The organism is Mycobacterium sp. URHB0044 (assembly GCF_000620625.1).
Lineage (GTDB): Bacteria > Actinomycetota > Actinomycetes > Mycobacteriales > Mycobacteriaceae > Mycobacterium.
This window is the reverse complement of the sequence record NZ_JIAW01000011.1, coordinates 114543-171430: the sequence shown is the minus strand read 5'-3', so window position 1 is coordinate 171430 and position 56888 is coordinate 114543. Positions and strand designations below refer to the sequence as shown.

Genomic DNA, 56888 nt, shown 5'->3' with positions numbered 1-56888 from the left:
CCGTGCCGGTGGCCTTGGTCTCGCCGGAGAAGGCGGGACCGATCAGACCGATGGTGTACTGGTCGTCGACGATCTGCGGAGCGATGCCGGTGGCCTTCTGCGGATCGCCCTCCGTGTCGAACGGCTTCAGCTGCACCTGGCAGCCGGGGTTCGCGGCATTGTGCTTGTCGATGGCGAGCTGCACGCCGTTCTTGATGTTGATGCCGAGTGCGGCGTCGGGACCGTTGAGGGCACCGGCCATTGCGATCGACACCGGCGGGCACGTCGCCTTGCCGTCACCGGCGGGGTCGGCGGGTGCGGCGCCTTCGGCGGACTTCACCTCGCCGCCGTTCTCGTCGATTTGCACCTGCTCGACGATCTTCAAGTTGGCTTGCGACGTGTTGTCTTCTGGGGCGGACTGATTGCAGCCGGCAATGCCAAGCACAACCAAGCCCGCGCTACCGAGAGCAAATGCACTCCGTGCCACGCGACCTCGCACGTTCTACCTCCGAGTCAGAGTTGTCATCGGCATCGAGCGTTCAGCGCACGTCTGCCGTCCGCCGATGCTTCGGGTAGAACATAGCCAACGCGTGGCCGTAGTGCGTGATGTTGGCCAATGCAGCCTGCGTATCCGCTGTGTCGGCGCGTAAAACGGCGGGTCTCGAAACCAATTCGTTACGCGTTGCCCGGCACGTCCAATGTTTCCAACACGACTTCGGCCACGTGCTTCATGGTGGTTCGGCGATCCATTGCCGCACGCTGGATCCACTTGAACGCTTCGGGTTCGGTCATCCCCTGCTTCTGTTGGAGCAAACCCTTCGCGCGCTCAACCAACTTGCGGGTCTCGAGCCGATCCGTCAGCGTGGCGACTTCTCTTTCCAGCACGGTGATCTCGCTGAAACGGCTAACGGCCACCTCGATGGCGGGAATGAGGTCGGTGATCGAGAACGGCTTCACCAAATACGCCATCGCTCCGGCGTCCCTTGCCCGCTCGACGAGGTCGCGCTGCGAGAAGGCCGTGAGCACCACGATCGGGGCGATGCGCTTGCTGGCGATCTCGGAGGCCGCGTCGATGCCGTCACGACGGGGCATCTTCACGTCCATGATCACCAGATCGGGCTTGAGACGCTCCGCGAGCTCGACGGCCTCCTGGCCATCGCCAGCCTCCCCGACCACGTCGTAACCCTCCTCACGGAGCATTTCGGCGAGATCGAGGCGAATGAGTGCTTCATCCTCGGCGATGAGTACACGGCGCGCCTTGTCGGCGTCCCTCGTTGGCCCGGTCATGTGCACATTGTGGCGTGGCGAGCGCTGATCAGCGACCTCGGGGGCGTGACGAGCCCGACGAGCAATCATCTATGGTGGAAAACCGCACGAGCTGAGCCCTCGTATCCCAACTGGCAGAGGAAACGGATTCAAAACCCGTCCAGTGTGAGTTCGAATCTCACCGAGGGCACCAAGGCAGGCCAAAGGCCCTCAACGCGACGTTGAGGGCCTCTGGTCTGCAGGACGCAGGCGAAGTGACGCCTAGCTCGTTCCACCGTCGGCCGAAGCGCCTTCCGCTGCCGCGGTCGCGCCCGACGAGACGGACTCCGGATTGCCCTTCACCTCGGTGCCGGAGGCACCGCCGTGGGTGCCCTGCGTGTGCCGACCGGAGCCCCCCTCGCGGTCCCGGTCCTTGCTCGTGTTGGTCCCGCCATCCGTCGTTCCGGACTTGCCGGCATCGGCGCCCGGCTTCGTGTGCTCACCCGCCTTACCCGGCTCGGTGGACGACCCGGCGGAAGGCGTTGTGCCGCTTGGCGTTCCGGCCGGCTCGGTGCCGTTGGGCTTGGTGGTCACGGGCTCCGTCGTCTCCGGCTTCGTGGTCTCCGGCTTCGTGACGACCGGCTCCGTGGTCTCCGGCTTCGTGACGACCGGCTCCGTGACGGTCGGTTCCGTGACGACCGGCTTGGTGACGACCGGCTCCGTGGTCTCCGGCTTCGTGACGACGGGCTCGGTGACGGCCGGCTCGGCCTCCTCGGCAGTGGTCTCGTCCGTCGCGGTTTCCTCGGTTGCGGTCCCGTCCGTGGCCGCCTCCTCGGTCGCCTTGACCTCGGTCGCCTTGCCTTCGGTCGTGCCCTCGCCCTTGGTGGCCTTTGCCTCCTCGGTGTCCGTCGCCGTACCTTCCGGGTCGCCGCTCAGGCTCGACTCTTCAGTTGAATCGACCGACGCGATCTTGAGCGCCAAGGTCTGCGTCGTCTCAGCGACCGCGGCCGGACCGCCCAGTCCACCAAAGACGTTGGTGATGGCGGTGACGATCGTGTTCAAGAAGGCCTGCACCTGCGCAGCGAAGGCTTGCACCTGCGCAGCGATCGCCTGGAACAGCGCCGTAAGTGGATTCACGGGCGGGGTACCCGGGTCGCCCGGACCCGTGGGCACCTGCGGATGCGCCGCGATCCATGCCGCGAGCATGCCGGAGACGCTGTAGGTAACGCCCCCCACCGTGTACCACTTCTGGCCGCCACTGTCGGTCCACAGGCCCATTTGGGCACCGGGATCCGTGCTGCCCGCTTGGTCCTGGCCGGTGTAGATGAAGACCGGGCCGGCTTGCGAGTAGTTCTGCCAGGTGTCGAGGAGGTCCTTGATCCACTCGGCCTGTTGCTGATAGCTGGCGGCGTCGGTGCTGGCGACGCCGTATTCGCTGATCCAGATGCTCTTGGTGAGTCCGACCATGGCCTTGATCGCGTCGAGCTGCTCACGTGGCGTCAGCAGGTTGGGCTGACACGTCGGGCACGATCCGGAGAACGGAATGTCGTCGCTGTACGGATGGAACGACAGGGCGTCGAAGAATGGCCCGGCTCCCGCGTCGAGCATCCGCTGGACGAACGTGACGGGATCCATCGTGAACGGGCCGGTCTGGGTGGCACCCACCGCGCCGGCGACGACGTTGGCCGTCGGATCGGCCGCCTTGATCACCGGGTACACCGCGGCCAACAGCGCCGCGTAGGACTCGGGGTCGATGGGATTGGAGAACTGGACGTAGTTGGGCTCGTTCCAGATCTCGTAGGCCGAGACGATCGAGGCGAAGCTGGTATTCACACCGCCGACCGTCGTGGTGTGCGCCGTGAAGGCGCTCATGAACTCGGCGAACTTCGCGGGGTTGGGCGTCGACGACCCTGGCGGGAACGAGGGATTGCTGGGGTCCGTCGCCGCCCAGTTGGGCGTCGCGTTGACCTCGGCCATGACACCCATGTTGCGGGCCGCCGCGGCCGACATGAGTTGGTCCATGTACGTCCAGTTGTAAGTGTTGTCTGCCGGCTCGACGAGGCCCCACGGCACGAACACGCGGATGTTCTGCACCCCGATCGCCTGGAGGGCGTCCAGCTGCTCGTTGATCTCCGCTACCGAGGCGCCATAGAGAGGTGACTCGGCTACGCCGACGGTGTTCGGCGCAACGACGATCTCGGCGACGGGGGTGTACTCATATGAAGCGACACGGGGCGGTGAGATGAAGATTCCGCTTGCGTACGCGCTTGCCATCGCGGCTGGAATCGCCGCGATTATGGCGCGCGTCGCAATAGCGCGAAACAACGTGCCTCGGCACTTGTTCATGCGTTGACCCTCTTTCGTTCGTGACCGAAGTTTCGACATCGTCGTCAACTGGTCGCCCTAATTTACTCACTCGACAGCAAATATGTCCCGCTATCCATAACAAGCGCAAGTTAACTTTGCCCGTATAGCCGCAGCTCAACCTGGCACAGGCTGCAGTTTTCACCAAATCCAACCCGCATAGCAAATAAACCGGGGAATGGTATGAATTAGCATATAGGCGGCCTACCTAGTCCGTGGACCGCCCAAAAGTCCTGTTCGTGGCCTTTGTTGCGACACAAACGCATGGTGGCTGACGGCAACGACAATAGCGGCACCCCGTGCCACATTAGCTACAGCCAATAAAGACCAAGAGCATGGTCGGGGCGCCGATAGTACGGCAAACTAATATTGACTTTGGCGCCAATAACTTCAGCAAGCGCACGACACCCCGCGAGTTACTCTCTAGTAGTGGCGGTCATGGACGACAGCGCCCATGCGGGAGGCCTGAACCCGCCCCGCCGGCGTGGCGCGTGCGTGCCGAACGTCGCGCTCGAGATCAGGTGCACCGGCCGGACACAACACCGGGCGGAAAGCACCGCGCGGCACCAGCGGGTGCTCACCGTGACGACCCAAATCGCGGCCGCCGTCAGCGTGCTGTTCGGCGTCCAGCAGTTCCTCATCGCCCGCGATACGCAGTGGATCGGATACCTCAACCTGGTGAGTGCGGTCGTGTTCCTGCTCATCCCGCGGCTCTACCGGTTCGGCGACGTGGTGCCGCCGATCGTCTTCTTCGCCGTCGCATACACGTCGATCACGGTCTCCTCGGTCTACATCGGGAGCGGGATCGGCCTGCACTTCTACTTCGTCGTCGCGGCGGCCATCGTGGTGCTGGTTCTGGGGATCGAACGCATCGTGCTGGCTTCGGTCCTGGCTGCACTCGGCGCCGGGGCGGTCATCGCGCTCGAACTGCTCGTCCCGCACAACACCGGCAGTCAGCCAGACTGGGCGTTCACCACGGGTTTCATCGTCAACACGATCGCCGCATGGGTGTTGGTCGTGGCGACGGTCGGGTCCGCACTGCGCGAGATCGCAAGGGCCGAGCGCGCAATGGAGATCGAGTACCGACGTTCCGAGTCGCTGCTAGCCAACATCTTGCCTGCCTCGATAGCCGCACGTCTGAAGGATCCGGCCCACAACATCATCGCCGACAAGTACGACGACGCATCCATCCTGTTCGCGGACATCGCCGGCTACACCAAGCGCGCCAGCGACACGACGCCGACCGAGCTCGTCCGCTTCCTCGACGCCCTCTACACCGATTTGGACGCCCTCGTCGACCGCCACGGCCTCGAAAAGGTCAAGACGAGCGGCGATTCGTACATGGTCGTCAGTGGCGTACCCCTGGCACGGCCCGACCACCTCGAGGCGCTGGCGGGCCTTGCGCTGGACATGGCCGACGCCGTGGCCGACCTCAAGGATCCGCAGGGCCGCGCGGTGCCGCTACGAATCGGCCTCGCGGCGGGCCCTGTGGTCGCGGGCGTGGTCGGTGCCCGCAAGTTCTTCTACGACGTCTGGGGCGATGCGGTGAACGTGGCCTCCCGCATGGAGACCACGGACGTCGAAGGCCGGATTCAGGTGCCCGATGACGTCTATCGGCGCCTGCTGCGAGGCTTCAGCTTCGAGGAACGCGGCGAGATAGACGTCAAGGGAAAGGGCGTCATGCACACGTGGTACCTGACGGGCCGACGCGCCCTACCGGCTTAGACCTTGCGGTTCTCCGACTTGATCAGCCAGGCCAACTTCTCCAGGCCGTCGATGAGCTGATGCAGGATGTCGGCAGTGCTCGGGTCTTCGGCATCCACGTCATCGTGCACCGCACGCATCGTCTCGACCGCCGCGTACACGCGAGCGGTGATCAGGTCGACGGCCTCGGTGGTGCTGATTTCGTAGGCGGGGAACTGCGGCAGCGTCGTGGTCGCCGCCACGGTGTCCGACCGGCCGTCCGGGACCGCGTCCAGCGCCCGCAGGCGCTCCGCGATGGTGTCACTGCCCGTGCGGGCGAAGTCGACGAGTTCATCGAGCTGCAGATGCAGGTCGCGGAAGTTGGTGCCCACCACGTTCCAATGCGCCTGCTTGCCTTGCAGATGTAGCTCGATCAGGTCCGCCAATACGCGCTGCAGATTGCCCGCGAGCTCTGGCGAGGCCTGGAAAGTGGCGATCTCGGCGTCGTTTCGACGGTTCGCACTAGTCATCATGGACTCCCTTCGTTCACCACCTACAACAGCCAAATGACCGCGGCGCATTGCATTTCCGCCGGTGAGAGCCCTCACACCGGCGGGTCCTGCCGGTCCTGTTGGGCCGACTTACTCCTTGTCGAGACCGTGTTCGATGGCGTAGCGGGCCAGTTCGACCCGGTTGGCCACCTGCAGCTTCCGGAACGTCGCCTGCACGTGGTTCTCGACGGTGCGGTGACTCAACGACAACCGTTCCGCGATCTGCCTTGCGGTCAGTCCCTTCGCGACATGCCGCAGGACTTCGGTCTCGCGTTCGGTGAGGCTTGGCGTTGCCGACCCCGCGTCGGTACGTGCCATCCGCCGGTACTCCCCCAGCACCAGACCGGCGAGTCCGGGGGTGAAGACGGCACGGCCTTCGCCGGTGGCACGCACGGCGGCGGCCAACTCGGCCTTCGACGCGCTCTTGACCAGATAGCCGGTGGCGCCGGCCTTTACGGCCTCCAGCACGTCGTCGCGCTCATCGGACGCCGAGAGCACGAGGATCCTCGACGACGGAGACACCGCCAGTACCTCGGCCGTCGCGGTGGCACCCGTGCCGTCCGCCAAGCGCATGTCCATCACCACGACGTCGGGTTTCACGACCGCGGCGCGCCGTCGGGCGGACGCGACGCCGTCGGCCGTGGCAACCACGTCGAATCCGTCCTCGGCGAGGTCGCGGGCCACCGCGTCCCGCCAGATCGGATGGTCGTCGACCACCATCACCCGGTACTCGCGCTCAACGTCTGCCATCACGTCCGCCCGATCTGTTGACAGTGAGCTCCCATTCGGTGCCCGCGCCGGGCGCCGACGTCAGATGCGCGCTGCCGCCTAGCCAATTCATCCGGCCCACAATCGATTTCGCCACACCGACACGGCCCTCCGACACCGCCTGATCGAGGCGACCCACCTCGATACCCACTCCGTCGTCGCGGATGCTGACCACCACCGAGTCCCCGAGATCCTCGAGCAACACGAAGGCGTGCGCGTCGGCTCCAGCGTGCGCGATGACGTTGTCAAGGGCGTTGGCCACTGCGGCGTCCACCTCGGTCGCGACGGACGCGTCCAACGGCACGGGGGTGGCGGGCAGACTAACCGACACTCGATCACTGGCGCGGGCTCGGAGCAGGGCGGACAGGTCGGTGGTCGTCGTGGCGCTCCCCACCGGAGGATCCGTACTTCCCCGGCTGACCAGGCGCCGCAACGCCCGCTCCTGTTCGCCCGCCAGTTCGGCCAATTCCCCGGTGGCTCCGCCGATCTCACGGCCGCGCCGGGCGACGAGCGCAAGCACCTGGATGGCACCGTCGTGAACCTCGCGGAACAACCGTTCGCGTTCGCCGAGCGACGCGGCAAGTCGTGCCGCCTCCTGCAGTTCGGCGTGCGCACGCCGGGCAGTCTGCGCGGCCATTCCGACCGCAAGACCCACGGCGAGCTCGATGACGATCGTGGCGTTGCGGCTCACGTCGACGCTCACGTAGCCCTTCAACACCGCGCTCGCCGCCACCACCAAGAGGCCGGTGCCCATGCCTGCGATCGGCCCGAGCAGGATGGCGGCGGAGATCGTCGCGTTGGTGGCCCACAAGGTCGTCGGCCACGACTGGTTGTCAGCCACCCACTCGTCGGACGCCACCCACTCGGTCGACAGCACCAACGCCACGACGACCGCCACCTCCGCGATCACCCAGGCGAGTCGGCGGCCGTAACCCTGCAAGTAGGCCGCCGCGCACGCGACGCTCCAGCCGATCAGCACCGCGAAGAGCGCCCATCCGACCGCCGGCCGGTCCAGTTCGGCGTTGACCGCGATCTGGAAGCCGAGGGCGTAGATGCAACTCAGCAGACGGAAGACCTGCGCCGCCCGCCACAGTGGAGCGGCCGGGTCCGGTGCGCGTGCCGCCGGCATCACCGCTACATCACCTTGGACAGAAACGCCTTCGTACGTTCGTGCTTGGGGTTGCTCAATACCTCGCGTGGGTTGCCGCTCTCCATGATCACTCCCGCGTCCATGAACACGAGTTGGTCGGCGACCTCACGGGCGAAGCCCATTTCGTGGGTGACCACGACCATCGTCATGCCCTCGCTAGCGAGCTTCTTCATGACGCCGAGCACCTCGCCCACCAGTTCGGGGTCGAGGGCAGAAGTCGGTTCGTCGAACAGCATTAGTTTGGGGTCCATCGCCAGCGCCCGCGCGATGGCCACGCGCTGCTGCTGACCGCCGGATAGCTGGGCCGGGTAGGCGGTTGCCTTCTCGGCCAAACCGACCTGCTCGAGCAGATCCTTGCCGCGGGCAATCGCGGCAGCCTTCTTCATGCCCTTGACATGTATCGGTGCCTCGATGATGTTGTCCAGCGCGGTGCGGTGCGGAAAGAGATTGAAGTGCTGGAACACCATCCCGATGTCGCGGCGCTGTTTCGCGGCCTCACGGGGCGGCATTTCGTGCAGTTTGTCGCCGCGCTCGCGGTAGCCGATGAGGTCGCCGTCGACGTAGAGCCGACCGGCATTCACCTGTTCCAAGTGGTTGATGCAGCGCAGGAACGTCGACTTGCCCGAACCCGAGGGCCCGACGAGGACGAGCACCTGCCCCCTGCCGATCTCGAGCGTCACACCCTTGAGCACCTGGAGCGCGCCAAAGTTCTTGCAGACGCTCTCGGCCTTCACCATGGGCTGCGACGCGGCGTCGGATACGGCCGTCATAGGTGCGTCTCCCCCAACTGCGCCTTCGCCAGCGCCTCGAGTTGCTTGGTGGTCAGCTTGCGTGAGGCGCCGCGGGAGAAGTAGCGCTCCAGGTAGAACTGACCGACCATCAGCACGCTGGTGATCGCCAAATACCAGGTGGCGGCAACCATGAGCAACGGTATCGGCTGGAAGATCACCGACGAGATGTCACGTGTCTTGGTGTACAGCTCCAGTGTGAACGGCACGGCGGTGACCAGCGACGTGGTCTTCAGCATGCTGATGACCTCGTTGCCGGTCGGCGGAATGATCACGCGCATCGCCTGCGGAAGCACGGTGCGCCGCATGGTCATCGCCCACGACATGCCCAGTGCCGTCGATGCTTCCGACTGTCCCTCTGGCACCGAACTGATACCGGCGCGGATGATCTCGGCCATGTAGGCGGACTCGTTGAGGCCCAGACCGACGACCGCGAGCACGAAGGCGATGGACAGGCCCTGCAGGTTGAAGTGGAAGAACGTCGGCCCAAACGGTATGCCCAACTGGATGTTTCGATAGATCGTGGGGAACAGACCCCAGAACACCAGCTGCACGTAAACCGGTGTGCCGCGGAAGATCCACAGGTACACCCAGGCGACCGAGCGGAACACCGGGTTCGGCGAGAGCCGCATCACGGCAAGCATCACGCCGAGCGCGATGGCGAGAGCCATCGAATACACGGTGAGCTGCACGGTGACCCACGCAGCCGCTGACACCCGTTGGTCGAACAGGTACTTGCTGTACGTGGACCATCCGTACGCGTCGTTGGTCGCCGCGCCCCACAGGAACAGCAGCACCAGGACGACGATGACGATCGCCGCCACCCACCGCCACGGATGCCGCATGGGTACGGCATGAATGGTCGCAGGACTGGTGGGTGGCGACGACGCGTCAACGGTCACGGGCGGTCCTATCGTCTCTTGGCGCAGGCGCTCATCGTCAGCTGACTGCGCCGTTCACGACCGGCTTGTCGATCATGCCTTGTTCGACACCCCAGTTCGTCGCGATGGTCTTGTAGTCACCGGTTTCGATGAGGTGCTCCAAGGCCTTCTGCAGCGACTGCGCCAGCGGTGAGCCCTTCTTGACCGGCCAGCCGTAGGGAGCGGCGTCGGCGATCTCACCGGCGGGCTCCAGCTTGCCCTGGCTCTGCTTGATCGCGTACGCGGTCACCGGCGAGTCTGCCGACATGGCGTCGGCCTGACCGAGGACCACCGCATTGGTGGCGGCGTCCTGCCCGTCGAACTTGAGGATCTCGATGGGCGGCTTGCCGGCGTCGGTGCACGCCTTGCTCTTGGCGGGCAATTCGTCGACCTCTTCGGTCGTCGTGGCCTGCACGGCGACCTTCTTGCCGCAGGCGTTGTTGGGATCGACGGGCGTTCCTGGCCGCTGCGCCCACTGGATGCCCGCGGAGAAGTAGGTGACGAAGTCGACCGTCGCCTCGCGTTCCTTGGTATCGGTGAACGACGACATGCCCACGTTGTACGTACCGCCCTCGATGGACGGGATGATCTTGGCGAAATCCGATTCCCGGTACTCCGGGGTGAGACCCAGCGTGGAGGCGATGGCGTTCATCAGGTCGACGTCGAAGCCGACGATCTTGCCGCTGGGATCCTTGAATTCGTTGGGCGCGTAGGGAACGTTCACGCCGACGATCAACTTGCCGGAGGACTTGATGTCCTCGGGAACGGTGTTGGCGATCTCATCGACCTTGCCCGCGGCCGCGGCAGTGGTGCTCGTCGACGGGCCGGAACTGTCCGTATTGTTCGCGCATCCCGACACTGCCAGTGCGCCGGTCGCGGCAAAAACCGCAGCAATGCGCCACATCTTCCCACCTGACACGAGTTGCCTCATCTTTCTGCATCGGGTCGTCTGTCGCCGTCATCATCCGACGACGTCAACGACCGTGGACCCAGCACGCACTGCCGGTAACGGAACACTAGCCGGGTGTTGACGCCGCGGTAGGTGAAACTTAACGCCGGTCGTCGAACACCGCTGTCTGGACAATTGACGACGGTGCCGGAGAACGTCCACGCGCAGGGGAAACGCTGTGACAGAATCGCGCGCATGACAACTCCTGCTCCCCCGAGTCTGCTGCCACACCTGTGGAAGTCGGCTCTGATCTCCGGCGTGTTGGCCGTCGCGCTCGGCGCGGCAGTCGTGGCGTGGCCGCAGATCTCGATCACCGTCGCCGCGATCTTCTTCGGCGCCTACCTGCTGGTGACGGGTATCCAGCAGGTGGTCTTCGCGTTCAGCCTGCACGTGTCGGCGGGCGGACGGGTGCTGCTGTTCATCAGTGGCGCCGCGTCGTTGATCCTTGCCGTTCTCGCCTTCCGGCACCTCTACGACGCGGTGTTGTTGATGGCCATCTGGATCGCCGTCGGCTTCGTCTTCCGTGGCGTGGCGACAACGGTTTCCGCGATCAGCGACCCGACCCTGCCCGGCCGCTGGTGGAACGTCTTCGTCGGCATCATCAGCCTCATCGCCGGTGTCGTGGTCCTGGCGTCGCCGTTCGAGTCGCTGGCCACCCTCGCGCTGGTCGTCGGCATCTGGCTGATCGTCATCGGCGTCATGGAGGTCGTGACGGCGTTCGGCATCCGCAGCGCCACCAAGAAGGCGCAGCCCTTGCCGCCCAAGGTGGAGTCGCCCGCCGCCGCGGAGTGACGCCGTAAGACCCTTCCGGTCCAGGTCGAAAGACCCTAGTGACTGGGCGGCGCATCGCTACTACACTCTGTCGTAGAGATTACCGGCAGCCCTGGGAGACGGTGTACATGGACGCGCTCGACGTGTCACGCTGGCAGTTCGGCATCACCACCGTCTATCACTTCATCTTCGTCCCGCTGACCATCGGCCTGGCCCCCCTCATCGCCGTCATGCAGACGGTGTGGGTGGTCACCGACAATGCGGCGTGGTACCGGCTGACCCGGTTCTTCGGCAAGTTGTTCCTGATCAACTTCGCCCTCGGCGTCGCGACGGGCATCGTCCAGGAGTTCCAGTTCGGCATGAACTGGAGCGAGTACTCGCGATTCGTCGGCGACGTCTTCGGCGCCCCGCTCGCGATGGAGGGGCTGGTCGCCTTCTTCTTCGAGTCGACGTTCATCGGGCTCTGGATCTTTGGCTGGACCCGCCTGCCCCGCCTGGTGCACCTGGCGTGCATCTGGGTCGTCGCCGCCGCGGTGAACATGTCGGCGTTCTTCATCATCGCCGCGAACTCGTTCATGCAGCATCCCGTTGGGGCGCACTTCAACCCCGAGACCGGTCGCGCCGAACTGACCAGCATCGTGGCGTTGTTCACCAACAACACGGCCATTGCTGCCTTCTCGCACGCCGTGGCGGGGGCCTTCCTCACCGCGGGCACGTTCGTCGCAGGCGTATGCGCCTGGTGGCTGGTCAAGGGCCGCGCATCCGACGAGGCCCGCACGATGTACCGGCCCGCGACGATCCTGGGTTGCCTGGTCGCGCTGGCGGCGGCCGTTGGCCTGTTCTTCACCGGCGATTCCCAGGGCAAGCTGATGTTTCAGCAGCAGCCGATGAAGATGGCAAGCGCGGAATCGTTGTGCCACACCGAAACCGATCCGGACTTCTCCATCCTCACCGTCGGGACGCACAACAACTGCGACAGCGTCACCCACCTCATCGAGGTGCCCTACGTGCTGCCGTTCCTCGCCGAGGGAAAGTTCAGCGGCGTTCGCCTGGAGGGCGTGAAGGACCTTCAGGAGCAGTACCAAACCAAGTTCGGGCCCGGCGACTACCGTCCGAACCTGTTCGTCACCTACTGGTCCTTCCGGGCGATGATCGGATTGCTCGCCGTCCCAGTGCTGTTCGCGCTCGTCGCGCTGTGGCTCACTCGGCGCGGGCGCATCCCCGACCAACGCTGGTTCTCCTGGTTCGCCCTTCTCGTGCTGCCCACGCCGTTCCTCGCCAACAGCGCCGGATGGGTGTTCACCGAGATGGGCAGGCAACCGTGGGTGGTGGTGCCCAACCCGACCGGCGACCAGATGCTCCGACTGACCGTCGATCAAGGCGTGTCGGGACATTCGGCGCCCATGGTGTTGACGTCGCTCATTCTGTTCACGACGGTCTACGCGGGGCTGGCGGTGATCTGGTTCTGGCTGATCCGCCGTTACGTCGTCGAGGGGCCCCTGGAACACGACTCCGAGCCCGCGCCGCCGAAGCCACCGGGCGACGACGAGATCGCACCCCTTTCGTTCGCGTACTGAGGAGCAATCCGTGGCACTACAGGACTTCTGGTTCATCGCCTTGGCGGCACTCTTCGTGGGCTTCTTCGTGCTCGAGGGCTTCGACTTCGGCGTCGGCATGCTGATGAAACCCCTCGGTCGAGTGGCGATGGGCGACCGCGAGCAGCACGAGCGCGCGGTGCTCAACACGATCGGACCGGTGTGGGACGGCAACGAGGTGTGGTTGATCACCGCCGGCGGCGCGATGTTCGCGGCCTTCCCGGGGATGTACGCCACCGTCTTCTCGGGGCTCTATCTGCCGCTGCTGGTGATCCTGCTGTCGATGATCCTGCGCATCTGCGCCATCGAGTGGCGCGGCAAGATCGACGATCCACAGTGGCGCGGTTGGGCCGACCTCGGCATCGGGCTCGGCTCCTGGCTGCCCGCCGCCCTCTGGGGTGTCGCCTTCGCGGCTTTGGCGCGCGGCCTTCCGGTCGGCGCCGACAAACAGATCGACCTGACCGTCGCCGCCATCCTCAACCCCTACACACTGCTCGGCGGACTGGCGACCGCCGGCCTGTTCGCCTTCCACGGCGCGGTGTACATCCGGCTCAAGACCGAAGGGGCCGTTCGCGACGACGCGATTCGGTTCGCGACTCGACTCGCGCTGCCCGTGACCGTGGTGGTGGCCGGGTTCGGACTGTGGACTCAGCTGGCGCATGGCAAGAGCTGGACGTGGTTGATCCTGGGCATCGCGGTCGTCGCGCAACTGTCGGCCGTCATGTTGGTATGGAGCCGGGGCGGTGACGGCTGGACGTTCGTGGCGACGACGGTGGTCGTGGCCGCCGTCGTGACGCTGTTGTTCGCGGTGCTCTATCCCAACCTGGTGCCGTCGACGCTGAACCCCGACTGGAGCCTCACCGTGGCCAACGCGTCGTCGACGCCCTACACCCTGAAGATCATGAGCTGGGCCGCCGCGATCTTCGCTCCGCTCGTCATCGGCTATCAGTCGTGGACGTATTGGGTCTTCCGGCAACGCATCTCAGCGGCGCGGATTCCGGAGCCGATCGGTCTGTCGCGGCGCGTGACGTGAACCGCCTGCACGCCTCGGCTGCGATGCGGCGCCATCTGGCCGCGTCGGTGGGCTGCGGCGTCGTGATCGCCGCCAGCGCGATCGCCTCCGCCGTGCTGTTGGCGCACGTGATCGCGGGCATCATCACCGAACCCGGATCGCGCACGGTGTCGCACTGGTCGGGCCCGCTGTGGATCCTCTTGGCGCTGTGGATGCTTCGTGCAGTCGCGCAGTGGTTGCAGGCCCGGCTGAGCCAACGCGGCGCAACGGCGGTGATCGCCGAGGTCAACGAGCGGGTGCTGACGACCGTCGCGGGCCTGCCGCCGCGACTGCTGGCGGCCCACCGTGATCAAGCCGCTGTCCTGATCACCCGTGGTCTCGACGGACTGCGGCCCTACTTCACCCGCTATCTGCCCTCGGTGATCCTGGCCGGGGTCCTCACGCCTGCCGCACTGCTCGTGATCGCCTGCTACGACGTGCGTTCCGCGGTGATCGTGACGATCGCGCTGCCACTGGTGCCGGCCTTCATGGTGCTCATCGGCCTGGTCACCGCCGAACGGTCGGCAGCGTCGCTGGCCGCCATGACCACACTGCAGTCCCGGTTGCTCGATCTCATTGCAGGCATCCCGACGCTGCGCGCCCTCGGTAGAGCCGAAGGGCCCGCGCACCGGATCGCCGAACTCGCTGCGGCGCATCGCCGTTCCACGATGGCCACGCTTCGCATCACGTTCCTGTCGGCGCTGGTCCTCGAACTGCTCGCGACCCTCGGCGTCGCGCTCGTCGCCGTGAGCGTCGGACTCCGATTGGTGTTCGGCGAAGTGGCGCTGTCCACGGCACTGACGGCACTGCTCCTGGCCCCCGAGGTGTTCTGGCCGCTGCGCCGGATGGGGATGGAGTTCCACGCCGCGCAGGACGGGAAGACGGCCGCGGAGAAGGCATTCGGCCTGCTCGACGCCGTCTCCGTCCCGAACGCCGGAACACGGTCGATCGCTGCCGCGGGTGCGGCGATCCGTCTCGAGGACGTCACTGTCGTCGGCCGGGACGGCGCGGCGCCGCACCGACTGACGGCGGACGTCGACGCCGGCGCGGTGACGGTCCTGACTGGGCCGAACGGTGCGGGCAAGAGCACCGTGCTGCAAACGATCCTCGGGTTGACCCCGCCAACGTCGGGGCGGGTGCTGGTCGCCGGAGTGGACGTCACCGAGCTGGACCCAAACGAGTGGTGGACGCAGGTGGCGTGGCTGACCCAACGTCCGGCCCTCTTGCCCGGCACGCTGCGCGAGAACCTGGAACTCTTCGGACCCCTGAATGACCTCGAAGGGGCTTGCCGGACGGCGGGTTTCGACGAGGTGTTGGCCACCCTGCCCGACGGGTTGGACACCGTCATCGGCCGTGGCGGCGAAGGCCTTTCGCTCGGCCAGCGTCAGCGACTCGGCCTGGCCCGGGTCTTCGGCTCCGCGGCGCCCGTCCTGTTGCTCGACGAGCCGACGTCGCACCTCGACGCCGATCTGGAGGCTCGCGTGCTGCGTGCCGTCGCCGAACGGGCACGTGCCGGAGCGACCGTGGTGGTCGTCGGCCACCGCGAGCCGGTGACCGCCATCGCGGACCGCGTCGTGCACGTCGGGGGTGAGCTCCTCGTTGCGTGATCGAGAATCGTTCGTCGCCGCGCTCGGCCTGCTCCGGCCGCGCTGGTCCCGGCTGGCCCTCGCCGTCACGCTCGGAGTACTCGCCCTCGGCAGCGCACTGGCGCTCGCCGGGGTCTCGGCGTGGCTGATCACGCGGGCGTGGCAGATGCCGCCGGTGCTCGACCTGACCGTTGCGGTGGTGGCCGTTCGGGCACTGGGCATCTCGCGCGGCGTGCTCGGCTATTGCGAGCGGCTGGCGTCGCACGACACCGCACTGCGCGCCGCCGGGACCGCACGCGCCCAGCTGTACCGCAGGCTGGTCGACGCTCCGGCCGAGACGGCGATGCGCCTGCACAGTGGAGATCTGGTGGCCCGCGTCGGTTCGTCGGTCGACGAGCTCGCCGACGTACTCGTCCGCGCCGTTCTGCCGATCGCAGTCGCTGCGGTGCTGTCGCTCGTCTCCGTCGCGGTCATCGCGGTGATCTCACCCTCGGCCGCCGCCGTGCTCGCCATCTCCCTGGTATGTGCGGGCGTCGTCGCGCCATGGTTGGCCGCCCGCGCGGCGACCGCAACCGAAGACGCTGCCGTCGAGCATCATTCGCGTCGCGACGCCGCGGTGATGCTGGCGTTGGAGCATGCACCGGAGCTGCGGGTGGGCGGTCGTCTCGACGACGTGATCAGCGAATCCACCCGGCAACAGCACGTCTGGGGTGCGGCGGCCGACCGGGCTGCCGCACCCGCCGCGCTCGCCGCCGCGGTGCCGACCCTGGCGCTCGGTGCCAGCGCCCTCGGTGCGCTGCTGGTCGGAATCTCGTTGGCGCCGTTGGTCGCTCCGACCACGTTGGCCATCCTGTTGCTGCTGCCCCTGTCCGCGTTCGAGTCGACTGCGGCACTGCCCGCCGCGGCCACCCAACTGACCCGCGCCCGCATCGCCGTACGGCGTCTGGTGGCGCTCACCGAACCCGACCCGTCACGGCGCACCCGGCCGGCTCTCGCGGTACCGGACGTCCAGCCCGGCAACCGCCTCGCCGTCGTCGGCCCCAGCGGCTGCGGCAAGACCACGCTCCTGATGGCCATGGCCGCCAAAACCGGGACGGCGGGATTCTTCGCCGAGGACGCGCACCTGTTCGACACCACCGTCCGGGACAACCTGTTGGTCGCCCGCGGCGACGCACAAGACGCCGAACTGACCGCGGCACTGGCGCGCGTGGGACTGCAGGGGTGGTTGGAGGGACTGCCAGACGGGCTTTCCACGATTCTGACCGGCGGCGGCGCCGCGGTGTCGGCCGGGCAACGCCGTCGACTGCTGCTAGCGCGGGCCCTCATCTCGCCCTTCCCGATCGTGCTGCTCGACGAGCCGACCGAACACCTCGACGCCGCGGACGGCGGACGAATTCTCACCGAGTTGCTCACCTCGGAACTGCTGTTCCCGGCCGACCGTGCCGTCGTCGTGGCGACGCATCATCTGTCCGAGGACGTTTCGTGTCCCGTGCTGTCGATGGGTTCGGGCGGGTACCCTCGGCAGGCATGACCGGATATCCGGGCGGGTATCCCCCACCGCCGCACCAGCCGTACTACCCCGGCTATCAGCCGGTGCCGACCGGGCCGAAGAACGGGCTCGGGATCGGCGCACTCGTCGTCGCCCTCATCGGCCTGGTGTTCTGCTGGACGGTGGTCGGCGGCATCGTGCTCGGCGTGGTCGCGGTGATCCTCGGGATCGTCGGGCGCGGACGGGCGAAGCGCGGCGAGGCAACCAACGGAGGCGTTGCCATCGCGGGAACGCTGCTCGGCGTTCTCGCCGTCATCCTCGGAATCGTCTTCATCCCCATCTGGATCGGGGTCTTCTCCGAAGTCGGCGGTACCGACTACCTCGACTGCGTGAGCAGCGCGGGTTCGGACCCGAAAGCCGTTGAGGGGTGCGCCGACAAGCTTCGCGAACGCATGGAGAGTCAGTTCAGCGTCACCAGCACGCCGAGGCCCTAGCCGCTCAGGTGCCGACGGCGCGGCATGAACTCCAGTGACAGCAACACGATCAGCAACGGCAGCACCTGGGTCAGGGACAGCAGCACGTAGCGCCGATCACTCAAGGCGTGGAACTTGCGCAGGTACCGGTACAGCGACTCCAGCGCGATGAGTGCGTCACCGAGATGGATCACGGCGTAGAAGAAGCTCTGCATGCGACCGCGGTTGTGGTCGTCGAAGATCTCCGGGAACGCGGCGAATGCCAGCGAAACACGAACGGCGCCTTGCTGTTTGGCGGCGTTGATCATCTCGACCGTCAACCGCTCGTCGATGCCGTTGGGCGCGCCGCGGCGGCGCCACGGAACGTCAAGGGTGACCTCGGTGCCCCGCCCGGCGGTCGCGTAGCGGTGGAAGCCCTGCACGCGTCCGTGCTCGTCGCGGGCGACGATCAGCTGGATGCCCGGATAGCGGCCCTCGAGCGCACCGTCCAGGATCATCGAGAAGCCGCGCTCCGTGCGAGCCCCCTTGGGCGAGGCCATCAGCACCTCGGTCAACTCCGCGAGCAGGTCGTCGTCGACGTCCTGCTCGGCCACGATCTCGGTGGTCATCCCGGCATTCCTGGTGCGCTGCACCGCTTGACGCAGATTGCGGAACCGACGGCCGACCATGTCGAAACCGGTCACGTCGATCACCACGTCACGTCCGATCGGAACCGGCCGCAGCGACTGCCCGATCGCCGCGACGTCCGACCACAGATCCAACCGGCGCTGGCTGCAGCCGAGGACCACGATGCGCCAGCCCCAGGCATGACAGGTCGTGACGAAATCATGGACCAGTTCCGGGAACTGGGATTCGTCGCCGATGGGGTCGCCGCTCACCACCGCGTAGCCGAACCGGGTGCGGTAGGCGATCGCCGCGCCACCGTCCTGGCTGAAGTGATGGCACTTCAACGACTGCATGGCGAACGGCGCAACGGGGTCGCCGGTCGTCGCGTCGACCAAGGCCCAAACTTTGGTCAGGTCAGCGGGATTGGGCCTGGCGGCGGTGGGCCACATCAGCGCCACGCCCGCCGCGATCATGAACGCGTTGCCCAAAGCGTCGACGAACACCACCCGCGCCGCGAACCCGGCGATCAAGAACGCCATCGCCATCCATGCGTGCGCCGCCGTCACCGGTCTGCCGAGGAAGATGCCGCGCGCGATGAAGGCCACCGCGACGAAGATCGTCAACGCCCATCCGAGCCGGCTCGCGGTGTGCCAGTCGGCATGCCGGTTGGGGTCGCGGATCGACATCAGGATCAGCCAGCAGAACAGGCTGAGCACCGCGAGGGCGCTGATCCAGCGGGCGGCCGGTGAGTGCACATGGACCACGACCCGCTCCCGGGCCCGCAACCTCGGTGCGGTGTGCACGAAGGACTCGTTCACCGACTCAACGATACGCCGCTACGAGCCAGATCCAGGGAAGTGCTTGACGATTCCCTCCTGCACGACAGTGGCCAACACGCGCCCGGATTCGTCGAAGAAGTGTCCCGTCCCGAGGCCCCTCGATTCGGCCGCCACGGGCGACGACGTCGCGTACAGCACCCAGTCGTCGAAGTGGATGGTCCGGTGAAACCACACCGAGTGGTTCATCGTGACCGCGAAGATGCGGTCGAATCCCCACGACAGCCCGTGGGTGGTGATGATCGAGTCCAGCACCGTGGTGTCCGACGAGTACACCAGCGCCGCGGTGTGCAGCACCGGGTCGTCGGGCATTGGGCCGTCGGCCGTGAGCCACACCCGGTTGTGCTCGAGGCGCTCCCCCTTGTCGCGCATCACCCAGGCCGGGTCGTTGGTGTAGCGCCACTGGATTGGGCGCAGCGCGTCGACGAAGTGCGGCACCGTCTTCTCGTAGCCCACCAGCAGGTCGTCGATCGTCGGGAGATCGTGCGGAGCGGGAACACTCGGTGCGTCGACGTCGTGCTCGAGACCACGTCCACCCGACAGGTGGGACACCAACGCCGAGCCCAACAGCACGCCGTCCTGCACGACGTCGACGCGCCGGTTGGCGAAGCGGCGCTCGTCGCGCAGCCGCACGACGTGGAACTCCAGATCCTTCGCCGGATCGCCGCCGGCGATGAAGTGCATCGACAACGCGCTGGGCGGAAGGACGTGGCGCAGCGTCCGACTCGCCGCGACGAACGCCTGCGCCATCATCTGGCCGCCGAACGTCCGGACGGGATTCTTGCTGGGGTGCGCGCCGGTGAAGGCGTCGTCGTCCACCCGGTGAAGGTCGAGTACCGCCAGCAGCTCCTTCAAGTCGCCGACAGACACGCAGCCTCCCTAGTGGTCGTCCTCCCCGATCCGGTGCACGTGAATCAGGTTGGTCGAGCCTACTGTGCCCGGAGGGGCGCCAGCGACGATGACCACCAGGTCGCCGCGCTTGTATCGGCCCAGCGCCAGCAGTGACTCGTCGACCTGACGGATCATCCCGTCGGTGGTCTCCATGTGCGGCACGATGAACGTCTCGGTGCCCCAGGTCAGCGCCAGCTGGCTGCGCACCTCGGGCAGCGGGGTGAACGCCAGCAACGGCAACGGCGTGTGCAGCCGGGCCAGCCGCTTGACGGTGTCACCGGACTGCGTGAACGCCACCAACGCCTTGGCGTCCAGGCGTTCGCCGATGTCGCGGGCCGCGTAGGAGATGACGCCGCGCTTGGTGCGCGGTACGTGGGTCAGGGGCGGCGCGGCGGTGGAGTTCTCCTCCACGGCGGTGACGATGCGTGCCATCGTCCTGACCGCCTCCAGCGGGAACTTGCCCACCGACGTCTCGCCGGACAGCATCACCGCGTCCGCGCCGTCCAACACGGCATTGGCCACGTCGGACGCCTCGGCACGCGTGGGCCGGGAGTTCTCGATCATCGACTCCAGCATCTGGGTCGCGACGATGACGGGCTTGGCGTTCTCCCTTGCCATCTGGATGGCCCGCTTCTGAACCAGCGGCACCTCCTCGAGCGGCAGTTCGACGCCGAGGTCGCCGCGCGCCACCATGATGGCGTCGAACGCCAGCACGATGGCCTCGAGGTTGTCGATGGCCTCCGGCTTTTCGAGCTTGGCGATGACGGGCACCCGCCGACCGACACGGTCCATGATGTCGTGGACCAACTCGATGTCAGATGGTGACCGCACGAACGACAGGGCGACCAGATCAACGCCGAGGCGCAGCGCGAACTCGAGGTCCTCAATGTCCTTCTCGGAAAGGGCGGGGGCCGAGACGTTCATGCCGGGCAGGGACATGCCCTTGTTGTTGCTGACCTTGCCGCCCTCGGTGACCGAGCAGACGACGTCGTTGCCGTCGATGTGCTCGACGACCAACCCGATGTTGCCGTCGTCGACGAGGACCCGGTCGCCGGGCGTGGCGTCCTGCGCCAGCCGCTTATAAGTGGTCGACACGCGGTCGTGCGTGCCCTCGAAGTCGTCGATGGTGATCCGCACCGTCTCGCCCGCCGCCCAGACGGTCGGGCCATCGACGAAGCGGCCGAGCCGGATCTTCGGCCCTTGAAGGTCGGCCATGATGCCGACGGCGCGGCCGGTGGTGTCCGACGCCGCACGGACGAGCTTGTAGTTCGATTCGTGGTCGGTGTAGTCACCATGGCTGAAGTTAAGTCTTGCGACGTCCATTCCGGCCTCGACCAGTGCCTTCACCGTCTCATCGGTGGAAGTGGCTGGGCCAAGGGTACAGACGATCTTTCCGCGTCTACTCACGGAAACTCAGCATAGTCGTTAATCGATTCAGATGACGGCCAGAGGCAGCGCGCCAGGCTTGACCGGCTCGGGAAGGTCCGAGTCACCCATCAGGTAGGCGTCGACCGCATGGGCGGCGCTGCGCCCCTCCGCGATGGCCCACACGATCAGCGATGCACCGCGGTGCGCATCGCCGCAGACGAACACCCCTGGCGCGTCGGTCTGCCAGTCCGAGCCGCAGGTCAGAGCCCCACGCCCGTTGAGTTTCAGCCCGAGGCCGTCGAGCAGCGCCATGTGCTCGACGCCCTCGAAGCCGATCGCGAGCAGCGCCAATTCGCAGGGAATCTCGATCGTGTCGCCGACCGGCGTGATGCGCCGACAGCCCTCGGCGTCACGCTCCACCCTGACCTCGGCGATCTCCATTGCCCGAAGGTTTCCCTGCTCGTCACCGGTGAATCGCTGCACGGCCACCTCGTAGCGGCGTGCGCCACCCTCGGCGTGGGCGGGCGAGGTGCGCACCACCAGCGGCCACGTCGGCCATGGCGACCGCGATTCGTCGCGCTGCTCGGGAGGCTCCGGGTTGTAGTCGAGCTGCGTCACCGACTTCGCGCCCTGCCGGTGCGCCGTGCCGAGGCAGTCGGCGCCGGTGTCGCCACCGCCGATGATGACCACGTGCTTGCCCTTCGCCGAGATCGACGATGCGCCGTCGCCCTCGCACTCCTTGTTGGCGGGCACGAGATGTTCCATCGCCAGGTGCACGCCCGCCAGCTCACGCCCCTCGACCTGGTTGTCGCGGGCGCGCAGCGCCCCAACCGCCAGCACGACGGCCGCGTGCTGGGCACGGAGCGCTTCGATGGACAAGTCGACGCCGACCTCGCAGTCCGTCACGAACCGGGTGCCCTCGGCGCGCATCTGGCTCAGCCGCTGGTTCAGCACGGACTTCTCGAGCTTGTACTCGGGAATGCCGTAGCGCATCAACCCGCCGATGCGATCGTCGCGCTCGTAGACCGTGACGTCGTGGCCGGCTCGGGTGAGCTGTTGGGCGGCCGCCAGTCCTGCGGGCCCGGAGCCCACTACGGCGACGCTCTTGCCGGTTGAGATGGCGGCCGGCTGGGGCTCGACGCGGCCGTCCAGCCAGGCATGGTCGGCGATGGTGTTCTCGATGCGCTTGATGGTGACGGCGCCACCGGTGTCTTCCTCGGCGATCGACAGCACGCAGGCCGCCTCGCACGGTGCGGGGCACAGCCGCCCGGTGAACTCGGGGAAGTTGTTGGTGGCGTGCAGCCGGTCGCTCGCGGCATCCCAGCGGCCGCGCCGGACCAGGTCGTTCCACTCGGGGATCAGGTTTCCGAGCGGACAGCCCGCACTTCCGGAGTGGCAGAACGGGATACCGCAATCCATGCACCGGCGCGCCTGCTGCGAGACCTCGCCGGCCCGCTCGTGCGGATCCTGCTGTTCGTAGACTTCGCGCCAATCGCCGACCCGTTCGTCGACGGGACGCTTGGGCGCCTCCACCTTGGGCACCTTCAAGAAACCGGTGGGGTCAGCCACGGCTCGCCTCCATGATCGCGGTGTCCACGTCGCGGCCCTCGGCCTTCGCCATCCGGGTGGCCTGCACGACGCGTTGATAGTCGGTGGGCATGATCTTGGTGAATTGAGCGCTGCGCCTTGGCCAGTCGGACAGCAGCGACTTCGCCAACGTGCTGCGGGTGAGGTTGGAGTGCCGTACGACGACGTCGTGCAGCCACGCCAGATCCTCCGGATCGAGCCGCTGCAACTCCACCATCGCGGGGTTGACCATGGCCGGATCCAGACCGAGCACGAACGCGATGCCGCCCGACATGCCTGCCGCCATGTTGCGGCCCGTCTTGCCGAGCACCACCACGCGCCCACCGGTCATGTACTCGCAGGCGTGGTCGCCGACACCCTCCACGACGGCCAGCGCGCCGGAGTTGCGGGCGCAGAACCGCTCCCCCACCCGTCCGCGTAGGAACACCTCGCCGGAGGTGGCACCGAACAGCAGGGTGTTGCCGGCGATGACGTTGTCCTCGGGCAGGAACAGCACGTCGTCATCGGGGCGCACGATCACCCGACCGCCCGAAAGTCCCTTGCCGACATAATCATTGGCGTCACCGATGAGTTCCAGCGTGACACCCGGCGGAAGGAACGCGCCGATCGACTGCCCCGCCGACCCGGTCAGGGTGACGTGAATCGTGTCGTCCGGCAGGCCCTGTGCGCCGTAGCGGCGGGTGACCTCTGAGCCGAGCAGCGTGCCGACGGTGCGGTTGACGTTGCGCACCGGCAATTCCAGCCGCACCGGGTGGGCGTCCTCGAGGGCTCCCTCGGCCAGCGCAATGATGGTCTGGTCCAGTGCGTGCTCGAGGGCGTGATCCTGGTCGCGCAGCCTGCGCCGCTGGGTGAGCTGCGCTCCGTGCGCATCCGTTGGCATCGTGAAGATGGGCGTGAGGTCCAGCCCGCGGCTCTTCCAGTGCGCGATGCCCGGCGCGGTGTCGAGCAGGTCGAGGTGCCCGACCGCCTCGTCCAGGCTACGGAAGCCCAACTCCGCCAGATACTTCCGGACGTCTTCGGCGATGAACCGGAAGAAGTTCTCGACGAACTCCGGCTTGCCGTTGAACCTGGCACGCAGCTCGGGGTTCTGGGTCGCCACACCGACCGGGCAGGTGTCGAGGTGACACACCCGCATCATGATGCAGCCGGCCACCACCAGCGGCGCCGTCGCGAAGCCGTACTCCTCGGCGCCGAGCAACGCCGCCACGATCACGTCACGTGCCGTGCGCATACCGCCGTCGCACTGCACGGTGATCCGATCCCGAAGGCCGTTGAGCACCAACGTCTGTTGGGTGTCCGCGAGGCCGATCTCCCACGGCGCGCCCGCGTGCTTGAGGCTCGTCAGCGGCGCAGCACCGGTGCCGCCGTCGTAGCCCGAGATCAGCACCACGTCGGCGTGCGCCTTCGAGACGCCCGCCGCGACGGTCCCCACCCCGACGGAGCTGACCAGCTTGACGTGCACGCGCGCCTGCGAGTTGGCGTTCTTCAGGTCGTGGATCAGTTGCGCCAGATCCTCGATCGAATAGATGTCGTGATGCGGCGGCGGCGAGATCAACCCGACGCCCGGCGTGGAGTGCCTGGTCTTCGCGATGTTCGGATACACCTTGTAGCCGGGCAGCTGACCGCCCTCACCCGGCTTGGCGCCCTGCGCCATCTTGATCTGGATGTCGGTGGCATTGACCAGATAATCACTGGTGACGCCGAACCGGCCCGACGCGACCTGCTTGACGGCGCTGCGTCGGCGCGGGTCGTAGAGCCGGTCGACGTCTTCGCCGCCCTCCCCACTGTTCGAGCGGCCGCCGATCTTGTTCATCGCGATGGCCATGGTCTCGTGCGCTTCGGCGGAGATGGAGCCGTAACTCATTGCGCCGGTGTTGAACCGGGTGAAGATCGACTCGACCGGTTCGACCTCCTCCAGCGGCACGGGTGGTCGGACGCCGGTCTTGAGCTCGAACAGCCCGCGCAAGGCGCCGCCCTCGCGGTTCAGCCGGTTGACCTCGTCGGAGTACTGCTGGAACACCTCGTAGCGACCGGTACGGGTCGCATGTTGCAGCAGGAACACCACTTCCGGCGAGAAGAGGTGCAGTTCACCCTCACGCCGGAAGGCGTACTCACCACCCACCTCCAGCCTGCGGTGCACGCGTTCCGTCGGGTTCTCCGGATAGGCCCGCCGGTGGCGCAGTTTGACCTCCTCGGCGATCACGTCGAGGCCGACGCCGCCGAGTTGGGTTGGGGTGCCTGCGAAGTACTCGTCGACGACGTCGCGGTCGAGCCCGATGGCCTCGAAGGCCTGGGCGCCGGTGTAGGACGCGACGGTCGAGATGCCCATCTTGCTCATGACCTTCATGACGCCCTTGCCGAGCGCCTTGAGGTAGTTGCGCACCGCTGCCGACGCCTCGATGCCGGTCAGCTCGCCCTCACGAACGAGGTCCTCGATGGACTCGAAGGCCAGATAGGGGTTGACCGCCGCGGCCCCGAAGCCGATCAGCATCGCGATGTGGTGCACCTCGCGCGCGTCACCGCTCTCCACGACCAGCCCGACCGTCGTGCGTTCCTTGGTGCGGACCAGGTGGTGATGCACCGCGGAAACCGCGAGCAGCGACGGGATCGGCGCCTTCGTGTGGTCGGAGTCGCGGTCCGAGATGACCAGCGTCCTGGCGCCCTTCGCGATCGCCTCGCACGCACGAATGCGCAAATCCTCGAGCGCGTCGGCCAGTCCCTCGCCGCCGCGTTCGACGTCGTAGAGCGCACGCAGCACGGCGGTCTTGAGCCCGGACTGCTCGCCGTCGTCGTTGATGTGGACGATCTTGTTCAGTTCGTCGTTGTCGAGCACGGGCCACGCCAGCATGATCTGACGGCAGGACGCGGCCGACGGTTCGAGCAGGTTGTGCTCGGGTCCCATCACCCGCGCCATCGACGTGACCACTTCTTCGCGGATCGCGTCGAGCGGCGGGTTGGTCACCTGGGCGAACAGCTCGACGAAGTAGTCGTAGAGCAGCCGCGAGCGCTGCGAGAGCACAGCCGTCGGGGTGTCGGTTCCCATGGAGCCCAAGGGCTCCGCGCCCGACGCGGCCATCGGGGTGAGCAGGATGCGCAGCTCCTCCTCCGTGTAGCCGAAGGAGATCTGCCTGCGCACCACCGAATCGTGGTTGGGCGCAACGCGCACCCGGTCGGGCAACGTCTTCAGATCGAGCAGTCCCGAGTGCAGCCATTCGTCGTAGGGTTCGGCGTTGGCCAGCTCGTCCTTGATCTCGTCGTCGGACACGATCCGGCCCGCAGCGGTGTCGATGAGGAACATCTTGCCGGGCTCCAGCCGGCCCTTCGCCACGATCTCGGCGGAGGGCACGTCGAGCACGCCGCTCTCACTGGCGAGGATGATCCGGTCGTCGATGGTGCGCCACCAGCGGCCGGGCCGTAACCCGTTGCGGTCCAACACCGCACCGACGACCGTGCCGTCGGTGAAGGTGACGCACGCCGGCCCGTCCCACGGCTCCATGAGGGAGGCGTGGAACTGCCAGAACGCACGCCGCACCGGGTCCATCGTGGTGTTGTTCTCCCAGGCCTCCGGGATCATCATGAGCACTGCATGCGGGAGGCTGCGGCCGCCGAGGTGCAGCAGTTCGAGCACCTGGTCGAAGGACGCGGAGTCGGACGATCCCGGCGTGCAGACCGGCGAGAGCCGGCTGAGATCGCCGGGGATGCGGGTGCTGGCCAGCATCGCCTCGCGGGCGTGCATCCGGTTGCGGTTGCCGCGCACGGTGTTGATCTCGCCGTTGTGGGCGACGAAGCGGAACGGGTGCGCCAGCGGCCACGACGGGAACGTGTTCGTCGAGAAGCGGCTGTGCACGATGGCGATGGCGCTCTTGCACCGTTCGTCACGCAGATCCGGGAAGAACCGCGGCAGTTGCAACGTCGTCAGCATGCCCTTGTAGGCCATGGTCCTGCTGGAGAGCGAAGGGAAGTACAGCTCGCCCATCTCGGCGCGCTTGCGCAGCGGGTACACCCGGCGGTCGAGGTCGATGCCGGCGGGCCGGTGGCCGTTGTGTTCTGGTGCGGCGACGAACAATTGGGTCATGTGCGGCATACAACCGAGCGCGGTCATCCCGACTTCGGCACCGTCGGGATCGACGGGAACCTCGCGCCAGCCGAGCACCTCGAGGCCTTCTTCGGCGGCGATCGTCTCGATGTTCGAACGGGCGGCGGCGCGTGCGACGGGATCGCTTGGCAGGAAACACGTTCCGGCCGCGAAGGTGTTCTCACCGTCCGGCGTCGGTTGAGGTAGCTCGAAGTCGACGACTTCGCGGAGCAGTTCGACGGGCAGCTGCAGCAGGATGCCGGCGCCGTCGCCGCTGTTGGGTTCGGCACCGGCGGCGCCGCGATGTTCGAGGTGTTCGAGTGCCGTCAGTCCGTCGCTGACGATGGCGTGCGAACGGCGGCCCTGGATGTCGGCGACCATGGCGACACCGCACGAGTCCGACTCACGCTCGGGGTCGTAGAGCCCCTGCGCATCTGGCAATGCCGAGAACAGCATTGGTGTACCTCCGCAGTCCGGAAACGATTTTCCGGGACTACACCGGCCCGATTGTCGATTGTATCAGCGGGGTTGCTGGCTCACCCCTCGATGAAGGTCGGCACCAGCGGGAAGCCCGGCCAGTTCCGCACCACCGTCCACGCGATCGCGGCGACGAAGATCGTCACCATCGCAGGTACCGGCATCAGACGTTCACCGCGTCTCCAGCGCACCAGCAGCCAGACCACCAACAGCGGCATGCCGACGAGCAGGAACACGTTGTCGACCACCGCGGCACCGACGTCGCCGTGCAGCAGGTCGTGCGTCATCCGCAGGCCGCCACAGGCCGGGCAGTTCAATCCGGTCAACATCCTGAAGGGGCACCCGGGAAAGAGGAACCCGGGCCGGTGCGGATCGCCGAGGCCGACATAGGCTAGCCCGCCGACCAGCACTGCACCCGTCGCGAGTGCGCCGTACAGCCGTACTGGGGCGTAGCTAGGTTCCATCGCGGAGGGGACGGCCGTGCGGGTCCCGCACCTTGTCGCCGAGGATCAAGACGGCGTCGATGATGCCCCAGATGATCGCGCCCACCCCGCAGGTGAACAGCCCCACCAACAGCTGGGCGATGCCCAGTCCGGTGTAGCCGAGGTAGATACGTCCGATGCCCACCAGACCGAACAATCCGATCAGCTGGAGCAGGCCTGCGACGACCTTGGACTTCTCCGACAGCGGTTCGCCCGTCTGCGGATGCCGACCGTAGGGCGCCGAGGGGTCGTAGTACGCGCCCGGTGGTGGTGGCGGCGGGTACTGGGGCTGATAACCCGGCGGTGGTTGAGGCGGCGGAGGGGCAGCCGACGTCCAGTCTTCCCTGCCCCCGAACTGCGGTTCCGTCATGCCGTTCAGCATGCCAGAACCACCAGCCCCTCAGAAGGCGGCGCGTCTACTTCCTAGCCGCGACGTCGCCACCACCGCTTGCGAGGCGATTCGGCCACCGGCTTCGAAGCAGGCTCGTCGGCGACGTCGGCGGCCAAGGCCTCGGCGACGTCGGCGCCTTCGACCGCAGCTGCCTGCACCTCCGGCGCGTCCTCCTCGGCCGCGGCGACCTCATCGCCCTCGACCGAACCGAGGCCCTCCTCGGGCGCGCCCTCAGACTCGTCAGTCTCGTCAGGCTCTTCGGCGACGTCGGCGGCCAAGGCCTCGGCTACATCGGCACCCTCGACCGCAGCCGCCTGCACCTCCGGCGCGTCCTCCTCCGCCGCGGCGACCTCATCACCTTCGACCGAACCGAGGCCCTCCTCGGGCGCGGCGTCAGACTCGGTGTCGTCGGCATCGGTGTCGTCGGCGTCGGTGTCTTCGGTGTCGGTGTCTTCGGTGTCGCTGGATTCCGCCTCGCTGGGTTCGACGGCCTCCGGGTCGTTTACGGCTTCCTCGGGCTCGTCCTCGTCCTCGTCGGGCTCGCTGGCGTCGGACTCGATCGCTTCCTCGGCCGCCTCAACGGATTCCGCTTCGTCGGTGTCGTCCTCGAGTTCCTCGTCATCGCCGTCAGGCTCGTCTTCGGAGTCGTCGGGCTCGTCTTCGTCGGACTCGGCGGCCAACTCCTCGGCCTGCTCCGACATCGGGCCGGAACCGGAGCTGACTGGCTCATTGCCTTCGACTTCGTCTTGGTCGTCCTCTGACTCGGAGTCATCGTCGGACTCTTCTTCGGCCTCAGCAAGTTCGGCTTCGGGTTCCGCCGCAACGTCCTCCGCCACCGCTTCGGCTTCCTCGGCCCGCTCGACGGCAGCCTCGTGCACCTCCGGCGCGACGACCTCCGCCTCGAGCACCTCGTCACCGTCGACCGAGCCCAGACCCGCTTCCGGCTCAGCACCGGCCTCGGCGAACGCCTCGGCTTCCGCGATCTCCTCAGACGACGCGGTCTCGACCTGCTCGACCAAGTCCTCTGCCTCCGCAGCGGCCTCCGACTCGACTTCAGCGTCGGGGGACATCGCTTCGGCCTCGGAGGATTCCGCCGCCTCGGGCGCCGATTCGCGTTCGTCTTCCTGACCCGCCACCTTCGCAGCCGCGACCACGCCGCTGGTGGCGGCGACCGCCGTCAGTTCCTCGGCGATCTCGTCGATTGGCGAGGCGTCGTCGTCGACCTCGTTGCCCTTCAGCGTCGCGGGATCTTCTCGGCCCTTCGGCGCCGCCATGATGTAGACGACGGCAGCGATGAAGACGAACGTCGAAGTGAACGTGTTGATCCGGATGCCGGCGATGTGGGTGGCGGCGTCGCTGCGCATCAACTCCACCCAGAACCTGCCGACGCAGTACCCCGCGACGTAGAGCGCGAACAACCGGCCATGCCCGAGCTTGAAACGCCGGTCGGCCCAGAGCAGCAAAGCGAAGATCAGGACGTTCCAGAGCAGTTCGTACAGGAACGTCGGATGGACGATGTCGACGAGCTGACCGGTCGACACGCCGTTGAGGGAGTCGAGTGCCCCGGTGTGGTCACGCCGTTCGTAGATCTCGAGGCCCCACGGCAGGTCGGTCGCCCGGCCGTACAGCTCCTGATTGAAGTAGTTGCCGAGCCGGCCGATGGCCTGGGCCAGGATGATGCCCGGCGCGATGGCGTCACCGAACGCGGGTAGCGGTATCCCGCGTTGCCGGCAGCCGATCCACGCACCGACGCCACCGAGTGCAACCGCACCCCAGATGCCGAGACCGCCGTCCCAGATCCGAATGGCCGCACCCAATCCGGCGCCGTCGGCTCCGAAGTAGGTCTTCCAGTCGGTGATGAGGTGATACAGCCGGCCGCCGATCAAGCCGAACGGCACCGCCCACAGCGCGATGTCGTAGATGACGCCCTGCTCGCCACCGCGGGCCACCCAGCGCCGGTCACCGATGATCAGTGCCGCGACGATCCCGACGATGATGCACAACGCGTATGCCCGGAGCGGTAGCGGGCCGAGGTGCCAGACGCCTTGGGCCGGACTCGGGATGAAGGCGAGTACCGAAGACGTCACGCGGTAACCCTCTGTCGCACACCGTCGGCGAGTTCTTCGGTCAATGTCCGCACGGCGGCAATCCCCTCACTCAATGCCGACACCAGGGCCGAACCCACGATCACGCCGTCGGCGTACGCACCGATCTGCGCCGCCTGTTCGCGCGAACGGACCCCGAGCCCGACGCCGACGGGGATGTCGGATACCGCCTTGACGCGTCCGACCAGTGCGGGTGCGGCGTCGGATACCGCATCGCGAGCACCCGTCACTCCCATCGTCGACGCGGCGTACACGAATCCCCGCGACGCCGCCGCGGTGGCCGCAAGGCGCTCCGGCGTCGACGACGGTGCGACGAGGAAGATCCTGTCGAGGTCGTGGGCGTCGGACACCTGGATCCACTCGTCGGCCTCGTCCGGAATGAGGTCGGGGGTGATCAGGCCGAGCCCGCCTGCCGAGGCGAGGTCGCGCGCGAACTTCTCCACGCCCCACTTCAGGACGGGGTTCCAGTAGGTCATCACGACTGCACGTCCACCGGCGTTGCTGATCGCCTCGACCGCGGCCAGCGCGTCGCGTACCCGCACGCCGCCGCGCAGCGCCACCTCGGTGGCCGCCGCGATGGTCGGGCCGTCCATGCCCGGATCGGAGTAGGCCACGCCCACTTCGACGATGTCGCAACCGGATTCGACGAGCGCCGTCATCGCCGCGATCGACGTCGGCACGTCCGGGAATCCCGTGGGGAGGTAGCCGATGAGTGCCGAACGGTCCTCCGCCCGGCACGTCTCGAACAGGCCCGACAGCCGGCTGGTGGTCATTCCGTTCCCTCGCCGTCGAACAGGCCGAACCACTTCGCTGCGGTCTCGACGTCCTTGTCACCCCGGCCCGACAGGTTCACCAGAATGACCGAACCGGAACCGAGTTCGACCCCCAGCTTCAGCGCACCCGCCACCGCGTGTGCGGACTCGATGGCCGGGATGATGCCCTCGGTCTTGCACAGCAGCGCGAATGCGTCCATTGCCTCGGCATCGGTGATCGGCCGGTACTCGGTGCGACCCAGATCCTTCAGGTAGGCGTGTTCGGGCCCCACGCCGGGATAGTCCAAACCCGCAGAGATGGAATGTGATTCGACGGTCTGACCGTCCTCGTCCTGCAGCAGGTACGAAAAGGAACCTTGGAATGCGCCGGGCGAACCGCCCGTGAACGTCGCCGCATGGCGGCCCGTCTCCACGCCATCGCCTGCCGCCTCGTAACCGATCAGCCGGACGCCGGGGTCGTCGATGAATGCGTGGAACACGCCGATTGCGTTGGATCCCCCGCCGACGCATGCGGTCACCGCGTCGGGCAGGCGGTGCGCCTGCTCTTGGATCTGGGCCCGCGCCTCCAGCCCGATCACCCGCTGGAAGTCGCGCACCATGGTCGGGAACGGGTGCGGTCCTGCTGCGGTGCCGAAGCAGTAGTACGTGTCGTCGGCGTTGGCGACCCAGTCCCTGAAGGTCTCGTTGATCGCGTCCTTGAGGGTCTTCGAACCGGATTCGACGGAGACCACTTCTGCGCCGAGCAGCCGCATCCGGGCCACGTTCAGCGCCTGGCGGGCGGTGTCGACGGCACCCATGTAGACGACGCAGTCGAGGCCGAGCAGTGCGCACGCGGTTGCGGTGGCCACGCCGTGCTGACCGGCACCGGTCTCGGCGATGATGCGGGTCTTGCCCATCTGCTTGGCGAGGAGCGCCTGACCGAGGACGTTGTTGATCTTGTGGGAACCGGTGTGGTTCAAGTCTTCTCGCTTGAGGAAGAGTCGCGCTCCCCCGGCGTGCTCACTGAGCCGGGTCGCCTCGTACAGCGGTGATGGCCTGCCGGTGTAATGCCGCTGCAGGCGGTCCAGTTCGTCGAGGAACGTCTGGTCCGTCCTGGCCTTCTCGTAAGCGGCGGTGACTTCCTCGATCACCGCCATCAAGGCTTCGGGGACCAGCCGTCCGCCGTAGGCACCGAAGTGGCCCTTGATGTCCGGGTCGTGTGTCGTGGGTTCGGCAACGGCTGCGCTGGAACGCGGCAACTCTGGGCCGGCGAGATCGGCCACTGTCTCAGCGAGAGGGTTTCGGGCAGGACGGATGAGTGCCTGCGGTGACCAGATCGGCAACGGCGCTGCGCGGGTCACCACTGGTGACCAGACCCTCGCCGACGAGGACGGCATCGGCACCCGCACCCGCATACGCGAGTAGGTCGTTGGTGCCTCGGACGCCGGACTCGGCGATCCGGATGACGTTGGACGGCAGCCCCGGTGCGATCCGCGCGAAGCAATCCCGGTCCACTTCCAGGGTCTTGAGATCCCTTGCGTTGACCCCGATTACACGCGCGCCGGCCTGGAGGGCACGGTCCGCCTCCTCCTCGGTGTGCACTTCGACGAGCGCTGTCATTCCCAGCGACTCGGTGCGGTCGAGCATCGAGGCCAGCGCCGCCTGCTCCAGCGCCGCGACGATCAGCAGCAGCATGTCGGCGCCATGCGCGCGGGCCTCGTGAATCTGATAGGGCCCGATGATGAAGTCCTTGCGCAACACCGGAATCGACACCGCGGCGCGTACGGCGTCGAGGTCTTCCAGAGAGCCGTGGAAACGGCGCTCCTCGGTGAGCACGCTGATGATCCTGGCGCCGCCGTCCTCGTAGGCGCGGGCCAGTTCGGCCGGATCGGAAATCGACGCCAGCTCGCCGCGTGAGGGACTGGCCCGCTTCACTTCGGCGATGACGCCGATGCCGGGCTCGCGCAGTGCGGCCAGCACGTCCAGCGGCGCCGCGGCGTCCTTCGCCTTGGCCTTCACGTCGGCAAAGCTCACCGCGGCCTCGCGGGCGGCAACGTCGGCGCGGACTCCCTCAATGATGGAGTCGAGCACGGTGGCCGAACTCATGAACCGTCGGTGTCCTTCCGGGCCGTACTTGAGCGTCCGGGCGATCCCGGATTGTCTGTATCGAAGGGTAACCGCCAGCGCGCCACTCGCCGTCACCGACCCTCGTTGTCAGGGCGCGTCGGGTCGCGACCCTCATCGAGGGCGTCCCAGATCATCCGTTCGGACATGCCGTCACCGGTTTCGGGCTGTTCGACGTCCTTGCGCACGGCCGCCCGTCTCGCCGCTGGTGCGACGTACTTCCCGGTCAACGACTTCGACTGGGCCGCCGCACGTGCCAGAAGGACGGCGCCGGCCAACGTGCAGACCGCCGCGACGAGGGTCAGCACGGCGCCCCAGTAGTGCCGCTGCGTGCCGACCAGCGCTGCGACGGGCACCTGGACCAGGTCGGCGGCGCGCACGGCGACGTCGCGGATCACCCACAGCCCGATCCCGAGGTATCCCATGCCCGCACTCGCAGCGGCGACGAGCATGGCCAGTAGTCGCAGCGGCCAGCCCCGGACCGCCAGCGCGGCCACGGCGGCGGCCAGTACCAGCAGGGCCAGCGGCACCAGCGCCGTCGACCAGGTGGCACCTGACAGCGTCGTGGTCTTCGGCTGACCCAGCCCGTCGAAGGACGACACCACGACCCACGGCAGCCGCGAACCGACCCACAGGGCCAGTGCCGCGAGCACCAGCAGAAGCTGGGCGGCGCGGGTCATGGCGCGCTGAGCGTCTCGGCCGCAGCGACGGCGTTGAGTACGGCGCGGGCCTTGTTGGCCGCCTCGTTGAACTCGTAGGGGCCGTTGGAGTCGGCCACCACGCCGCCGCCGGCCTGCACGTAGGCCGTGCCGTCGCGCATCAACGCGGTGCGGATGGCGATCGCGAAGTCGGCGTTGCCTGCGAAGTCGAGGTAGCCGAGCACCCCGCCGTACAGGCCGCGCCGCGTCTTCTCGACCTCCTCGATGAGCTCCATCGCCCGCACCTTCGGCGCCCCCGACAGCGTGCCCGCCGGGAAGCAGGCGGTGACCGCGTCGAGTGCCGTCTTGCCCTCGGCCAGTTGCCCGGTCACCGTCGACACCAGATGCATGACGTGGCTGTAGCGCTCGATGTGGCTGTAGTCCTCCACCCGCACCGTGCCCGGTATGCAGACCCGGCCGAGGTCGTTGCGTCCGAGGTCGACCAGCATCAGGTGTTCGCTGCGCTCCTTGTCGTCGGACAGCAGCTCCTTCTCCAGCAGCACGTCCTCCTCCTCGTTCGCGCCGCGCCAGCGGGTCCCGGCGATGGGGTGCGTGGTGGCCTTGCCGTCCTGGACGGTGACCAGCGCCTCGGGGCTGGATCCCACGATCGAGAAGTCAAGCTCGCCAGCGTCATTGGGCACGTTGAGCAGATACATGTACGGACTGGGATTGGTCACCCGCAGCATGCGGTACACGTCGAACGGATCCGCGTCGGTGTCCATCTCGAAACGCTGCGAGGGCACCACCTGGAACGCTTCCCCGGCCTCGATGTCACCGACGAGCTTGTCGACGATCGCGGTGTACTCGGCGACGGTGCGTTGCGCCCTGTGCTGAGGCTCCGGCCTGCCGAACGTGGCGACCGTCGAGTGCAAGGGCTCCCCCAACGCCGCGGTCATCACATCGAGGCGTCGCACGGCATCTTCGTAGGCCCAGTCGACCCGTTCATCGGTGCCGTTCCAGTTCACCGCGTTGGCGATCAGCGTGATCGTGCCCTCGTGGTGGTCGACGGCGGCGACGTCGGTGGCGAGTAGCAGCAGCATGTCGGGCAGCTTCAGGTCGTCGACGGCCAGTTCGGGCAGCCGCTCCAGGCGCCGCACCATGTCGTAGGCGAAGAAGCCCACCAGGCCGCTGGACAGCGGCGGCAGGCCCGGCAAGGCCGCGGTGGCCAGCAGGTCGAGGGTCGCGCGCAGCGCCGCCAACGGGTCGCCGCCGGTAGGCGCGTCCTGCGGGGTGACACCCAGCCAGACCGCCTCACCGTCGCGCACCGTCAGTGCCGTCGGCGCCCCCGCCCCGATGAACGACCAGCGCGACCAGGACCGGCCGTTCTCGGCGGATTCCAGCAGAAACGTGCCGGGCCGGTTGGCGGCCAGCTTGCGGTAGGCCGACAACGGCGTCTCGCTGTCGGCGAGCACCTTGCGCGTCACCGGCACCACGCGGTGCTCGGCGGCCAGCGCCCGGAAGTCCTCCCGCGAGGTGGTGACGGCCAGCGAGGAAGCGTGGGCGTGGTGGGTGGTCAATGGCACGTGCCGATTCTCCCAGACCCACCACCGCCCGATGAGTGTCGGGCAGCGCCCAGCTCAGCTGGCGAACACCCGGGCCAGCGGTGCCGCCGTCCCAGGTGCGACCGGACTGGCCAGCATCACCGGCGACTGCGCCATGAAGCGCGGCTCGCGGCCGCGGTGTTCGTCGGCGGCGTGCACCGTGAACGGGTGCACGACGTACACGTCGCCCGGCTCCCCGGTCGCGTGGCTGACGGGGCGGTCGCGGCTCACCTCGTCGACGAGTCGACCCATGTCGGCGAAATCGACCGGGTCGGCTCCCAGGATGCGGGCCACGTCGTGGTGCGATCCCCTCCGGATGCGGGTGGGTGCGTCGTGCTCGCCCACGTCGGACAGGAGGGTCAGCAGCAGCACGGTGTGCGGTCGCCCGGTGACCGCCCACGATCCGTCGGGCAGCGGGGTGTTCGCGTCGATGTGCCACCCGCGGTCGTCGTCGACCGGTGGCACGGGGAACCGGACCGGGATGTTGCCCAATGCGCCGCGCGGCAGCCATCCGCCACGACCGCAGATCCGGTCCAGTGCAGCGCTGACGGGGGCGCTGCGGACGAAGTCGCCGAACGGACCCGCCCCCGACATGTCGGTTGCCCACACCACCGGCGCCGACCAATCCTCGGGAGCATCGGGCGAAAGACCGATCTGCTCCCACAGCGCAGCGCGCGCCGCGTCGGCAACGCTGCGCGGCACGGCCCGCTCCACCTTGACGTACCCGTCGGCCACGAAGGCATCGAGATCCACCATCCGATCGAGCGTCGCACGGCAGCCATGGCGGGCGCCAACGCTTTTCGGCGCACCGGCCACACCGCACCCATGTTCGGGGCCGCGCGGGCGTAGCGTGACGGCCATGAAACGTGGTGATCGGGTCAACGAGTTCGACCTGCCAGACCAGACGGGCACGGTCCGGAGCCTGACGAGCCTGCTCGCCGATGGACCGATCGTGCTGTTCTTCTATCCGGCGGCCATGACGCCCGGCTGCACCAAGGAGGCCTGCCACTTCCGCGACCTCGCCGGCGAATTCGCGGCCGTCGGAGCCGGCCGGGTGGGCATCAGCGCCGACGCCGTCGAGAAGCAGGCAAAGTTCGCCGACATGCAGAAGTTCGACTACCCGCTGTTGTCCGACAGCGAGGGCGTCGTCGCCACGCAGTTCGGCGTGAAGCGTGGACTGCTCGGCAAGCTGATGCCGGTCAAGCGCACCACGTTCGTCATCGACACCGACCGCACGGTGCTCGAGGTGATCGCCAGCGAGTTCAGCATGGACACCCACGCCGACAAGGCGTTGGAGGTGCTGCGCCAACGTCAGTCGGCGTAGGGCGGCCCCGTGACGACCGTGCTGGAGCTGGCGGACGTGACGTTCCGCCGGGACGGCAAGCAGATCATCGACGGCATCTCGCTCACCGTGAACGAGGGCGAGCACTGGGCCCTGCTCGGCCCCAACGGTGCGGGTAAGAGCACGCTGCTGGGTTTCTGTGCGGCCGTGACATTTCCGACGTCGGGCACCGTCCACGTGCTTGGCGAGCAGATGGGACGGGTCGACCTGGCGCGCCTGCGCCACTCGATCGGGCACGTGAATCCCCGGCACCGGCTGCAGTATTCGCTCACGGTGCGTGACGTCGTCCTGACGGGCATCACCGCGACCATCGACATCCCGATGCGCTGGACGCCCAGCCAAGGCGAACTGGACCGGGCGGACGCGATGATCGCGTCGGTTGGCCTCTCCCACAAGGCCGACGCTCAGTGGCCGACGTTGTCGCAGGGCGAACGCGGCCGCACCCTCATTGCTAGGGCGCTGATTTCGGATCCACGTCTGCTGCTGCTCGACGAGCCCACCACCGGGCTCGACGTCGCCGCGCGCGAGCAGTTCCTCGAGACGATGGACTCGCTCGACGACACCCATCCGAACGTCGCCTCGATCCTCGTCACCCACCACCTCGAGGAACTTCCGACCACCACCACGCACGCGCTGCTGATCGGGGAAGGCCGCACCGTCGCCTCGGGGCCGGCCCGTGACGTCGTCACCACGGACAACGTGACCGCGGCCTTCGCGCACCCCGTGCAGGTCGGCTATCACGACGGCCGGTGGACGGCCAGGGCCAAGGCCACCCGCTACGACGTCTGACCGCCTGGCCGCATTTACCCCGACCGATTGATTCCTGCCACTCGTCGGTCAATTACTGCCATCGGAAATTAGCTGCTGACCTGCGCAGTTACACCTCTCAGACCGGCCGGAAACATCCAGCCGAGAGCGCCGAAGCAGTACACCAGGAAGAGGAATCATCATGAAGAAGTTCGGAATCACCACCGCCATCGCCACCGGTTTCGCCGCCGCCATTCTGGGCCTGGCCGCCCCCGCCAACGCGGGCATCGACCACCACCAGTGGATCAACGACATCCAGCAGCAGGCGACCGTGGGCTCGGTCACCTCGACGGTCGGCAACGGCCGCTGACCACGAGCGCGAAGCAGGGGCACCCGGAAACGGGTGCCCCTTCTTCGTGTTGGCGTGAGTGTCAGGGGCACGGCTCCCGCGGCGCGGTGAGATCCAGCGGCTTGCGCATGGAGCTGAAGGACAGTGGCTTCGTGACTGGGCAGAATTCCGATGGCGGCAGCGAGTATTCGACGTGCAGCACCGCCTTTCCTGCGTGGATGAACGGTGTCAGTTCCCCGCATTCGTCGTAGGCGGCGCATTCCTCGTTGACGGCGAAGTCGAAATCGACGACCAGGTCGTCGATCTGAGCCAGGTCGTTCTTCAATCCCACGCCGAGCCCGCGGTCGTGCGCCAACCGCGCCAGCATCCGGTTGTAGCGAAGCTGGTCGTCGGCCGTCAGCGGGAAGCCCGATTCGTTGGCGTAGCCGTCCACGTTGTCCGGTTCGACGGCATCGAAACCCTTGTCGCGGCACGTGTCCATCCGGGCCGCCATGATCGGCTCGAGCACGTCGAGGTGACGGACGTCGAGCCAGCGCTCGCCGGGCCAGCCATCCAGTTCCTTGCCGATCACCGCAGCGGGGAACCGGTCGGCGTCCGGCCGCCAATTCTCTTGTGACCCAGCGCTGAGATAGCAGATCACCTTGCGTCCGGCGGCGTGCATCTGCGCGACGAGCGCCCGATCGACCTCGAACAGGTCGACGTCGTACACGGGAACGTCGACACCCGCGTCGATCTCGCCGTGCAGCTGCCATTGCCATGGCGTTCCGACGGTCGGCACCCACCAGGCGGCCACGGGTGTCGAAGGTGCCTCCGGTCCACCGCATCCCGCGAGCAGACCGACCAAGATGAGCGCACCCGACGCCGCGACCCGGCGTACGACGTCAATCCTGCGCTGCGAGAAGCTCATCCGCGTCGAAACAGGTGTGGGCGCCGGTGTGGCAGGCGGCGCCCACCTGGTCGACCTCGAGGAGCACGGTGTCGCCATCGCAGTCCAGCCGCACCGAGTGCACGTGCTGCGTGTGACCGGACGTCTCGCCCTTGACCCAATACTCACCGCGCGACCGCGAGTAATACGTGCCCTTCCGCGTCGCGAGCGTGCGGGCCAGCGCCTCGTCGTCCATCCACGCCACCATCAGCACCTGACCGGTGGCGCGTTCCTGCGCGACAGCGACGAACAAGCCGTTCGGGTCCCGCTTGAGCCGCGCCGCGATCTCGGGATCGAGAGCCGTCACCTGACCACGATTCCCTTCTCCGCCATCGCGGCCTTGACCTGCCCGATGGTGAGTTCGCCGAAGTGAAATACGCTGGCCGCCAGCACCGCATCGGCTCCCGCGTCGACGGCAGGCGCGAAGTCACTCACAGCGCCGGCGCCGCCGCTGGCGATCACGGGGACCGTCACCGCCGCGCGAACCGCGCGCAGCATGTCCAGGTCGAATCCCGCCTTGGTCCCGTCGGCGTCCATCGAGTTCAGCAGTATCTCGCCGACACCCAATTCTGCTCCGCGGATGGCCCATTCGACCGCGTCGATGCCCGTGCCGCGACGACCACCGTGGGTGGTGACCTCCCACCCGGATGGCGTTGGCGCCGAACCGGCGGGGACGGTCCTGGCATCCACGGACAGCACGATGCATTGGGAGCCGAACTGACGCGACAATTCGGCCAGCAGCTCGGGGCGCGCGATCGCCGCGGTGTTGACCGACACCTTGTCGGCGCCGGCCCGCAGCAGAATGTCGACGTCGGCGACCGAGCGCACGCCGCCGCCCACGGTGAGCGGGATGAAGACCTGCTCCGCGGTGCGGCGCACCACCTCGAGCATGGTGGCTCGCCCCGACGACGACGCCGTCACGTCCAGGAACGTCAGCTCGTCGGCGCCCTGCGCGTCGTAGGCCGCGGCGAGTTCGACCGGATCGCCTGCGTCGCGCAGGTTGGCGAAGTTGACTCCCTTGACCACCCGGCCGTCGTCGACGTCAAGGCACGGGATCACCCGCACCGCAACGCCCTCGTGGTGGTTCATCGGTAATCCTCTGGCGCGCCGACCGAAAGGACGATCTCCAGGATCTCGGCGTGCACGTTGGGCACGCCGGCGAGCGCCGAACGCGACGACGGAGTCCACTCCTTGCCCTGGAGGTCGGTCACGACGCCGCCCGCCGCCCGAACGAGGGCGACGCCCGCGGCGTGGTCCCAGACGTGGTGACCGAAGCTGATGGCACCGCCGAGCACTCCTGCGGCGGCGTACGCCATGTCGACGCCGGTGGCACCATGCATCCGCATGCGAGAACACTTGCGGCTCAACTGTTCCAGCGTGGCCAGCCGGTACCGGCCAGGGAACTCGCCACGCGAGTCGACGTTGAACGTGCCGATGCCCACCATGGAATCGCAGAGGTCCACGTCCTTCAGTGGCGGCTGCTCGATGCCGTTGAGGTAGAGCGGTCCACCCACGACGGCGGTGTAGCGCTGATCGGTGAACGGCAGCCAGGTCAGGCCGGCCACCGGTTCGCCGTCACGCAGCAGACCCAGCAGGATCGCCGCAGTCGGCAGCCCCGCCGCGTAGTTGAAGGTGCCGTCGATCGGGTCCAGCACCCACACCAGATGCGAATCGATGGGGGCGCCGCCGAATTCCTCGCCGTGCACGCCGATTCCGGTGGTGGCCTCGAGCGCCGCGACGACCTGGCGCTCGATCGCGAGGTCCACTTCGGTGGCGAAGTCGTTGCCCTTCTTGGCGACCGCCGACTCCGCGCGGTGTCCGGCGATGAACGGCTTCGCGGCCTCATCGAGAATGTTGGAGGCCGCGGCGACCAGTCCGCCGAGGTCGTCCTCGTCGAGTGCCATCGCCACCTACCGACTGACCGCGGCCAGCGCCTGCGGCAACGTGAACCGCCCGGCGTAGAGCGCCTTGCCCACGATCGCGCCCTCGACGCCACGGTCGGTGAGCGTGGCGATGGCCCGCAGATCGTCGAGGCTGGACACGCCGCCGGAGGCGATCACGGGCGCGCCCGTGCGCTCGGCCACCCCCGCCAGCAGCTCGAGGTTCGGCCCGTTCAGCGTGCCGTCCTTGGTGACGTCGGTGACGACGAAGCGCGAACACCCTTCGCGGTCAAGGCGTTCCAGCACTTCCCACAGGTCGCCGCCGTCGGTCTCCCACCCGCGGCCGCGCAGGCGATACCCGCCCTCGGGTGCGGCGGGGTCCATCTTGACGTCCAGCCCGACGGCCACCTTCTCGCCGTGCTCCGCGATGACCTTGGCGCACCACTGCGGGTTCTCCAGCGCGGCCGTGCCGAGGTTCACCCGCGCGCATCCGGCGGTCAGGGCCGCGGTCAAGGAGTCGTCGTCGCGGATGCCGCCGGACAGTTCGACGGCGACGTCCAACTTGCCGATGACCTCAGCCAATAACTCGCGGTTGGACCCACGGCCGAACGCCGCATCCAGGTCCACCAGGTGGATCCACTCGGCACCGTCGCGCTGCCAGCCCAGAGCGGCGTCGACCGCCGAGCCGTAGTCGGTCTCACTGCCCGCCTGCCCCTGCACCAGTCGCACGGCCTTGCCGTCGACGACGTCGACCGCGGGCAGCAGGATCAAGGGCTTTTCCTTCGATGCATCACTCACGATTAGTCAGAGCCCCTCGACCCAATTGCTCAGCAGCGCCGCGCCGGCGTCACCGCTCTTCTCCGGATGAAACTGCGTGGCGGACAACGCGCCGTCCTCGACGGCCGCCAGGAAGGGTACGTGATGCGTCGCCCAGGTCAGCTTCGCGTCCGGATTGCCCTCCCACTTCTGCGCGGCGTACGAGTGCACGAAGTAGAAGCGGGTCGACGCGTCCAGCCCCTTGAACAACACGCTTCCCGGCGCTGCGTCCACGACGTTCCACCCCATGTGCGGAATCACCGGCGCATCGAGATGCACGACGGATCCCGGCCATTGGCCACAGCCCCGCGTCTCCACCCCGAATTCGACTCCGCGGGCGAACAGGATCTGCATGCCGACGCAGATGCCGAGCACCGGCCTGCCTGCCGCCAGCCGGTCGGCCACGATCTTCTCGCCGCCGATGCCACGCAAACCCGCCATGCAGGACTCGAAGGCGCCGACGCCGGGCACCACCAGACCGTCGGCCGCCGCCGCGGCGGCGGGATCCGCAGTCACCTCGACGTCGGCGCCGACCCGCTGCAGCGCCCGTTGCGCCGACCGCAGGTTGCCCGAGCCGTAGTCTAGGACGACGACTGACTTACCGGTCACAGGCTGCCCTTGGTGGACGGCACTCCGGACACCCGAGGATCGGGCTCGACGGCCTGACGCAGGGCGCGCGCAACGGCCTTGTACTGGGCCTCGGTGATGTGGTGCGGGTCGCGGCCGTAGAGCGTCCGGACGTGCAGCGCGATCCGCGCGTTCATCGCCAGCGACTCGAAGACGTGCCGGTTGATCACGGTGTGGTAGGGCACCGCGCTGCCGGCAATCGTGCTGTGCAGCATGTGATCCGGCTCGCCGGTGTGTACGCAGTAGGGCCGGCCGGACACGTCGACCGACGCGTGCGCCAGCGTCTCGTCCATCGGGATGAACGCATCGCCGAAGCGGCGGATGCCCTTCTTGTCGCCGAGCGCCTGACCCAGCGCCTGGCCCAGCACGATCGCGGTGTCCTCCACGGTGTGGTGAGCTTCGATCTCGACGTCTCCCGTGGCGTGCACGGTCAGGTCGAAGCTGGCGTGACTGCCCAGCGCGGTCAGCATGTGGTCGTAGAACGGCACGCCGGTGCTGATGTCGACCCGACCGGTGCCGTCCAGGTCGAGTTCGACGACGATGTCGGATTCCTTGGTCTTGCGTTCGACGCGGGCGCGGCGGGTCACTTTGCTCCTATGGGGCTGCTGGGGGCCGATGCGAGATCCACGGCGGCCAGGCGTGCGCTGGTCTCCAGCAGGACGTCGTTCTCGTCGGCCAGGCCGGTGGTGGCGCGGAGGTATCCGGGAATGCCGACGTCGCGGATCAACACACCGGCGTCGAGGTAGTGCTGCCATGCCGTCGGTGCGTCGGCGAATTCGCCGAACAGCACGAAGTTGGCATCACTGGGAATGACTCGGAATCCCATGTCCGCCAGTCTCTTCGACACGCGGTTGCGTTCGGCGATCAACGTCGCGACGCTGCCGAGCGTGTCGTCGGCGTGCCGCAGCGCGGCACGCGCGGCGGCCTGAGTGATCGAGGAGAGGTGATACGGCAAGCGCACCAGCAGCATCGCGTCGATGACGGCGGGGTCGGCGATGAGGTACCCCAGTCGACCGCCTGCGAAGGCGAACGCCTTGCTCATGGTCCTGCTGACGATGAGCTTGGTGGGGAACTCGCCGAGCAGACGGACCGCGCTGGGGCGCGACGAGAACTCGCCGTAGGCCTCGTCGACGATCACGATGCCGGGCGCAACGTCGAGCAGCGTGCGCAGTTCCTCCAGCGAGATGCTCTGTCCCGACGGATTGTTGGGGCTGGCGAGGAACACCACGTCGGGCCGACGCTCGGCGATGGCCGCGACCGCGGTCTCGACGTCGAGGCCGAAGTCCTCCGCCCGATTGGCCTCCAGCCAGTCGGTCTGCGTGCCGTCCGAGATGATCGGATGCATCGAGTACGACGGCACGAAACCGATGGCGCTGCGTCCAGGACCGCCGAACGCCTGCAGCAATTGTTGCAGAATCTCGTTGGAACCGTTTGCCGCCCAGACGTTTTCGGTACCCACCGGCACCGAGGTCTGCACGCTGAGGTAGGCGGCCAGATCGGCCCGCAGCTCGACCGCGTCGCGATCGGGGTAGCGGTGCAGCTCGGCGGCGGCGACACGCACCGACGCGGCGACGTCGTCGACGAGCGCCTTGGTCGGCGGGTGCGGGTTCTCGTTGGTGTTCAGCCGCACCGGAACGTTCAACTGCGGGGCGCCGTAGGGCGACTTGCCACGCAGGTTCTCCCGCAATGGCAGATCGTCGAGCGTGACCTTGCGGGTGCTCACTTCTCGAACCTCCGCCGCACCGCTTCACCGTGGGCGGGCAGGTTCTCCGCCTTCGACAACGTGATGACGTAGCCCGAGACGTCCTTGAGCGCGGCCTCGTCGTAGTCGACCACGTGGATGCCCTTGAGGAACGTCTGCACCGAAAGGCCGCTGGAGTGCCGCGCGCAGCCCGCGGTGGGCAGCACGTGGTTGGAGCCCGCGCAGTAGTCGCCAAGACTGACCGGCGAATACGCGCCGACGAAGATCGCGCCGGCAGAACGGATTCGGCCCGCCACCTCGCGCGCATCGACGGTCTGGATCTCCAGGTGTTCCGCGGCGTAGGCATTGACGGTGCGCACGCCGGCGGCGACGTCGTCGACGAGCACGATCGCCGACTGCTTGCCCGTCAGTGCCGCCGTCACGCGTTCGCGGTGCACGGTGGTCTCGAGCTGATTGCCGAGTTCACGGTCGGTGGCGTCCGCGAGTTCCGCACTGTCGGTGACGAGCACGCTGGCCGCCATCTCGTCGTGTTCGGCCTGGCTGATCAGATCCGCGGCGACGTGCACCGGATCCGCGGTGTTGTCGGCGAGGATCGCGATCTCGGTGGGACCGGCCTCGGCGTCGATGCCGACCTGCGAACGGCAGATCCGCTTCGCCGCGGTGACGTAGATGTTGCCGGGCCCGGTGATCATGTCGACCGGCGCGAGCTCGGCTCCATTGGTGTCGGTGCCTCCGTAGGCGAGCAGCGCCACACCCTGCGCGCCGCCGACGGCCCATACTTCGTCGACGCCCAACAGCGCGGCCGCTGCCAGGATGGTCGGGTGCGGTAGTCCACCGAATTCGGCCTGCGGCGGGCTGACGATCACCAGCGAATCCACGCCCGCGGTCTGCGCCGGGACGACGTTCATCACCACGCTCGACGGGTAGACGGCGTTGCCGCCCGGCACGTAGAGGCCGACCCGCTCGACGGGCACCCAGCGTTCGGTGACTGTCGCGCCCGGTGCCAGCGTGGTCGTCGTGTCGGTGCGCCGCTGATCGGCGTGCACGGCGCGGGCACGGTCGATGGCGACCTCCAGCGCCGCACGGACGTCGGCGTCGAGGGCGGTCAACGCGGCGTGCAGCTCGCTGACCGGCACCCGGACCGCGGCGGGCCGTACCCCGTCGAACGATTCGCCGTATTCGAGGGCCGCTTCCGCCCCTCGCTCGGCGACCGCGTCGACGATCGGGCGCACCTTGGGCAGGACCGACTCCACGTCCACACCGCCGCGGGGCAGCACGGCACGGAGCTGCGCAGCGTTCAGCGAGCGGTTGCGCAGGTCGATACGGGTCATCGTGATCGGGGGCATCCCTTCGATTGTCCCTGATCGCACTACCCGAATGAAAATCGATTACCGGTCCTCGAACGTTCGCTTGATGACGGTGCCCGCCCCGCGCATGGCAGCCAGGAGCGGCTCGGCGAGTTCGTCGGGCAGCACATCGCGCGACCAGACGAACCGGCACCGGTCTTCTCCGACCGAGATGACGTGCATGACCGCGTTGTCGTGTTCGGGCCGCATGGTGTCGCCGATCACCGAGTAGACGATCCTGCGGGCATCGTCGTCCCTGGTGACCAGGCGTTCTCTGACGATCCGTCCGTCGGCGAAGGTGACAACGCGGACCGGCCCCTCGGCATGGGAGGAGACGACGAGGCCGGGCGCCATGTCGGCGGGGCCGTTCTCCCAGTCGCCGATCGTCTTCCACACGTGCGCGGCGTCGGCGTCGATCTTGAATTCGGTGCGGATTGAAGCCATGAGCCCATCGTCAATGCTGGTCACCGCCGAGTCTTGAAGATCCTTGCGGAACGTGTCGGGGGCGACGGTTAGCGTCGGGACATGCTGTCCGCCGAGATCGTCGCGGCCCGCCCGGAGTTCAGCATCCGGGCCTGGACCTGCCACCCGCACGGGGCTGGCTGGTCACCGGCCGAGCGCCCCACCGACGCACGGCTCGTACTGGTGCGCGGCGGGCGGTTCCGACGGCGGGGTTCGGCAGGCACCGTCGACCTCGACCGCACGATCGGCTACCTCGGCGAGCCGGGCGAGGAGGAGCAGTTCGCGCATCCCCGAGGCGGAGACGCGTGCACGTCGGTCCAGCTCAGCGCCGCGGCGTGGCAGCGACTGATCGGCGAACCGGGACGTATCGGCGTGTCGACGGTCTACGTCGATGCCCGCACCGAACTGGCCCACCGCAGGCTGGTGGCCGCCGGAACGTCCGACGTCGACTATCGGCTGGCCGAGGAGGTGCTCCGGCTGCTGGCCGTCGCGCTGCGCGAGGCAGCGCGACGGACGCCGCTGCACGACGAGGGCGGCGCGTTCGACCGTCGACTGGTGGAGCGGGCCAGGGAGGCAATCCACGACGGGCACCCGGCGGCCGGTGGCCTGTTCGGGCTCGCCGAGCTGGTCGGCGCGTCACCGTACCGATTGAGCAGGGCGTTTCCGCGCGAGCTCGGGGTGTCGGTGACCAGGTACCGCAACCGCGTGCGCGTCGGGCGGGCATTGGACCACATCGGCCGTGGCGACTCGAGCCTCGCCGACGTGGCCGCGTCGCTCGGCTTCGCCGACCAAGCGCATCTCACTCGCACCGTGCGCGAACACGTCGGCCAGACGCCCTCGGCATTGCGGCGCGCGTCTGCGGCACGTCGAGGCGGCTAGATTCATCGTCATGTCCACGTCATCGTCGCGGCAAGACCACCCCAACAACGCCCCGGGCGTGCCCATGTTGATGCCGGTCTGGCTGGAGCGGGCCCAGATCAAGTACTTCAATCCGCTGCTGCGGCCGTTGTCGAAGCGGATGCCTGGCTTCGCCGTGATCAAGCACCGCGGCCGTACGTCGGGCAAGGAGTACGAGACCATCGTCACCGCCTACCGCAAGGGCGGGGTGTTGGCCATCGGGCTGGTCCACGGGAAGACCAACTGGGTCAAGAACGTCCTGGCTGCGGGAGAGGCCGACATCCACGTCGGGCGCAAGGACCTGCACCTGGTGAACCCGCGCGTCCTGCCCGCGGGCACCGTCGATCCGACGCTGCCCCGCATTCCCCAGATGCTCGCGAAGCGGCAGGGCACGTTCGTCGCCGACATATCTGGCTGAGCCATAGCTGGCTCGAGCCATATTCGCTTGAGCGATATTCGCTTGAGCCGGGGCTCCACTGGCTGCGACACTGCGTGTCGTGGAGTGGAGTGTGTGGCTGGCGTTCTTCGGTGCGGCGATTCTGATCGCGGTGTCCCCCGGCGCGGGGGCGATCCAGTCGATGGCGACCGGCCTGACCCACGGCGTACGACGCGGGTACTGGAGCATCCTCGGCCTCGAGATCGGGCTGATGCTGCAACTGGCGCTCGTCGCAATCGGTCTGGGAGCCGTCGTCGCCAACTCGATTCTGGTGTTCAACGTGATCAAGTGGGTCGGAGTGGCTTACCTGATGTACCTGGCCGTGCGCCAATGGCGGACAGCCACGCGGGATCTGCGCGAGCAGATCGGCAAGTCCGTCGACGGCGGCCGGTTGGCGCTGCTCGTCCGTGGCTTCCTCGTCAATGCCACGAATCCGAAGGGCCTGCTGTTCTTCCTCGCGGTGATGCCGCAGTTCGTCGTGCCCACCGCGCCGCTCCTGCCGCAGTACCTGGCGATCGGGGCGACGATGGTCGCCGTCGACCTCGTCGTGATGGGCCTGTACACCGGCTTGGCCGTGCGGCTGCTGAGCTGGCTGCACACCCCGCGCCAACAGACGACCGTCAACCGGGTGTTCTCCGGCCTGTTCGCCGGTGCCGCCGTGGTGCTGTCGCTCGTGCGTCGCGCCGCTACCGCCTGACCGGCGCTGCCATCACTTGCACGCCTCGGCGATCTTGGCGTTGGCGGCGTCGGCGTCGCGCAGTCGCGCCGCCTGCTCGGGGTCGCTGTTCTGCGCGCCAGCGATGGCCGCAGCACCGATGTCCATCAACGTGTCGGCGAACTGGTGGACCGACTCGGCGAGCTCGGGTGGCGTCGCCGGATCGAGCTGTTCGCCGAGGTAGCGTCCGCCGTCCGATAGGGCGAGGCGGGCATTCGCCGCCACCGCGAGAGAGCCCGTGACGTCGCCGTCCCCACCGGGAATGGGCAGGTTGGTGTTGAGCGAAACGCCCTTGCGCACCAGGTCGTATGCCGTACACACCGTCGTCTTGGCCTCGGCTTGCTGGGCAGCGGTGAACGCGGGTTCGGACGGCGGCGCGGCGGCGGGCCGGAAGGCCGCCCAGGCTGCCAGCCCGAGCGCGGCGATCGCCACGATCAAGGCCACGACGGGCAACACGCGGCCCCTGGATGCAGACGTCTCTGTCGAGGACATTCGCTGATCCTAGAAGTCGAGCGTTAAACGTCCAGACCGACGTCGAGTACGCACACCGAGTGGGTCAGCGCACCGACCGCAAGGAAGTCAACCCCGGTGCCTGCGTACTCGGCCGCGGTGTCCAACGACAGGCCACCCGAGGATTCCAGTTCGGTCTTGGGCGCGCGCGCGTCGCGACGCTGCACCGCGATCTGCGTCTGCCACACCGGAAAGTTGTCCAGCAAGATCAATTCGACGTCCTCGGCGAGCACGGCGTCGAGCTGCTCGAGCGAATCGACCTCCACCTCGCACGGTATCTCCGGCGCAAAGGCCCGTACCGCGCGCAGCGCCTCGAGCACACCGCCCGCCGCGGCGACGTGGTTGTCCTTGATCAATGCGGCGTCGCCCAGACCCATCCGGTGGTTGACGCCACCGCCGAGCCGTACCGCGTACTTCTGCAGTGCCCGCAGCCCGGGCAGGGTCTTGCGCGTATCGCGGATCTTGGCGTGGGTGCCTTCCACCGCGGCGACCCACTGCGCGGTGGCCGTCGCGATGCCACTCAGGTGACACACCAGGTTCAGCATCGTGCGTTCGGCGGTCAACAACCCTCGCGTTTCGGCCTCGACCGTCAACAACGATTCACCGGCGTCGAGCCGCGCACCGTCCTCGACGCGGCTCACGACGCGATAGCCGTCGGCGCCGAGCACCTGGCCGAGCACCAGAAGAGCCACGTCCACGCCTGCGGCCACGCCCGGCTCGCGGGTCACCATCGCGGCCGTCGTGGTGGTGTCTGCCGGCACGGTGGCCAGGGTCGTCACGTCGGGCCCGTAGCGCAGATCTTCGTCGAGGGCGCGCGCGATCGTCGCCCTGGCTTCGGCGAACTCGTAGTCGGAGAGTCCCATCAGCCGCACACCACCGCCGGACGGGCGACCGCGGGCCTGCCCGCGACCAGGTCCACCGTGGTACTCACTGCCATCGCCGGGTCGGGGTCCGGATGGTCGGATCGGTGGTGGCAACCGCGTGACTCGGTGCGATCGAGTGCCGCGGCGACCACGACCCCGGCCGTCGCCGTCAGTGCCGCATCCTCCAAGGTCGAGCGGTTCCGCTGAGGCAGCACGGGTGCGGCCGACAGCAGGTCGGCGAGGCGCCGCAGCCCGTCGGCGTCGCGCACCACCGACGCATCGCTGCTCATTGCGTACTGTAAGTCGGTGCGGGGCAAGGCAACCCGATCGATGGTCTCGGGTTCGCTGGCGCGGGGCGCACCCGCCTCCACCGCGTGCCGGGCGGCGGCCATGCCCGCGCGACCACCCACCACCAGCCCTTCGAGCAGGCTGTTGGAAGCCAGCCGGTTGGCACCGTGCATGCCCGTACGCGCCACCTCCCCCGCCGCGAACAGGCCGGACAACTCGGTGCGGCCGTGCAAATCCGTGACGACGCCGCCGCAGCTGTAATGCGCGCCGGGAACGACCGGAATCAGTTGGCGCGTCGGATCGATCCCTGCGTCCAGGCACGCCGCCGTCACCGTCGGGAAGCGTCGGGTGAAGTCGGCGATGGCGCGGGCGTCGAGGTAGACGCACGGATCCCCGGTCCGGCTCAACCGTTCGTCGATCGCGGCGGCCACGACGTCGCGCGGCGCGAGGTCGCCCATCGGGTGGATGCCTGCGGTGACCGAATCACCCCGCGCATCAACGATAATCGCGCCCTCACCGCGGATCGCCTCGGTGATCAGTGGGCGCCTGCCACCGGCGCGACCGTCGAAGAGCATCGTCGGGTGGAACTGGATGAACTCGACGTCGGCGACCGGAACGCCTGCCCACAACGCCAGCGCGATGCCGTCGCCGGTCGAGCCCTCGGGATTGGTGGTCGCCGAGTACAGGTGACCGAGGCCGCCGGTGGCCAGGATGACCGACGGCGCGTGCACGATGCCGAGGCCGTCGTCGTTGCGCACGAGCACACCGGTCACCGCGCCGTCCTGCCGCAACACCTCCAGCGCGACGTGGTTGCGCCGGACGTCCAGCATCCCGGCGGCCCGGTTCAACGCCCGCTGGACCTCCGCCCCGGTGGCGTCACCACCGGCGTGGATGATGCGCCGTCGCGAATGACCGCCCTCGCGGGTGAGTGACCACTCCCCTGGCGCCGACTCGTCGAAACGCGCTCCGTCGCTGACGAGTTCGGCGACGGCGGCATAGCCGTCGGCCACGATCGAGGTGACCGCCTCCGGATCGCACAATCCGCCGCCCGCCGCCAGCGTGTCCGCAACGTGCGCCTCGATGGTGTCGTCGGTGCGCGGCACGACGACGGCGATACCGCCCTGCGCGTAGAACGTCGCCGTCTCGGTTGCCTTGCTGAGCACCATCACCCGGCGACCCCGGCGGTGCGCCGCGAGCGCCGCGACCAGACCCGCCACGCCGGTACCGATGACGACGACGTCGGCGCGCATCTGCCATGCGGTGTGGCTACCGCAGGACATCCCGCCTGCGCGTGTCATTCGTCGCCGCCGGGCTGTCCGATCTCGATCATTCGTTGCACGCTGAGACGAGCCGCGGCTGCCACGTCCAAGTCGACGTGTACCTCGTCGGCCCCTTCGACGAGGCAGCGCAGCAGGGCCGCGGGCGTAATCATCTTCATGTACCGGCAGGACGCGCGGTCGTTGACGGCGCGGAAGTCGACTTCTGGTGCCGCGCGGCGCAATTGATGCAGCATGCCGACCTCGGTGGCGACCAGTACCTGGCGCGCGCCGGTCTCCCTGGCGGCGTCGAGCATGCCGCCGGTGGACAGGATCTTCACGCGGTCGTCGGGGAACGCTCCCTCGCCGGCCAAGTACAACGCCGATGTGGCACATCCACATTCGGGATGGACGTACAGCTCGGCGTCGGGGTGGGCGCGGGCCTGATCGGCCAGCTCCTGTCCGTTGATGCCGGCATGCACGTGGCATTCACCGGCCCAGACGTGCAGGTTCTTGCGACCGGTGACGCGGCGGACGTGCGCGCCGAGGAACTGGTCGGGGCAGAACAGCACCTCGCGGTCCTCGGGGATGGACGCCACGACCTCGACGGCGTTGGACGAGGTGCAGCAGATGTCGGTCAGTGCCTTCACCGCGGCGGTGGTGTTGACGTAGGACACGACGACGGCGTCCGGATACTCGGCCTTCCACGCCCGCAGATCGTCGGCGGTGATCGAGTCGGCCAATGAGCAGCCCGCGCGCTGATCGGGGATCAGCACCGTCTTCTCCGGGCTCAGGATCTTGGCGGTCTCGGCCATGAAGTGCACGCCGCAGAACACGATGGTGTCCTCCGGCGCCTCCGCGGCGATCCGGGACAGGGCAAGCGAGTCACCGACGTGGTCGGCGACGTCCTGGATCGCCGGCAGCTGATAGTTGTGCGCAAGCAGCGTCGCATTGCGCTGCGTGGCCAACCGGCGCACCTCGGCAGCCCACCGCTCGTCGGCGACGACGCCGCCGTACCCGCCGGGCCCGTTCGTGATCTGGGCAGCCCAGCCGCCGGGTGACTCCGCGGTGTGGTCCAGCACCGTCATAGCCCGTCTCCTTTTGATCAGGAAGGTTTTCGACTTATGATCGAAAACATGGCCAATATTAGCACTGCACACGAAGTGCTCGCCGTCGTCTTCCAGGTTCGACACCTGTCGACGCGAAACCCGCAGCTCAGCGTGCTGCTGTGGGAGCGCGCCATGGATCCACAGCGCGGGACGTGGTCGCTGCCCGGCGGTCGGCTGCGTCACGACGAAGACATGACCAGTTCAGTTCGGCGTCAACTCGCCGAGAAGGTGGACCTGCGTGAGTTGACTCACCTCGAGCAGCTCGCCGTGTTCTCCGACCCCCACCGGGTGCCCGGTACCCGCACCATCGCGTCGACGTTCCTGGGCCTGGTGCCTTCCCCTGCCACGCCGGAACTGCCGCCCGACACGCGCTGGCACCCGGTGGGCGCGTTGCCGCCGATGGCGTTCGACCATCAAACGATGATCGACAACGCCCACGCCAGACTGGTGGCCAAACTGTCCTATACCAACATCGGATTCGCGCTGGCCCCAAGGGAATTCGCACTCTCCACGTTGCGGGACGTGTACGGGGCCGCGCTCGGCTACCAGGTCGATGCCACCAATCTGCAGCGCGTGCTGGTGAGGCGCGGCGTGATCACGCCGACCGGGACGACGGCCAAATCGGGCCGCAGCGGCGGTCGGCCCGCCGCGCTGTACCGCTTCATCGAGTCCCGTTATCGGGTCACCGACGAGTTCGCCGCACTTCGCCCGCCGACGTGACACGACCCCTCGGTATTGGTCTTTAAGGGATCCGTAAGAGACAATCACCGGATGGATGTTGGCAACGCGGCCAAGGCGACCAGTGCCGAGTGGATCGGTCAGGCGCCCCACCAGGACCTTCAGCCCAAGGTCCGACCGCAACTTCCGGCGTGGGACCCGTTCTACGCTCCGCCGGAGGGCTTCGAACACTCCCGGCCGGGGACGGTCTTGCGCTCCCGTGACGTCGAACTGGCCTTCATGGGTGTGATTCGGCAGAAGATCACGGCGACCCAACTGCTGTACCGGACCACCGACATGAACGGGCTGCCCGACGTCACGGTCACGACGGTGTTGGTGCCGACCGAGCGGGACACCACCAAGCCCTGCCCCATCGTGTCCTACCAGTGCGCCATCGACGCCGTCGCCGGTCGCTGCTTCCCCTCCTACGCCCTTCGGCGCGGCGCCAAGGCGATCGGCGCGTTGGCCCAGTTCGAGTTCCTTCTGGTGTCCGCCGCGCTGTCGGAGGGCTGGGCGGTGTCCGTTCCCGACCACGAGGGAACCGACGGCACCTGGGGTGCGCCACGCGAACCGGGTTACCACATCCTCGACGGCCTGCGCGCCGCGCTGAACTTCGACCGACTCGAACTCTCGCCCGCGGCACCCATCGGTCTGTGGGGCTACTCCGGCGGCGGACTCGCCTCGGCGTGGGCGGCGGAGATGTACGCCGACTACGCGCCGGAACTCAACATCGTCGGCGCCGTACTGGGCTCACCTGTCGCGGACCTGGGCAGCGCCTACCGCCGCCTCAACGGCAGCATCTACTCCGGATTGCCCGCCATGGTGGTCGCCGCGCTGGCGCACGTGTACCCCGGCCTCGACCGCGTCATCGCCGAGCACGCCACGCCCGACGGCAAAAAGATGCTGCAACGCATCGAGAAGATGACGACCGCACACGCGGTGCTGTCGTTGTTCCGCAAGGACATGGACGACCTAGTCGACTGGCCGCTGCAGCGGATCCTCGACACCCCAGAGGTCAAGCACGTCTTCGAGAGCATCAAACTCGGCACCACGGTGCCCACCCCGCCCGTGCTGATCGTCCAGGCGGTGCACGACAAGATCGTGTCCGTCACCGACATCGACGAGCTGATCGACACCTACGCCAGCGGCGGCGCCCACGTCACCTACCACCGCGACATGTTCAGCGAGCACATGCTGCTGCACCCGTTGTCGGCGCCAATGACGCTGCGGTGGTTGCGGGACCGGTTCGCCGATCGCCCGCTGTCCGAGCACCGGCTGCGCACGGCATGGCCGACCCTGCTGAACCCCTCGACCTACCGGGGCATGCTGCGGCTGGGCCTCATCAGCTTGAAGGTGATGACGGGCCGAGGGGTGGAGCGTCGGCCGCTGTCGGTGCTGGACCAGTAGCCGCCGGGACGGCGTAGAACTGCGGCTCCTGCGGAGGCCATGCCCCGAGATCGTCGCGGTTGGTGGTCAGCACGCACAGCGCGTAGACGAGCGCCGCCACACCCGCCGGCAGCAGGATCGTCGTCGCGATCTGCAACGGCGTGTGTCCGAAGAACACCGCGGGCGCCTCGATGACGTAGTGCACCCGGTGTTCTGGTGAAACCGGTGCGGCCGCAACGTCGATGACGCCGTAACGCCACCGCACCAGAGCAGCCCCGACACCGGCCGCAGCGCCTGCCGCGCCCATCGCCCCGACCGCCAGCGCGCCGACCATGGCCGGGCCACGATGGGCCCGCCACTGCCACACCAACGTCGCCGAGACCACGGCGAGCACGCCGAGCAAGCCGGCGATCAGGAACGCCCCGAGGAAGAGGTGGTCCGATTCGTCACCCAGGTAACCGCGGATCCGGTTGCCGCTGCGCGTCAGCGCCACGACGGCCTGGATCGGCGGTGCCAACCAGGCCCACACCGCTCCGACGACGATTCCTGCCGCCACCAGGCCGACGACGACGCGAATGACGGCGGTCCTGCGCGAAACACGCGGTGGCGCAACGACATCGGGTCGGGTCTCAGCCACGATCATTGGGGCACTCGGCTCTTCGCCCGAGGGGCTCATCGGGGCACTCTGCTCTTCGCCCGAGAGGCTCATCGGGGCACTCTGCTCTTCGCCCGAGAGGCTCATCGCCTCTCCTCGGAATCCTTGGAGTCCTGCACCCCGTGCCGCGAACACTTCGCCTCCCAGCCATCGGGCCGGACCTGCACGATCATCCGGCGCCCGCACCCGGCGCAGAACCGCGGCGGCTCGAGACCGAGTCGTGCGGCAGCGGGAACCGTGCCGCCCGCCGGCTCGCCGGTGTAGACGTTGAACTTGGGTGCCGTCACTAGAAGATGATCGCGCACTAGATGGTCGCGTTGAGCGCCTTGATCGGCATCTGGAGATCGTCGAGAAGCTCGAGATCGGCTTCGGCCGGCCGTCCCAAGGTGGTCAGGTAGTTGCCGACGATGACCGCGTTGATGCCGCCGAGGATGCCCTGCTTCGCGCCGAGGTCGCCAAGGGTGATCTCCCGCCCGCCGGCGAACCGAAGCATGGTGCGCGGCAAGGCAAGCCGGAACGCGGCGACGGACTTGAGCGCCTCGGAGGCCGGCAGCACGTCGAGGTCACCGAACGGCGTGCCGGGCCGCGGGTTGAGGAAGTTCAGCGGCACCTCGTGCGGGTCGAGTTCGGCCAGGTTCGCCGCGAACTCGGCGCGCTGCTCCAGCGTCTCCCCCATGCCGAGGATGCCGCCGCAGCACACCTCCATGCCCGCGTCGCGAACCATCTCGAGGGTGCCCCAACGCTCCTCCCAGGAGTGCGTGGTCACCACGTTGGTGAAGAAGGACCGCGCGGTCTCCAGGTTGTGGTTGTAGCGGTGGACGCCCACGTCCTTGAGGCGGTCGACCTGCTCCTGGGTCAGCATGCCCAGCGAGCACGCGATCTGGATGTCGACCTCGTTGCGGATCGCCTCGATGCCCGCGGCCACCTGGGCCAGCAGGCGCTCGTCGGGGCCACGCACCGCGGCGACGATGCAGAATTCGGTGGCACCGGACTTCGCGGTCTGCTTGGCGGCCTCCACCAGGCTGGGGATGTCGAGCCAGGCGCTGCGCACCGGCGAGGCGAAGAGCCCCGACTGCGAACAGAAGTGGCAGTCCTCGGGGCAGCCGCCGGTCTTCAGGCTGATGATGCCCTCGACCTCGACCTCGGGTCCGCACCACTTCATCCGGACGTCGTGCGCCAGCGCCAGCAGCTCCTCGAGCCGGTCGTCGGGCAGCTGCAGGACCCGAAGGACCTGATCTTGATCGAGACCGACCCCGCGCTCGAGCACCTGCTCCCGCGCCAGACTCAACACGTCCGTGATCTCGGTGTCGTCGATAGTCGACTGCGTCACCCGGTACTCCTCTGCACGACGAACTTGAACGGTGTTTAGGATACAGGCGTGCAGCTGCACCGACGCGACGTGGTCGACAAGGCCACGCAACTCCTCGACGACTACGGCATCGCCGATCTGACCATGCGCCGGCTCGCCCGCGAGCTGAACGTCAGCCCCGGCGCCTTGTACTGGCACTTCGCCGACAAGCAGGAACTGCTCGGCGCGGTCGCCGACCGCATCCTGGAGCCCACGACCCGCGTCGACGCCCATCCGGCGTGGCAGGACGGCATGACGGCTGTCAGTTCGGCATTGCGCGATGCCCTGCTGTCGACCACTGACGGCGCCGAACTCGTCTCGGCCAGTTTCGCGGCGGGGAAGTCTGCAGCGCTCAACGACATCCTGACCCGACTCTCGTCGGCCGCCACGGAAGCGGGCATCGACCGGGGACACGCAGAGTTGGTCGCCCGAACCATCGTTTATTACGTGCTCGGCTTCACCGCCGACGAACAATCTCGCATTCAATGGGACGCGGCGGGCGCACTGTCGGAAGAGCAGTCCATCCTCACAGTCGATCCCAGTGCGCGGTTCGCCTTCGGATTGCACCTGCTCGTCACCGGTGTAGCGCACGCGACCGTGCCACGCAGCGCCGTGTGACGCCGATTCTGCACATTGGGTAGGGAAACACCCGATTCGTTTTCCCGCAGCGGGCCATAGCGTCCCGTTGGGGTTCACACGGCTCCCCAGGTAGGTCTTCGGGAGGCACCGTCATGGGGTACGGCAGATACATCGGGCGGATCGGCGCATTGGCCGTCGCACTCGGCATCGGCGCGGCAGTCGGCACTGGAGGTGGCCTGCCAACGGCGTTCGCCGACGGCGGCACGGACGGAACCACCACCACGAACACGTCGGACACCACGGGCAACGGCCCCACGACGACCGACACGACAACCGACACCAAGACCTCTCCCACCGTCGACGCCGAAACCCCGACGACCCCGGCTCTCCCACCCGCCGAAGGGACGTCGGCGACACCCGGCGGCTCGGACGGTTCCGGCCCGGTCGTCGTCGTAGGCGACGGCCGGAACGGCACCACCCCGAGTTCGCCCACACAGACGCCGCCACCGTCCACGCCCGAGACGCCGCCGCCTCCCCCACCAACCACGGCTACGCCGCCGCCGCCACTGGCTTCGCCTGAGCAGGAAGACCACGGCGCCAAGTCCACACCTCCGAGTGCCCAGCACCAGAAGACGGTT

General features: G+C 67.8%; 57 protein-coding genes and 1 tRNA gene (2 of these 58 cut by a window edge). 18 read left to right on the top strand and 40 right to left on the bottom strand.

Annotated features, from left to right (window positions below; translation table 11 throughout):
- Positions 1 to 478 carry the 5' portion of a branched-chain amino acid ABC transporter substrate-binding protein gene (locus N536_RS0122165; RefSeq protein ID WP_029115620.1) on the bottom strand. It extends 734 nt beyond the left edge of the window, so the window shows 478 of its 1212 coding nt (coding positions 1–478); its start codon is at positions 476 to 478; its stop codon lies beyond the left edge, outside the window.
- A gap of 176 nt (positions 479 to 654) precedes the next feature.
- On the bottom strand, positions 655 to 1266 hold the full coding sequence (locus N536_RS0122160; protein ID WP_029115619.1) for an ANTAR domain-containing response regulator: 612 nt from the start codon (positions 1264 to 1266) through the stop codon (positions 655 to 657).
- 95 nt (positions 1267 to 1361) lie between these two features.
- Between N536_RS0122160 and N536_RS0122155 the strand changes: the two genes are divergently transcribed.
- Positions 1362 to 1438, top strand: a tRNA-Leu gene (locus N536_RS0122155).
- 68 nt (positions 1439 to 1506) lie between these two features.
- Here N536_RS0122155 and N536_RS40835 read toward each other — a convergent pair.
- Positions 1507 to 3498, bottom strand: a complete 1992-nt coding sequence (locus N536_RS40835) for a cellulase family glycosylhydrolase (protein ID WP_197040201.1) — start codon at positions 3496 to 3498, stop codon at positions 1507 to 1509.
- Between the two features lie 528 nt (positions 3499 to 4026).
- Between N536_RS40835 and N536_RS0122145 the strand changes: the two genes are divergently transcribed.
- Positions 4027 to 5313, top strand: coding sequence for an adenylate/guanylate cyclase domain-containing protein (locus N536_RS0122145; RefSeq protein ID WP_081809331.1), 1287 nt, complete (start codon positions 4027 to 4029; stop codon positions 5311 to 5313).
- On the opposite strand, the gene N536_RS0122140 is transcribed toward N536_RS0122145, so the two are convergent.
- The 6 genes from N536_RS0122140 to N536_RS0122115 all read right to left on the bottom strand — a co-directional run bounded on the left by N536_RS0122140 (position 5310) and on the right by N536_RS0122115 (position 10352).
- A complete protein-coding gene (locus tag N536_RS0122140) occupies positions 5310 to 5801 on the bottom strand; it encodes a Dps family protein (protein WP_029115617.1) in 492 nt (163 codons plus the stop codon). The two genes, N536_RS0122145 and N536_RS0122140, sit on opposite strands and share 4 nt — an antisense overlap.
- 111 nt (positions 5802 to 5912) lie before the next feature.
- Positions 5913 to 6572 (bottom strand): response regulator transcription factor, encoded by a 660-nt coding sequence (locus tag N536_RS0122135; protein WP_029115616.1) that lies wholly within the window; start codon positions 6570 to 6572, stop codon positions 5913 to 5915.
- Positions 6559 to 7719: a MacS family sensor histidine kinase gene (macS, locus tag N536_RS0122130; RefSeq protein WP_029115615.1), complete on the bottom strand. Its 1161-nt coding sequence runs from the start codon at positions 7717 to 7719 to the stop codon at positions 6559 to 6561. Before macS ends, N536_RS0122135 begins: the two co-directional genes overlap by 14 nt.
- A 5-nt stretch (positions 7720 to 7724) precedes the next feature.
- A complete protein-coding gene (locus tag N536_RS0122125) occupies positions 7725 to 8477 on the bottom strand; it encodes an amino acid ABC transporter ATP-binding protein (protein WP_029115614.1) in 753 nt (250 codons plus the stop codon).
- A gap of 29 nt (positions 8478 to 8506) precedes the next feature.
- Positions 8507 to 9373, bottom strand: a complete 867-nt coding sequence (locus N536_RS0122120; protein ID WP_155948685.1) for an amino acid ABC transporter permease — start codon at positions 9371 to 9373, stop codon at positions 8507 to 8509.
- Between the two features lie 94 nt (positions 9374 to 9467).
- A complete protein-coding gene (locus N536_RS0122115; protein WP_036437276.1) occupies positions 9468 to 10352 on the bottom strand; it encodes an ABC transporter substrate-binding protein in 885 nt (294 codons plus the stop codon).
- 240 nt (positions 10353 to 10592) lie between these two features.
- Between N536_RS0122115 and N536_RS0122110 the strand changes: the two genes are divergently transcribed.
- From N536_RS0122110 to N536_RS0122085, 6 genes are all read left to right on the top strand, one after another.
- Entirely contained in the window at positions 10593 to 11189 is a 597-nt protein-coding gene (locus N536_RS0122110) for an HdeD family acid-resistance protein (RefSeq protein ID WP_081809330.1), read from the top strand.
- Positions 11190 to 11296: 107 nt separating this feature from the next.
- On the top strand, positions 11297 to 12745 hold the full coding sequence (locus N536_RS0122105; RefSeq protein WP_029115610.1) for a cytochrome ubiquinol oxidase subunit I: 1449 nt from the start codon (positions 11297 to 11299) through the stop codon (positions 12743 to 12745).
- A 10-nt stretch (positions 12746 to 12755) separates the two neighbouring features.
- Positions 12756 to 13796: a cytochrome d ubiquinol oxidase subunit II gene (cydB, locus tag N536_RS0122100; RefSeq protein ID WP_029115609.1), complete on the top strand. Its 1041-nt coding sequence runs from the start codon at positions 12756 to 12758 to the stop codon at positions 13794 to 13796.
- A 23-nt stretch (positions 13797 to 13819) separates the two neighbouring features.
- Positions 13820 to 15421, top strand: coding sequence for a thiol reductant ABC exporter subunit CydD (gene cydD, locus N536_RS0122095; protein ID WP_029115608.1), 1602 nt, complete (start codon positions 13820 to 13822; stop codon positions 15419 to 15421).
- Positions 15414 to 16931 carry an ATP-binding cassette domain-containing protein gene (locus N536_RS0122090; protein WP_029115607.1) on the top strand — a complete coding sequence of 506 codons (1518 nt, stop codon included), beginning with the start codon at positions 15414 to 15416 and terminating at the stop codon, positions 16929 to 16931. Before cydD ends, N536_RS0122090 begins: the two co-directional genes overlap by 8 nt.
- Complete coding sequence (locus N536_RS0122085; protein ID WP_029115606.1) at positions 16928 to 17383, top strand: DUF4190 domain-containing protein; 456 nt, start codon at positions 16928 to 16930, stop codon at positions 17381 to 17383. Before N536_RS0122090 ends, N536_RS0122085 begins: the two co-directional genes overlap by 4 nt.
- On the opposite strand, the gene N536_RS0122080 is transcribed toward N536_RS0122085, so the two are convergent.
- The 14 genes from N536_RS0122080 to N536_RS0122015 form a co-directional block, all read right to left on the bottom strand.
- Positions 17380 to 18786 (bottom strand): bifunctional lysylphosphatidylglycerol flippase/synthetase MprF, encoded by a 1407-nt coding sequence (locus tag N536_RS0122080; RefSeq protein WP_029115605.1) that lies wholly within the window; start codon positions 18784 to 18786, stop codon positions 17380 to 17382. The genes N536_RS0122085 and N536_RS0122080 overlap by 4 nt on opposite strands.
- An 18-nt stretch (positions 18787 to 18804) precedes the next feature.
- A complete protein-coding gene (locus tag N536_RS0122075; protein WP_029115604.1) occupies positions 18805 to 19674 on the bottom strand; it encodes an acyl-CoA thioesterase II in 870 nt (289 codons plus the stop codon).
- Between the two features lie 9 nt (positions 19675 to 19683).
- Positions 19684 to 21102 carry a pyruvate kinase gene (gene pyk / locus N536_RS0122070; protein WP_029115603.1) on the bottom strand — a complete coding sequence of 473 codons (1419 nt, stop codon included), beginning with the start codon at positions 21100 to 21102 and terminating at the stop codon, positions 19684 to 19686.
- A gap of 27 nt (positions 21103 to 21129) precedes the next feature.
- On the bottom strand, positions 21130 to 22632 hold the full coding sequence (locus tag N536_RS0122065; RefSeq protein ID WP_029115602.1) for a glutamate synthase subunit beta: 1503 nt from the start codon (positions 22630 to 22632) through the stop codon (positions 21130 to 21132).
- The gene (gene gltB / locus N536_RS0122060) at positions 22625 to 27181 is read right to left on the bottom strand and encodes a glutamate synthase large subunit (RefSeq protein WP_029115601.1); all 4557 of its coding nucleotides are present in this window, start codon (positions 27179 to 27181) and stop codon (positions 22625 to 22627) included. Before gltB ends, N536_RS0122065 begins: the two co-directional genes overlap by 8 nt.
- A gap of 80 nt (positions 27182 to 27261) precedes the next feature.
- The gene (locus N536_RS0122055; protein ID WP_029115600.1) at positions 27262 to 27666 is read right to left on the bottom strand and encodes a DUF2752 domain-containing protein; all 405 of its coding nucleotides are present in this window, start codon (positions 27664 to 27666) and stop codon (positions 27262 to 27264) included.
- Positions 27656 to 28066: a TM2 domain-containing protein gene (locus N536_RS0122050; protein ID WP_029115599.1), complete on the bottom strand. Its 411-nt coding sequence runs from the start codon at positions 28064 to 28066 to the stop codon at positions 27656 to 27658. Before N536_RS0122050 ends, N536_RS0122055 begins: the two co-directional genes overlap by 11 nt.
- Before the next feature lie 41 nt (positions 28067 to 28107).
- A complete protein-coding gene (gene lgt, locus N536_RS0122045) occupies positions 28108 to 30162 on the bottom strand; it encodes a prolipoprotein diacylglyceryl transferase (RefSeq protein ID WP_029115598.1) in 2055 nt (684 codons plus the stop codon).
- Positions 30159 to 30953 carry a tryptophan synthase subunit alpha gene (trpA, locus tag N536_RS0122040; protein ID WP_029115597.1) on the bottom strand — a complete coding sequence of 265 codons (795 nt, stop codon included), beginning with the start codon at positions 30951 to 30953 and terminating at the stop codon, positions 30159 to 30161. The genes lgt and trpA overlap by 4 nt, the downstream gene beginning before the upstream one ends.
- The gene (trpB, locus tag N536_RS0122035; protein WP_029115596.1) at positions 30950 to 32215 is read right to left on the bottom strand and encodes a tryptophan synthase subunit beta; all 1266 of its coding nucleotides are present in this window, start codon (positions 32213 to 32215) and stop codon (positions 30950 to 30952) included. The genes trpA and trpB overlap by 4 nt, the downstream gene beginning before the upstream one ends.
- Before the next feature lie 4 nt (positions 32216 to 32219).
- Positions 32220 to 33038, bottom strand: a complete 819-nt coding sequence (trpC, locus tag N536_RS0122030) for an indole-3-glycerol phosphate synthase TrpC (protein ID WP_029115595.1) — start codon at positions 33036 to 33038, stop codon at positions 32220 to 32222.
- A gap of 92 nt (positions 33039 to 33130) precedes the next feature.
- A complete protein-coding gene (locus tag N536_RS0122025) occupies positions 33131 to 33736 on the bottom strand; it encodes a TIGR02234 family membrane protein (RefSeq protein ID WP_029115594.1) in 606 nt (201 codons plus the stop codon).
- Complete coding sequence (locus N536_RS0122020) at positions 33733 to 35271, bottom strand: anthranilate synthase component I (protein ID WP_029115593.1); 1539 nt, start codon at positions 35269 to 35271, stop codon at positions 33733 to 33735. Before N536_RS0122020 ends, N536_RS0122025 begins: the two co-directional genes overlap by 4 nt.
- 60 nt (positions 35272 to 35331) lie before the next feature.
- Positions 35332 to 36051: a phytanoyl-CoA dioxygenase family protein gene (locus tag N536_RS0122015; protein ID WP_029115592.1), complete on the bottom strand. Its 720-nt coding sequence runs from the start codon at positions 36049 to 36051 to the stop codon at positions 35332 to 35334.
- A 103-nt stretch (positions 36052 to 36154) separates the two neighbouring features.
- On the opposite strand from N536_RS0122015, the gene N536_RS0122010 reads away from it, so the two are divergent.
- The 3 genes from N536_RS0122010 to N536_RS42640 all read left to right on the top strand — a co-directional run bounded on the left by N536_RS0122010 (position 36155) and on the right by N536_RS42640 (position 37754).
- Positions 36155 to 36619: a peroxiredoxin gene (locus tag N536_RS0122010; protein WP_036437213.1), complete on the top strand. Its 465-nt coding sequence runs from the start codon at positions 36155 to 36157 to the stop codon at positions 36617 to 36619.
- 9 nt (positions 36620 to 36628) lie between these two features.
- Positions 36629 to 37426: an ABC transporter ATP-binding protein gene (locus N536_RS0122005; RefSeq protein ID WP_029115590.1), complete on the top strand. Its 798-nt coding sequence runs from the start codon at positions 36629 to 36631 to the stop codon at positions 37424 to 37426.
- A 160-nt stretch (positions 37427 to 37586) separates the two neighbouring features.
- Positions 37587 to 37754 (top strand): hypothetical protein, encoded by a 168-nt coding sequence (locus tag N536_RS42640; RefSeq protein WP_197040200.1) that lies wholly within the window; start codon positions 37587 to 37589, stop codon positions 37752 to 37754.
- Between the two features lie 61 nt (positions 37755 to 37815).
- On the opposite strand, the gene N536_RS0121995 is transcribed toward N536_RS42640, so the two are convergent.
- Genes N536_RS0121995 through N536_RS0121950 form a run of 10 tightly spaced genes read right to left on the bottom strand, consistent with a single transcriptional unit; the run spans position 37816 to position 45473 of the window.
- A complete protein-coding gene (locus N536_RS0121995; RefSeq protein WP_051574682.1) occupies positions 37816 to 38640 on the bottom strand; it encodes an endo alpha-1,4 polygalactosaminidase in 825 nt (274 codons plus the stop codon).
- Entirely contained in the window at positions 38615 to 38965 is a 351-nt protein-coding gene (gene hisI / locus N536_RS0121990; protein ID WP_029115588.1) for a phosphoribosyl-AMP cyclohydrolase, read from the bottom strand. The genes N536_RS0121995 and hisI overlap by 26 nt, the downstream gene beginning before the upstream one ends.
- Complete coding sequence (gene hisF, locus N536_RS0121985; protein WP_029115587.1) at positions 38962 to 39747, bottom strand: imidazole glycerol phosphate synthase subunit HisF; 786 nt, start codon at positions 39745 to 39747, stop codon at positions 38962 to 38964. Before hisF ends, hisI begins: the two co-directional genes overlap by 4 nt.
- Positions 39744 to 40562: an inositol monophosphatase gene (locus N536_RS0121980; RefSeq protein WP_029115586.1), complete on the bottom strand. Its 819-nt coding sequence runs from the start codon at positions 40560 to 40562 to the stop codon at positions 39744 to 39746. Before N536_RS0121980 ends, hisF begins: the two co-directional genes overlap by 4 nt.
- 6 nt (positions 40563 to 40568) lie before the next feature.
- A complete protein-coding gene (gene priA / locus N536_RS0121975) occupies positions 40569 to 41336 on the bottom strand; it encodes a bifunctional 1-(5-phosphoribosyl)-5-((5-phosphoribosylamino)methylideneamino)imidazole-4-carboxamide isomerase/phosphoribosylanthranilate isomerase PriA (protein ID WP_029115585.1) in 768 nt (255 codons plus the stop codon).
- A gap of 6 nt (positions 41337 to 41342) precedes the next feature.
- Positions 41343 to 41963 carry an imidazole glycerol phosphate synthase subunit HisH gene (gene hisH, locus N536_RS0121970; protein ID WP_029115584.1) on the bottom strand — a complete coding sequence of 207 codons (621 nt, stop codon included), beginning with the start codon at positions 41961 to 41963 and terminating at the stop codon, positions 41343 to 41345.
- Positions 41960 to 42598 carry an imidazoleglycerol-phosphate dehydratase HisB gene (gene hisB / locus N536_RS0121965; protein ID WP_155948684.1) on the bottom strand — a complete coding sequence of 213 codons (639 nt, stop codon included), beginning with the start codon at positions 42596 to 42598 and terminating at the stop codon, positions 41960 to 41962. Before hisB ends, hisH begins: the two co-directional genes overlap by 4 nt.
- The gene (locus N536_RS0121960) at positions 42565 to 43704 is read right to left on the bottom strand and encodes a histidinol-phosphate transaminase (RefSeq protein WP_029115582.1); all 1140 of its coding nucleotides are present in this window, start codon (positions 43702 to 43704) and stop codon (positions 42565 to 42567) included. The genes hisB and N536_RS0121960 overlap by 34 nt, the downstream gene beginning before the upstream one ends.
- On the bottom strand, positions 43701 to 45014 hold the full coding sequence (gene hisD, locus N536_RS0121955) for a histidinol dehydrogenase (RefSeq protein WP_197040205.1): 1314 nt from the start codon (positions 45012 to 45014) through the stop codon (positions 43701 to 43703). Before hisD ends, N536_RS0121960 begins: the two co-directional genes overlap by 4 nt.
- Before the next feature lie 57 nt (positions 45015 to 45071).
- A complete protein-coding gene (locus tag N536_RS0121950) occupies positions 45072 to 45473 on the bottom strand; it encodes an SRPBCC family protein (protein WP_029115580.1) in 402 nt (133 codons plus the stop codon).
- An 81-nt stretch (positions 45474 to 45554) separates the two neighbouring features.
- On the opposite strand from N536_RS0121950, the gene N536_RS0121945 reads away from it, so the two are divergent.
- The 3 genes from N536_RS0121945 to N536_RS0121935 all read left to right on the top strand — a co-directional run bounded on the left by N536_RS0121945 (position 45555) and on the right by N536_RS0121935 (position 47521).
- Positions 45555 to 46370, top strand: coding sequence for an AraC family transcriptional regulator (locus N536_RS0121945; protein ID WP_029115579.1), 816 nt, complete (start codon positions 45555 to 45557; stop codon positions 46368 to 46370).
- A 10-nt stretch (positions 46371 to 46380) separates the two neighbouring features.
- Positions 46381 to 46806, top strand: coding sequence for a nitroreductase family deazaflavin-dependent oxidoreductase (locus tag N536_RS0121940; RefSeq protein WP_029115578.1), 426 nt, complete (start codon positions 46381 to 46383; stop codon positions 46804 to 46806).
- 79 nt (positions 46807 to 46885) lie between these two features.
- Positions 46886 to 47521, top strand: a complete 636-nt coding sequence (locus tag N536_RS0121935) for a LysE family transporter (protein WP_029115577.1) — start codon at positions 46886 to 46888, stop codon at positions 47519 to 47521.
- A 12-nt stretch (positions 47522 to 47533) separates the two neighbouring features.
- Here the strand turns inward: N536_RS0121935 and N536_RS0121930 are convergent, their stop codons facing one another.
- From N536_RS0121930 to nadA, 4 genes are read right to left on the bottom strand one after another with little or no spacing between them, the layout of a single operon-like run.
- Complete coding sequence (locus N536_RS0121930; RefSeq protein ID WP_051574681.1) at positions 47534 to 48031, bottom strand: hypothetical protein; 498 nt, start codon at positions 48029 to 48031, stop codon at positions 47534 to 47536.
- A gap of 23 nt (positions 48032 to 48054) precedes the next feature.
- Positions 48055 to 48912, bottom strand: a complete 858-nt coding sequence (nadC, locus tag N536_RS0121925; protein ID WP_029115575.1) for a carboxylating nicotinate-nucleotide diphosphorylase — start codon at positions 48910 to 48912, stop codon at positions 48055 to 48057.
- Complete coding sequence (locus N536_RS0121920) at positions 48912 to 50498, bottom strand: L-aspartate oxidase (protein ID WP_029115574.1); 1587 nt, start codon at positions 50496 to 50498, stop codon at positions 48912 to 48914. Before N536_RS0121920 ends, nadC begins: the two co-directional genes overlap by 1 nt.
- Positions 50495 to 51544, bottom strand: a complete 1050-nt coding sequence (nadA, locus tag N536_RS0121915; RefSeq protein WP_029115573.1) for a quinolinate synthase NadA — start codon at positions 51542 to 51544, stop codon at positions 50495 to 50497. The genes N536_RS0121920 and nadA overlap by 4 nt, the downstream gene beginning before the upstream one ends.
- Before the next feature lie 48 nt (positions 51545 to 51592).
- On the opposite strand from nadA, the gene N536_RS0121910 reads away from it, so the two are divergent.
- Together N536_RS0121910 and N536_RS0121905 are read left to right on the top strand one after the other, a co-directional pair.
- The gene (locus tag N536_RS0121910; protein ID WP_029115572.1) at positions 51593 to 52285 is read left to right on the top strand and encodes an NUDIX domain-containing protein; all 693 of its coding nucleotides are present in this window, start codon (positions 51593 to 51595) and stop codon (positions 52283 to 52285) included.
- A gap of 51 nt (positions 52286 to 52336) precedes the next feature.
- Positions 52337 to 53689, top strand: coding sequence for a lipase family protein (locus tag N536_RS0121905; RefSeq protein WP_029115571.1), 1353 nt, complete (start codon positions 52337 to 52339; stop codon positions 53687 to 53689).
- On the opposite strand, the gene N536_RS0121900 is transcribed toward N536_RS0121905, so the two are convergent.
- From N536_RS0121900 to bioB, 3 genes are all read right to left on the bottom strand, one after another.
- Positions 53625 to 54311 (bottom strand): DUF2567 domain-containing protein, encoded by a 687-nt coding sequence (locus tag N536_RS0121900; RefSeq protein ID WP_029115570.1) that lies wholly within the window; start codon positions 54309 to 54311, stop codon positions 53625 to 53627. The two genes, N536_RS0121905 and N536_RS0121900, sit on opposite strands and share 65 nt — an antisense overlap.
- A gap of 95 nt (positions 54312 to 54406) precedes the next feature.
- Positions 54407 to 54610 carry a hypothetical protein gene (locus N536_RS0121895; protein WP_036437264.1) on the bottom strand — a complete coding sequence of 68 codons (204 nt, stop codon included), beginning with the start codon at positions 54608 to 54610 and terminating at the stop codon, positions 54407 to 54409.
- A 17-nt stretch (positions 54611 to 54627) separates the two neighbouring features.
- Positions 54628 to 55623 carry a biotin synthase BioB gene (bioB, locus tag N536_RS0121890; RefSeq protein ID WP_029115568.1) on the bottom strand — a complete coding sequence of 332 codons (996 nt, stop codon included), beginning with the start codon at positions 55621 to 55623 and terminating at the stop codon, positions 54628 to 54630.
- A gap of 78 nt (positions 55624 to 55701) precedes the next feature.
- Between bioB and N536_RS0121885 the strand changes: the two genes are divergently transcribed.
- Complete coding sequence (locus N536_RS0121885) at positions 55702 to 56289, top strand: TetR family transcriptional regulator (RefSeq protein ID WP_029115567.1); 588 nt, start codon at positions 55702 to 55704, stop codon at positions 56287 to 56289.
- Between the two features lie 113 nt (positions 56290 to 56402).
- Positions 56403 to 56888, top strand: the 5' portion of a protein-coding gene (locus N536_RS0121880; RefSeq protein WP_029115566.1) for an Ig-like domain-containing protein. Its footprint extends 2892 nt past the window's final position; 486 of the gene's 3378 nt are visible here — the first part of the coding sequence; the start codon lies at positions 56403 to 56405; its stop codon lies off the right edge, out of view.

Bases quoted from the DNA above. Each gene is read 5' to 3' on its own strand.
- N536_RS0122115 (WP_036437276.1), bottom strand. From the start codon at position 10,352: ATGTGGCGCATTGCTGCGGTTTTTGCCGCGACCGGCGCACTGGCAGTG.
- trpC (WP_029115595.1), bottom strand. From the start codon at position 33,038: ATGAGTTCGGCCACCGTGCTCGACTCCATCATTGAGGGAGTCCGCGCC.
- hisF (WP_029115587.1), bottom strand. From the start codon at position 39,747: ATGAACCACCACGAGGGCGTTGCGGTGCGGGTGATCCCGTGCCTTGAC.
- N536_RS0122015 (WP_029115592.1), bottom strand. From the start codon at position 36,051: ATGGTGGATCTCGATGCCTTCGTGGCCGACGGGTACGTCAAGGTGGAG.
- N536_RS0121950 (WP_029115580.1), bottom strand. From the start codon at position 45,473: ATGGCTTCAATCCGCACCGAATTCAAGATCGACGCCGACGCCGCGCAC.
- N536_RS0122055 (WP_029115600.1), bottom strand. From the start codon at position 27,666: ATGGAACCTAGCTACGCCCCAGTACGGCTGTACGGCGCACTCGCGACG.
- N536_RS0121910 (WP_029115572.1), top strand. From the start codon at position 51,593: ATGGCCAATATTAGCACTGCACACGAAGTGCTCGCCGTCGTCTTCCAG.
- gltB (WP_029115601.1), bottom strand. From the start codon at position 27,181: ATGCTGTTCTCGGCATTGCCAGATGCGCAGGGGCTCTACGACCCCGAG.
- N536_RS0121945 (WP_029115579.1), top strand. From the start codon at position 45,555: ATGCTGTCCGCCGAGATCGTCGCGGCCCGCCCGGAGTTCAGCATCCGG.
- N536_RS0121930 (WP_051574681.1), bottom strand. From the start codon at position 48,031: ATGTCCTCGACAGAGACGTCTGCATCCAGGGGCCGCGTGTTGCCCGTC.
- trpA (WP_029115597.1), bottom strand. From the start codon at position 30,953: ATGACCACCAGCCGGCTGTCGGGCCTGTTCGAGACGTGCCGGGCGGAG.
- N536_RS0121980 (WP_029115586.1), bottom strand. From the start codon at position 40,562: ATGGCACTCGACGAGGACGACCTCGGCGGACTGGTCGCCGCGGCCTCC.
- N536_RS0122145 (WP_081809331.1), top strand. From the start codon at position 4,027: ATGGACGACAGCGCCCATGCGGGAGGCCTGAACCCGCCCCGCCGGCGT.
- cydD (WP_029115608.1), top strand. From the start codon at position 13,820: ATGCGGCGCCATCTGGCCGCGTCGGTGGGCTGCGGCGTCGTGATCGCC.
- N536_RS0122085 (WP_029115606.1), top strand. From the start codon at position 16,928: ATGACCGGATATCCGGGCGGGTATCCCCCACCGCCGCACCAGCCGTAC.
- nadA (WP_029115573.1), bottom strand. From the start codon at position 51,544: ATGACGGTGCTGGACCACACCGCGGAGTCACCCGGCGGCTGGGCTGCC.
- N536_RS0122125 (WP_029115614.1), bottom strand. From the start codon at position 8,477: ATGGTGAAGGCCGAGAGCGTCTGCAAGAACTTTGGCGCGCTCCAGGTG.
- N536_RS0121900 (WP_029115570.1), bottom strand. From the start codon at position 54,311: ATGATCGTGGCTGAGACCCGACCCGATGTCGTTGCGCCACCGCGTGTT.
- N536_RS0121920 (WP_029115574.1), bottom strand. From the start codon at position 50,498: ATGACACGCGCAGGCGGGATGTCCTGCGGTAGCCACACCGCATGGCAG.
- nadC (WP_029115575.1), bottom strand. From the start codon at position 48,912: ATGGGACTCTCCGACTACGAGTTCGCCGAAGCCAGGGCGACGATCGCG.
- N536_RS0122010 (WP_036437213.1), top strand. From the start codon at position 36,155: ATGAAACGTGGTGATCGGGTCAACGAGTTCGACCTGCCAGACCAGACG.
- N536_RS0122025 (WP_029115594.1), bottom strand. From the start codon at position 33,736: ATGACCCGCGCCGCCCAGCTTCTGCTGGTGCTCGCGGCACTGGCCCTG.
- N536_RS0122160 (WP_029115619.1), bottom strand. From the start codon at position 1,266: ATGACCGGGCCAACGAGGGACGCCGACAAGGCGCGCCGTGTACTCATC.
- N536_RS0121940 (WP_029115578.1), top strand. From the start codon at position 46,381: ATGTCCACGTCATCGTCGCGGCAAGACCACCCCAACAACGCCCCGGGC.
- N536_RS0122050 (WP_029115599.1), bottom strand. From the start codon at position 28,066: ATGCTGAACGGCATGACGGAACCGCAGTTCGGGGGCAGGGAAGACTGG.
- N536_RS0122105 (WP_029115610.1), top strand. From the start codon at position 11,297: ATGGACGCGCTCGACGTGTCACGCTGGCAGTTCGGCATCACCACCGTC.
- N536_RS0121905 (WP_029115571.1), top strand. From the start codon at position 52,337: ATGGATGTTGGCAACGCGGCCAAGGCGACCAGTGCCGAGTGGATCGGT.
- hisD (WP_197040205.1), bottom strand. From the start codon at position 45,014: ATGACCCGTATCGACCTGCGCAACCGCTCGCTGAACGCTGCGCAGCTC.
- N536_RS0122140 (WP_029115617.1), bottom strand. From the start codon at position 5,801: ATGACTAGTGCGAACCGTCGAAACGACGCCGAGATCGCCACTTTCCAG.
- N536_RS0121995 (WP_051574682.1), bottom strand. From the start codon at position 38,640: ATGAGCTTCTCGCAGCGCAGGATTGACGTCGTACGCCGGGTCGCGGCG.
- N536_RS42640 (WP_197040200.1), top strand. From the start codon at position 37,587: ATGAAGAAGTTCGGAATCACCACCGCCATCGCCACCGGTTTCGCCGCC.
- macS (WP_029115615.1), bottom strand. From the start codon at position 7,719: ATGCCGGCGGCACGCGCACCGGACCCGGCCGCTCCACTGTGGCGGGCG.
- N536_RS40835 (WP_197040201.1), bottom strand. From the start codon at position 3,498: ATGGCAAGCGCGTACGCAAGCGGAATCTTCATCTCACCGCCCCGTGTC.
- N536_RS0122120 (WP_155948685.1), bottom strand. From the start codon at position 9,373: ATGCGGCATCCGTGGCGGTGGGTGGCGGCGATCGTCATCGTCGTCCTG.
- N536_RS0122135 (WP_029115616.1), bottom strand. From the start codon at position 6,572: ATGGCAGACGTTGAGCGCGAGTACCGGGTGATGGTGGTCGACGACCAT.
- N536_RS0122110 (WP_081809330.1), top strand. From the start codon at position 10,593: ATGACAACTCCTGCTCCCCCGAGTCTGCTGCCACACCTGTGGAAGTCG.